Origin of the sequence: Flagellimonas marina (assembly GCF_042651185.1) — a bacterium.
In the GTDB taxonomy this organism is placed as follows: Bacteria; Bacteroidota; Bacteroidia; order Flavobacteriales; family Flavobacteriaceae; genus Flagellimonas; species Flagellimonas marina.
On sequence record NZ_JBHSCL010000010.1, the window covers coordinates 112242 to 160423 of the forward strand.

General features: G+C 44.4%; 84 protein-coding genes and 1 tRNA gene (1 of these 85 only partly in view). 38 read left to right on the forward strand and 47 right to left on the reverse strand.

The genetic code is table 11. From position 1 onward, the window contains the following. The 31 genes from thyA to ACFOWS_RS17445 all read left to right on the forward strand — a co-directional run. Positions 1 to 208: the final stretch of a thymidylate synthase gene (thyA, locus tag ACFOWS_RS17295; RefSeq protein WP_379767345.1), read on the forward strand. Its footprint begins 647 nt before the window's first position; 208 of the gene's 855 nt are visible here — the last part of the coding sequence; its start codon lies off the left edge, out of view; the stop codon is at positions 206 to 208. Positions 209 to 248: 40 nt separating this feature from the next. Next, positions 249 to 2495, forward strand: a complete 2247-nt coding sequence (gene nrdA / locus ACFOWS_RS17300) for a class 1a ribonucleoside-diphosphate reductase subunit alpha (protein WP_379767348.1) — start codon at positions 249 to 251, stop codon at positions 2493 to 2495. Between the two features lie 50 nt (positions 2496 to 2545). After that, a complete protein-coding gene (nrdB, locus tag ACFOWS_RS17305; RefSeq protein ID WP_379767351.1) occupies positions 2546 to 3709 on the forward strand; it encodes a class Ia ribonucleoside-diphosphate reductase subunit beta in 1164 nt (387 codons plus the stop codon). Next, positions 3681 to 3992, forward strand: coding sequence for a DUF4326 domain-containing protein (locus ACFOWS_RS17310; protein WP_349044035.1), 312 nt, complete (start codon positions 3681 to 3683; stop codon positions 3990 to 3992). The genes nrdB and ACFOWS_RS17310 overlap by 29 nt, the downstream gene beginning before the upstream one ends. Beyond that, complete coding sequence (locus ACFOWS_RS17315) at positions 3992 to 4390, forward strand: hypothetical protein (protein WP_349044036.1); 399 nt, start codon at positions 3992 to 3994, stop codon at positions 4388 to 4390. Before ACFOWS_RS17310 ends, ACFOWS_RS17315 begins: the two co-directional genes overlap by 1 nt. Further along, on the forward strand, positions 4353 to 5510 hold the full coding sequence (locus ACFOWS_RS17320; RefSeq protein ID WP_379767355.1) for a T4 RnlA family RNA ligase: 1158 nt from the start codon (positions 4353 to 4355) through the stop codon (positions 5508 to 5510). Before ACFOWS_RS17315 ends, ACFOWS_RS17320 begins: the two co-directional genes overlap by 38 nt. Beyond that, entirely contained in the window at positions 5507 to 6043 is a 537-nt protein-coding gene (locus tag ACFOWS_RS17325) for a hypothetical protein (RefSeq protein ID WP_379767358.1), read from the forward strand. The genes ACFOWS_RS17320 and ACFOWS_RS17325 overlap by 4 nt, the downstream gene beginning before the upstream one ends. A 58-nt stretch (positions 6044 to 6101) precedes the next feature. Further along, entirely contained in the window at positions 6102 to 6347 is a 246-nt protein-coding gene (locus tag ACFOWS_RS17330; protein ID WP_379767361.1) for a hypothetical protein, read from the forward strand. After that, entirely contained in the window at positions 6344 to 6661 is a 318-nt protein-coding gene (locus tag ACFOWS_RS17335; RefSeq protein ID WP_016053875.1) for a hypothetical protein, read from the forward strand. Before ACFOWS_RS17330 ends, ACFOWS_RS17335 begins: the two co-directional genes overlap by 4 nt. Beyond that, positions 6646 to 6819 (forward strand): hypothetical protein, encoded by a 174-nt coding sequence (locus tag ACFOWS_RS17340; protein WP_016053876.1) that lies wholly within the window; start codon positions 6646 to 6648, stop codon positions 6817 to 6819. Before ACFOWS_RS17335 ends, ACFOWS_RS17340 begins: the two co-directional genes overlap by 16 nt. Beyond that, positions 6816 to 7703, forward strand: a complete 888-nt coding sequence (locus tag ACFOWS_RS17345; protein WP_379767365.1) for a phosphatase domain-containing protein — start codon at positions 6816 to 6818, stop codon at positions 7701 to 7703. Before ACFOWS_RS17340 ends, ACFOWS_RS17345 begins: the two co-directional genes overlap by 4 nt. A gap of 60 nt (positions 7704 to 7763) precedes the next feature. Continuing rightward, positions 7764 to 8030: a hypothetical protein gene (locus ACFOWS_RS17350; protein ID WP_379767369.1), complete on the forward strand. Its 267-nt coding sequence runs from the start codon at positions 7764 to 7766 to the stop codon at positions 8028 to 8030. After that, positions 8012 to 8281: a hypothetical protein gene (locus tag ACFOWS_RS17355; protein ID WP_379767372.1), complete on the forward strand. Its 270-nt coding sequence runs from the start codon at positions 8012 to 8014 to the stop codon at positions 8279 to 8281. Before ACFOWS_RS17350 ends, ACFOWS_RS17355 begins: the two co-directional genes overlap by 19 nt. Positions 8282 to 8301: 20 nt before the next feature. Further along, complete coding sequence (locus ACFOWS_RS17360; RefSeq protein ID WP_379767375.1) at positions 8302 to 8811, forward strand: deaminase; 510 nt, start codon at positions 8302 to 8304, stop codon at positions 8809 to 8811. Beyond that, entirely contained in the window at positions 8804 to 9160 is a 357-nt protein-coding gene (locus ACFOWS_RS17365) for a hypothetical protein (protein ID WP_016053881.1), read from the forward strand. The genes ACFOWS_RS17360 and ACFOWS_RS17365 overlap by 8 nt, the downstream gene beginning before the upstream one ends. A 2-nt stretch (positions 9161 to 9162) precedes the next feature. Next, the gene (locus ACFOWS_RS17370) at positions 9163 to 9414 is read left to right on the forward strand and encodes a hypothetical protein (protein ID WP_379767379.1); all 252 of its coding nucleotides are present in this window, start codon (positions 9163 to 9165) and stop codon (positions 9412 to 9414) included. Positions 9415 to 9422: 8 nt separating this feature from the next. Beyond that, positions 9423 to 9498, forward strand: a tRNA-Gly gene (locus ACFOWS_RS17375). Positions 9499 to 9647: 149 nt separating this feature from the next. Further along, positions 9648 to 9932 (forward strand): hypothetical protein, encoded by a 285-nt coding sequence (locus tag ACFOWS_RS17380; protein WP_379767382.1) that lies wholly within the window; start codon positions 9648 to 9650, stop codon positions 9930 to 9932. A gap of 11 nt (positions 9933 to 9943) precedes the next feature. Beyond that, positions 9944 to 10357, forward strand: a complete 414-nt coding sequence (locus ACFOWS_RS17385; protein ID WP_379767385.1) for a hypothetical protein — start codon at positions 9944 to 9946, stop codon at positions 10355 to 10357. Between the two features lie 42 nt (positions 10358 to 10399). Next, positions 10400 to 10969 carry a DUF7338 family protein gene (locus ACFOWS_RS17390; protein WP_379767388.1) on the forward strand — a complete coding sequence of 190 codons (570 nt, stop codon included), beginning with the start codon at positions 10400 to 10402 and terminating at the stop codon, positions 10967 to 10969. 4 nt (positions 10970 to 10973) lie between these two features. Further along, positions 10974 to 11336 (forward strand): autonomous glycyl radical cofactor GrcA, encoded by a 363-nt coding sequence (locus tag ACFOWS_RS17395; RefSeq protein ID WP_016028067.1) that lies wholly within the window; start codon positions 10974 to 10976, stop codon positions 11334 to 11336. Next, the gene (locus tag ACFOWS_RS17400) at positions 11336 to 11617 is read left to right on the forward strand and encodes an Acb2/Tad1 domain-containing protein (RefSeq protein ID WP_016028068.1); all 282 of its coding nucleotides are present in this window, start codon (positions 11336 to 11338) and stop codon (positions 11615 to 11617) included. Before ACFOWS_RS17395 ends, ACFOWS_RS17400 begins: the two co-directional genes overlap by 1 nt. Before the next feature lie 140 nt (positions 11618 to 11757). Then, a complete protein-coding gene (locus ACFOWS_RS17405; RefSeq protein WP_379767391.1) occupies positions 11758 to 12036 on the forward strand; it encodes a hypothetical protein in 279 nt (92 codons plus the stop codon). A gap of 90 nt (positions 12037 to 12126) precedes the next feature. Further along, positions 12127 to 12567, forward strand: coding sequence for a hypothetical protein (locus ACFOWS_RS17410; protein ID WP_016053888.1), 441 nt, complete (start codon positions 12127 to 12129; stop codon positions 12565 to 12567). Beyond that, complete coding sequence (locus ACFOWS_RS17415) at positions 12564 to 12842, forward strand: hypothetical protein (RefSeq protein ID WP_016028071.1); 279 nt, start codon at positions 12564 to 12566, stop codon at positions 12840 to 12842. Before ACFOWS_RS17410 ends, ACFOWS_RS17415 begins: the two co-directional genes overlap by 4 nt. Positions 12843 to 13062: 220 nt before the next feature. Then, on the forward strand, positions 13063 to 13680 hold the full coding sequence (locus ACFOWS_RS17420; protein ID WP_349044011.1) for a hypothetical protein: 618 nt from the start codon (positions 13063 to 13065) through the stop codon (positions 13678 to 13680). Then, entirely contained in the window at positions 13658 to 15181 is a 1524-nt protein-coding gene (locus ACFOWS_RS17425; protein ID WP_379767395.1) for an ATP-dependent DNA ligase, read from the forward strand. The genes ACFOWS_RS17420 and ACFOWS_RS17425 overlap by 23 nt, the downstream gene beginning before the upstream one ends. 91 nt (positions 15182 to 15272) lie before the next feature. Beyond that, entirely contained in the window at positions 15273 to 15545 is a 273-nt protein-coding gene (locus ACFOWS_RS17430; protein ID WP_379767398.1) for a hypothetical protein, read from the forward strand. 74 nt (positions 15546 to 15619) lie between these two features. Then, positions 15620 to 15856: a hypothetical protein gene (locus ACFOWS_RS17435; RefSeq protein ID WP_379767401.1), complete on the forward strand. Its 237-nt coding sequence runs from the start codon at positions 15620 to 15622 to the stop codon at positions 15854 to 15856. A gap of 1 nt (position 15857) precedes the next feature. Beyond that, positions 15858 to 16133 carry a hypothetical protein gene (locus tag ACFOWS_RS17440; protein WP_379767404.1) on the forward strand — a complete coding sequence of 92 codons (276 nt, stop codon included), beginning with the start codon at positions 15858 to 15860 and terminating at the stop codon, positions 16131 to 16133. Then, positions 16130 to 16504 (forward strand): hypothetical protein, encoded by a 375-nt coding sequence (locus tag ACFOWS_RS17445; protein ID WP_349044082.1) that lies wholly within the window; start codon positions 16130 to 16132, stop codon positions 16502 to 16504. The genes ACFOWS_RS17440 and ACFOWS_RS17445 overlap by 4 nt, the downstream gene beginning before the upstream one ends. Here ACFOWS_RS17445 and ACFOWS_RS17450 read toward each other — a convergent pair. Then, positions 16501 to 17604: a hypothetical protein gene (locus tag ACFOWS_RS17450; protein WP_379767407.1), complete on the reverse strand. Its 1104-nt coding sequence runs from the start codon at positions 17602 to 17604 to the stop codon at positions 16501 to 16503. The two genes, ACFOWS_RS17445 and ACFOWS_RS17450, sit on opposite strands and share 4 nt — an antisense overlap. A 62-nt stretch (positions 17605 to 17666) precedes the next feature. Here ACFOWS_RS17450 and ACFOWS_RS17455 point away from each other — a divergent pair, with 62 nt between their 5' ends. The 7 genes from ACFOWS_RS17455 to ACFOWS_RS17485 are packed head-to-tail and all read left to right on the forward strand — an operon-like array spanning position 17667 to position 23675. After that, positions 17667 to 18245 carry a hypothetical protein gene (locus tag ACFOWS_RS17455; protein WP_379767410.1) on the forward strand — a complete coding sequence of 193 codons (579 nt, stop codon included), beginning with the start codon at positions 17667 to 17669 and terminating at the stop codon, positions 18243 to 18245. Further along, positions 18242 to 19990: a hypothetical protein gene (locus tag ACFOWS_RS17460; RefSeq protein WP_379767413.1), complete on the forward strand. Its 1749-nt coding sequence runs from the start codon at positions 18242 to 18244 to the stop codon at positions 19988 to 19990. Before ACFOWS_RS17455 ends, ACFOWS_RS17460 begins: the two co-directional genes overlap by 4 nt. 11 nt (positions 19991 to 20001) lie before the next feature. After that, on the forward strand, positions 20002 to 21087 hold the full coding sequence (locus tag ACFOWS_RS17465) for a baseplate tail-tube junction protein (RefSeq protein WP_349044078.1): 1086 nt from the start codon (positions 20002 to 20004) through the stop codon (positions 21085 to 21087). 9 nt (positions 21088 to 21096) lie between these two features. After that, positions 21097 to 21960 (forward strand): phage tail protein, encoded by an 864-nt coding sequence (locus ACFOWS_RS17470; protein ID WP_016053899.1) that lies wholly within the window; start codon positions 21097 to 21099, stop codon positions 21958 to 21960. Positions 21961 to 21987: 27 nt separating this feature from the next. Further along, complete coding sequence (locus ACFOWS_RS17475; protein ID WP_016053900.1) at positions 21988 to 22731, forward strand: T4 family baseplate hub assembly chaperone; 744 nt, start codon at positions 21988 to 21990, stop codon at positions 22729 to 22731. Further along, positions 22724 to 23281 (forward strand): gp26 family baseplate hub assembly chaperone, encoded by a 558-nt coding sequence (locus ACFOWS_RS17480; protein ID WP_349043989.1) that lies wholly within the window; start codon positions 22724 to 22726, stop codon positions 23279 to 23281. Before ACFOWS_RS17475 ends, ACFOWS_RS17480 begins: the two co-directional genes overlap by 8 nt. Before the next feature lies 1 nt (position 23282). Continuing rightward, positions 23283 to 23675, forward strand: a complete 393-nt coding sequence (locus ACFOWS_RS17485) for a GPW/gp25 family protein (protein ID WP_016053902.1) — start codon at positions 23283 to 23285, stop codon at positions 23673 to 23675. A 26-nt stretch (positions 23676 to 23701) separates the two neighbouring features. Here ACFOWS_RS17485 and ACFOWS_RS17490 read toward each other — a convergent pair whose 3' ends face one another. From ACFOWS_RS17490 to ACFOWS_RS17710, 46 genes are all read right to left on the reverse strand, one after another. Further along, a complete protein-coding gene (locus tag ACFOWS_RS17490) occupies positions 23702 to 24199 on the reverse strand; it encodes a hypothetical protein (RefSeq protein WP_349043990.1) in 498 nt (165 codons plus the stop codon). A gap of 10 nt (positions 24200 to 24209) precedes the next feature. After that, positions 24210 to 24440, reverse strand: a complete 231-nt coding sequence (locus ACFOWS_RS17495) for a hypothetical protein (RefSeq protein ID WP_379767419.1) — start codon at positions 24438 to 24440, stop codon at positions 24210 to 24212. Continuing rightward, the gene (locus ACFOWS_RS17500) at positions 24437 to 24652 is read right to left on the reverse strand and encodes a hypothetical protein (RefSeq protein ID WP_016053905.1); all 216 of its coding nucleotides are present in this window, start codon (positions 24650 to 24652) and stop codon (positions 24437 to 24439) included. Before ACFOWS_RS17500 ends, ACFOWS_RS17495 begins: the two co-directional genes overlap by 4 nt. Before the next feature lie 79 nt (positions 24653 to 24731). Next, positions 24732 to 25385 carry a hypothetical protein gene (locus tag ACFOWS_RS17505; RefSeq protein WP_379767423.1) on the reverse strand — a complete coding sequence of 218 codons (654 nt, stop codon included), beginning with the start codon at positions 25383 to 25385 and terminating at the stop codon, positions 24732 to 24734. 18 nt (positions 25386 to 25403) lie between these two features. Further along, a complete protein-coding gene (locus ACFOWS_RS17510) occupies positions 25404 to 25694 on the reverse strand; it encodes a hypothetical protein (protein WP_016053907.1) in 291 nt (96 codons plus the stop codon). Positions 25695 to 25697: 3 nt separating this feature from the next. Further along, on the reverse strand, positions 25698 to 25859 hold the full coding sequence (locus ACFOWS_RS19025) for a hypothetical protein (protein ID WP_449267394.1): 162 nt from the start codon (positions 25857 to 25859) through the stop codon (positions 25698 to 25700). Continuing rightward, entirely contained in the window at positions 25828 to 26295 is a 468-nt protein-coding gene (locus ACFOWS_RS17515) for a hypothetical protein (RefSeq protein ID WP_379767426.1), read from the reverse strand. Before ACFOWS_RS17515 ends, ACFOWS_RS19025 begins: the two co-directional genes overlap by 32 nt. 184 nt (positions 26296 to 26479) lie before the next feature. Further along, complete coding sequence (locus tag ACFOWS_RS17520) at positions 26480 to 27145, reverse strand: hypothetical protein (protein ID WP_379767429.1); 666 nt, start codon at positions 27143 to 27145, stop codon at positions 26480 to 26482. Positions 27146 to 27147: 2 nt separating this feature from the next. Further along, positions 27148 to 29394: a VWA domain-containing protein gene (locus ACFOWS_RS17525; RefSeq protein WP_379767432.1), complete on the reverse strand. Its 2247-nt coding sequence runs from the start codon at positions 29392 to 29394 to the stop codon at positions 27148 to 27150. After that, positions 29395 to 29733 (reverse strand): hypothetical protein, encoded by a 339-nt coding sequence (locus tag ACFOWS_RS17530; protein ID WP_379767435.1) that lies wholly within the window; start codon positions 29731 to 29733, stop codon positions 29395 to 29397. Next, entirely contained in the window at positions 29733 to 30245 is a 513-nt protein-coding gene (locus ACFOWS_RS17535; RefSeq protein ID WP_379767438.1) for a hypothetical protein, read from the reverse strand. Before ACFOWS_RS17535 ends, ACFOWS_RS17530 begins: the two co-directional genes overlap by 1 nt. Continuing rightward, positions 30242 to 30475 (reverse strand): hypothetical protein, encoded by a 234-nt coding sequence (locus ACFOWS_RS17540; protein ID WP_379767441.1) that lies wholly within the window; start codon positions 30473 to 30475, stop codon positions 30242 to 30244. Before ACFOWS_RS17540 ends, ACFOWS_RS17535 begins: the two co-directional genes overlap by 4 nt. After that, positions 30472 to 30711, reverse strand: a complete 240-nt coding sequence (locus ACFOWS_RS17545; protein WP_379767444.1) for a hypothetical protein — start codon at positions 30709 to 30711, stop codon at positions 30472 to 30474. The genes ACFOWS_RS17540 and ACFOWS_RS17545 overlap by 4 nt, the downstream gene beginning before the upstream one ends. Then, positions 30708 to 31016, reverse strand: coding sequence for a hypothetical protein (locus tag ACFOWS_RS17550; protein ID WP_379767447.1), 309 nt, complete (start codon positions 31014 to 31016; stop codon positions 30708 to 30710). Before ACFOWS_RS17550 ends, ACFOWS_RS17545 begins: the two co-directional genes overlap by 4 nt. Positions 31017 to 31215: 199 nt before the next feature. Then, the gene (locus ACFOWS_RS17555) at positions 31216 to 31494 is read right to left on the reverse strand and encodes a hypothetical protein (protein ID WP_379767450.1); all 279 of its coding nucleotides are present in this window, start codon (positions 31492 to 31494) and stop codon (positions 31216 to 31218) included. 54 nt (positions 31495 to 31548) lie between these two features. Continuing rightward, positions 31549 to 32085 carry an HNH endonuclease gene (locus ACFOWS_RS17560; protein ID WP_379767453.1) on the reverse strand — a complete coding sequence of 179 codons (537 nt, stop codon included), beginning with the start codon at positions 32083 to 32085 and terminating at the stop codon, positions 31549 to 31551. Beyond that, positions 32067 to 32990: a DNA cytosine methyltransferase gene (dcm, locus tag ACFOWS_RS17565; protein WP_379767457.1), complete on the reverse strand. Its 924-nt coding sequence runs from the start codon at positions 32988 to 32990 to the stop codon at positions 32067 to 32069. The genes ACFOWS_RS17560 and dcm overlap by 19 nt, the downstream gene beginning before the upstream one ends. Continuing rightward, positions 32987 to 33247 carry a hypothetical protein gene (locus tag ACFOWS_RS17570; RefSeq protein ID WP_379767460.1) on the reverse strand — a complete coding sequence of 87 codons (261 nt, stop codon included), beginning with the start codon at positions 33245 to 33247 and terminating at the stop codon, positions 32987 to 32989. The genes dcm and ACFOWS_RS17570 overlap by 4 nt, the downstream gene beginning before the upstream one ends. After that, positions 33247 to 33525, reverse strand: coding sequence for a hypothetical protein (locus ACFOWS_RS17575; RefSeq protein ID WP_379767464.1), 279 nt, complete (start codon positions 33523 to 33525; stop codon positions 33247 to 33249). Before ACFOWS_RS17575 ends, ACFOWS_RS17570 begins: the two co-directional genes overlap by 1 nt. Further along, positions 33525 to 33767 carry a hypothetical protein gene (locus tag ACFOWS_RS17580; RefSeq protein WP_379767467.1) on the reverse strand — a complete coding sequence of 81 codons (243 nt, stop codon included), beginning with the start codon at positions 33765 to 33767 and terminating at the stop codon, positions 33525 to 33527. The genes ACFOWS_RS17575 and ACFOWS_RS17580 overlap by 1 nt, the downstream gene beginning before the upstream one ends. Continuing rightward, on the reverse strand, positions 33764 to 34753 hold the full coding sequence (locus tag ACFOWS_RS17585) for a DNA polymerase beta superfamily protein (protein WP_379767470.1): 990 nt from the start codon (positions 34751 to 34753) through the stop codon (positions 33764 to 33766). The genes ACFOWS_RS17580 and ACFOWS_RS17585 overlap by 4 nt, the downstream gene beginning before the upstream one ends. An 8-nt stretch (positions 34754 to 34761) precedes the next feature. Then, positions 34762 to 35148 carry a beta barrel domain-containing protein gene (locus tag ACFOWS_RS17590; RefSeq protein ID WP_379767473.1) on the reverse strand — a complete coding sequence of 129 codons (387 nt, stop codon included), beginning with the start codon at positions 35146 to 35148 and terminating at the stop codon, positions 34762 to 34764. Next, positions 35145 to 35396 (reverse strand): hypothetical protein, encoded by a 252-nt coding sequence (locus ACFOWS_RS17595; RefSeq protein WP_016053925.1) that lies wholly within the window; start codon positions 35394 to 35396, stop codon positions 35145 to 35147. Before ACFOWS_RS17595 ends, ACFOWS_RS17590 begins: the two co-directional genes overlap by 4 nt. Continuing rightward, positions 35393 to 35950: a hypothetical protein gene (locus ACFOWS_RS17600; protein WP_379767477.1), complete on the reverse strand. Its 558-nt coding sequence runs from the start codon at positions 35948 to 35950 to the stop codon at positions 35393 to 35395. The genes ACFOWS_RS17595 and ACFOWS_RS17600 overlap by 4 nt, the downstream gene beginning before the upstream one ends. After that, complete coding sequence (locus ACFOWS_RS17605; RefSeq protein WP_379767480.1) at positions 35947 to 36219, reverse strand: hypothetical protein; 273 nt, start codon at positions 36217 to 36219, stop codon at positions 35947 to 35949. The genes ACFOWS_RS17600 and ACFOWS_RS17605 overlap by 4 nt, the downstream gene beginning before the upstream one ends. Continuing rightward, entirely contained in the window at positions 36216 to 36434 is a 219-nt protein-coding gene (locus ACFOWS_RS17610) for a hypothetical protein (RefSeq protein ID WP_379767483.1), read from the reverse strand. Before ACFOWS_RS17610 ends, ACFOWS_RS17605 begins: the two co-directional genes overlap by 4 nt. Positions 36435 to 36495: 61 nt before the next feature. Further along, the gene (locus tag ACFOWS_RS17615; RefSeq protein ID WP_379767486.1) at positions 36496 to 37551 is read right to left on the reverse strand and encodes an NUDIX domain-containing protein; all 1056 of its coding nucleotides are present in this window, start codon (positions 37549 to 37551) and stop codon (positions 36496 to 36498) included. Between the two features lie 173 nt (positions 37552 to 37724). Continuing rightward, entirely contained in the window at positions 37725 to 38651 is a 927-nt protein-coding gene (locus tag ACFOWS_RS17620) for an SPFH domain-containing protein (protein ID WP_379767489.1), read from the reverse strand. 61 nt (positions 38652 to 38712) lie between these two features. After that, the gene (locus ACFOWS_RS17625) at positions 38713 to 39096 is read right to left on the reverse strand and encodes a DUF5856 family protein (protein WP_016053931.1); all 384 of its coding nucleotides are present in this window, start codon (positions 39094 to 39096) and stop codon (positions 38713 to 38715) included. A 9-nt stretch (positions 39097 to 39105) separates the two neighbouring features. Continuing rightward, positions 39106 to 39390 (reverse strand): lysis inhibition regulator, encoded by a 285-nt coding sequence (locus ACFOWS_RS17630; protein ID WP_016053932.1) that lies wholly within the window; start codon positions 39388 to 39390, stop codon positions 39106 to 39108. Positions 39391 to 39497: 107 nt separating this feature from the next. Further along, positions 39498 to 39890, reverse strand: coding sequence for a hypothetical protein (locus ACFOWS_RS17635; RefSeq protein ID WP_016053933.1), 393 nt, complete (start codon positions 39888 to 39890; stop codon positions 39498 to 39500). 30 nt (positions 39891 to 39920) lie between these two features. Then, positions 39921 to 40589 carry a thymidine kinase gene (locus tag ACFOWS_RS17640; protein ID WP_449267395.1) on the reverse strand — a complete coding sequence of 223 codons (669 nt, stop codon included), beginning with the start codon at positions 40587 to 40589 and terminating at the stop codon, positions 39921 to 39923. Then, positions 40498 to 40713, reverse strand: coding sequence for a hypothetical protein (locus tag ACFOWS_RS17645; protein WP_379767622.1), 216 nt, complete (start codon positions 40711 to 40713; stop codon positions 40498 to 40500). The genes ACFOWS_RS17640 and ACFOWS_RS17645 overlap by 92 nt, the downstream gene beginning before the upstream one ends. After that, positions 40706 to 40918 carry a hypothetical protein gene (locus ACFOWS_RS17650; RefSeq protein ID WP_016053937.1) on the reverse strand — a complete coding sequence of 71 codons (213 nt, stop codon included), beginning with the start codon at positions 40916 to 40918 and terminating at the stop codon, positions 40706 to 40708. Before ACFOWS_RS17650 ends, ACFOWS_RS17645 begins: the two co-directional genes overlap by 8 nt. After that, positions 40915 to 41412 (reverse strand): macro domain-containing protein, encoded by a 498-nt coding sequence (locus ACFOWS_RS17655; protein ID WP_379767501.1) that lies wholly within the window; start codon positions 41410 to 41412, stop codon positions 40915 to 40917. The genes ACFOWS_RS17650 and ACFOWS_RS17655 overlap by 4 nt, the downstream gene beginning before the upstream one ends. 224 nt (positions 41413 to 41636) lie before the next feature. Further along, entirely contained in the window at positions 41637 to 41966 is a 330-nt protein-coding gene (locus ACFOWS_RS17660) for a hypothetical protein (RefSeq protein ID WP_379767504.1), read from the reverse strand. 2 nt (positions 41967 to 41968) lie between these two features. Then, positions 41969 to 42370: a hypothetical protein gene (locus ACFOWS_RS17665; protein ID WP_379767507.1), complete on the reverse strand. Its 402-nt coding sequence runs from the start codon at positions 42368 to 42370 to the stop codon at positions 41969 to 41971. A 67-nt stretch (positions 42371 to 42437) separates the two neighbouring features. Further along, positions 42438 to 43085, reverse strand: a complete 648-nt coding sequence (locus tag ACFOWS_RS17670) for a lytic transglycosylase domain-containing protein (RefSeq protein WP_379767510.1) — start codon at positions 43083 to 43085, stop codon at positions 42438 to 42440. Between the two features lie 51 nt (positions 43086 to 43136). Continuing rightward, positions 43137 to 43706 (reverse strand): hypothetical protein, encoded by a 570-nt coding sequence (locus ACFOWS_RS17675; RefSeq protein WP_379767513.1) that lies wholly within the window; start codon positions 43704 to 43706, stop codon positions 43137 to 43139. 405 nt (positions 43707 to 44111) lie between these two features. Beyond that, on the reverse strand, positions 44112 to 45458 hold the full coding sequence (locus ACFOWS_RS17680) for a PhoH family protein (protein WP_379767516.1): 1347 nt from the start codon (positions 45456 to 45458) through the stop codon (positions 44112 to 44114). Positions 45459 to 45467: 9 nt separating this feature from the next. After that, entirely contained in the window at positions 45468 to 45992 is a 525-nt protein-coding gene (locus ACFOWS_RS17685; RefSeq protein ID WP_016053948.1) for an AP2 domain-containing protein, read from the reverse strand. Further along, positions 45992 to 46462 carry a hypothetical protein gene (locus tag ACFOWS_RS17690; protein WP_379767520.1) on the reverse strand — a complete coding sequence of 157 codons (471 nt, stop codon included), beginning with the start codon at positions 46460 to 46462 and terminating at the stop codon, positions 45992 to 45994. The genes ACFOWS_RS17685 and ACFOWS_RS17690 overlap by 1 nt, the downstream gene beginning before the upstream one ends. Positions 46463 to 46471: 9 nt before the next feature. Continuing rightward, entirely contained in the window at positions 46472 to 46867 is a 396-nt protein-coding gene (locus ACFOWS_RS17695) for a M15 family metallopeptidase (protein ID WP_016053950.1), read from the reverse strand. Between the two features lie 67 nt (positions 46868 to 46934). Then, entirely contained in the window at positions 46935 to 47360 is a 426-nt protein-coding gene (locus ACFOWS_RS17700) for a hypothetical protein (RefSeq protein WP_379767524.1), read from the reverse strand. A gap of 28 nt (positions 47361 to 47388) precedes the next feature. Continuing rightward, on the reverse strand, positions 47389 to 47709 hold the full coding sequence (locus ACFOWS_RS17705) for a hypothetical protein (RefSeq protein ID WP_379767527.1): 321 nt from the start codon (positions 47707 to 47709) through the stop codon (positions 47389 to 47391). A 36-nt stretch (positions 47710 to 47745) separates the two neighbouring features. Then, positions 47746 to 48009 (reverse strand): hypothetical protein, encoded by a 264-nt coding sequence (locus ACFOWS_RS17710; protein ID WP_349044116.1) that lies wholly within the window; start codon positions 48007 to 48009, stop codon positions 47746 to 47748. Positions 48010 to 48182: the final 173 nt, after the last annotated feature.

The window sequence follows — 48182 nt, forward strand, 5'->3', positions numbered from 1 at the left end:
TTGGACTGGCGGTGATGTCCATATCTACAAAAACGCAGTAGAACAAGCGAAAGAGTTGTTGAAGCCGGAACGCGCACCGCTTCCACTTCCGACCCTTTATATGCCGAAGGTAAATAGCTTACTTGATTTGGATCAAGAATTCTTTGACTCCATCCATTTGAAAGACTATAATCACCACGGCTCGCTAAAAGCAGCTATGGCAGTATAAACAAAGGGGGCGAAAGCCCCTTTCTTAACAAGGTAAGATAATGAGTGATATTAAAACAGTAGTGAAGTCTTCTGGCGTAAGTCAAACGTTCGAAAAAGAAAAACTGTTCAAAGTCCTTAATTGGGCGAGTATTGGAAGAAATATTGATGTTAACGCATTCCTTGAAAGTGTCGTTGACCTGCTTCGTGATGGTATGACTACCAAACAGATCCAGGCTGTAGCGATCAAGTATGCAGCGGATCGAATCTCCGCAAAAGAACCTGACTGGCAGTATGTAGCGGCTAACCTCGAAATGTTCGCCCTTCGTAAAACCGTTTACGGGCAGTTTGACCCGATCCCGTTCTACGAACACATCACTAAGCTGGTTGAGGCTGGAAAATACGATAAAGAAATCCTGACAAAATGGACTCCTGCTGAGATTGATTATCTGGAATCAAAAATCAATCACGATAAAGATTTTGAATTCTCGTATGCTGGCGTTCAGCAGTTGATCGGGAAATATCTGTTACAGGATCGCACGTCCGGCGACATCTACGAAACACCACAGTACGCATTCATGCTGATCGCGATGTGTCTGCATCAGGACGAAAAACACGCTGATAAAATCAGTCATGTTGTTGACTTCTATAACGCGATTTCGGATCGTAAACTGTCATTGCCTACGCCTATTATGGCGGGTGTGCGTACTCCTACGCGTCAGTTCTCCAGTTGTGTTGTAATCGAATCCGGTGATTCTCTGGGTTCTCTGAACGCTGTTACGTCCGCGATCGTGAAGTATATCTCTCAACGTGCGGGTATCGGTGTCAACGCCGGACACATTCGCGCTATGGGTTCAAAAATCCGTGGTGGTGAAGCAGTACATACAGGCGTTATCCCGTTCTGGAAACACATTCAGACGGCGGTTAAATCCTGTTCCCAGGGCGGTGTTCGTGGTGGTGCAGCAACCCTGTATTATCCGATCTGGCATCTTGAAGTTGAAAACCTGCTGGTTCTGAAAAATAACCGTGGCGTTGAAGAAAACCGTATTCGTCACCTGGATTATGGCGTACAGCTTAACGATTTGATGTATAAGCGTTTAATCAATAACGATTACATCACTCTGTTCAGCCCTGACGTTGCGAACGATCGCCTGTATGACGCGTTCTATCAAGCGGATCAGACTGAGTTTGAAGAACTGTATACCAGTCTGGAAAAAGACCCAACGGTACGCAAGAAACGCATCAAAGCGGTAGATCTGTTCCAGTTGCTTGTTCAGGAACGCGCACAGACCGGACGCAAATACATTTTCAACAGTCATCACGTAAACCAGCAGGGTAGTTTCTCTGTTCCGGTTCGTATGTCGAACCTGTGTTGTGAAATCGCGATCCCAACTTCACCACTGGATGACGATGATAAACTGGCTGGCGAAATTGGACTGTGTACGCTTATGGCGATCGTTCTCGATAATGCCGATATAAGCGAATTCCCAGCCCTTACACGCATCGCAGTACGCGCACTGGATAACCTGTTGGATTACCAGAACTACCCTGTTGCGGCGGCTCTGAAAGCCAAACAGCGTCGTTCTCTGGGCGTTGGTATCACCAACTATGCATCCTGGCTGGCAAGCAACTATTGCGACTACTCCGAAGCATACGCCGGAAACGTTCATGAGTTGATGGAAGCGTTTCAATTTAACCTGCTGGTTGCCTCTATGGAACTCGCACAGGAACGCGGTGCATGTGGACTGTTCCACGAAACGAAATATGCACAAGGGCTGTTGCCTATTGACTGGTACTGCAAAAACGTTGATGAACTGGCATCACCTGTGTATAACTGCGATTGGGAATGGTTACGCGGTGAAATCAAAAAACATGGCTTGCGTAACTCAACGCTTTCTGCTTTAATGCCTTGTGAAAGTAGCTCGCAGGTAAGTAACTCAACCAACGGGATTGAACCTCCGCGCGGCCCTGTGAGTGTGAAATCTTCGAAAGAAGGTTCATTCAATCAGGTAGTACCAAACCAAAATAATCAGATTGACTTCTATGATTATCTCTGGACAATGGCAAAACGTGGAAACAAAGGTTATCTGTCGCACGTAGCGGTTATGCAGAAGTTTGTTGATCAGGCTATCTCTGCAAACACAAACTATGATCCGGCTAACTTCCCAGATGGTAAAGTGAAATCTGAAATCATCCTTGAAGATCTGCTGTATGCAAACTATTTCGGCATCAAAACGCTGTACTACCACAACACCCGTGACGGTGCAGGTGAGGAAGAAGCGGAAGATTGCGAAGGTTGCAAAATTTGATTCAATGCCCCTTCGGGGGCTTTTTATAAGGTAAATCCATGTTAACTGTAATGAACACAAACCCAGATCACAAACACTTAGAACAGCCTATGTTCTTTGGTGAGGATACGGGCGTAGCACGATACGAAGAACAGAAACACCGTGTATTCGAAACCCTGACTGAAAAACAACTGTCATTCTTCTGGCGACCGGAAGAAGTGGATCTGTCGATCGACCGTATGCAGTACGCGAAAATACCGGAACACGAAAAAATCATTTTCGATTCGAACCTGCAATATCAAACCCTGTTGGATACCATTCAGGGGCGCGGCCCTAACCTGGCTTTCCTCCCTATCGCTTCCGATGTCTCGATGGAAACGTGGATCGAAACATGGGCGTTCAGTGAAACAATCCATAGCCGCAGTTATACGCACATTCAGCGCAACCTACACATCGACCCGTCAAAAGAGTTCGATAAAATTCTGCGCAACGAAGCGATCATGAAACGTTCGGCTTCCATGACAAAATACTACGATGACCTGATCGCAGAATGTCATGAACTGAAAAACATTGTGCTCAAAATCGAAATGTTAACGTCCCACGGATACCCAGACGAATCGATCGCAGAGTACGAAAAGAAACGCAAAGAGCAAATGCGTAAATGCAAAATCGCTCTGTATCTGTGTATGCACGCTGTCAACGCTCTGGAAGCGATCCGCTTCTACGTGTCGTTTACCTTCACGTTCAACTTTGCCGAACAAGGCAAGATGGAAGGTAACGCGAAGATCATGCGCCTGATTGCCCGTGATGAAGCACTTCATCAGAAAGGTACTCAAAGCAAGATCCGACTCTGGCAGATGGGTAAAGATGACCCAGAAATGGCGGAAATCGCTTACCAGTACGAAGAGGAAGCGACACAGATTTTCCTGGAAGTGTACGAACAGGAAAAAGAATGGGCTGAACACCTGTTCTCTATCGGTGATGTAGACGGCGTATCCCTGAAAAGTACGATCGCCTATATCGAACACCTGACAGATCAGCGTATGCGCGCGGTTGGCTTGCAGTCTCCATTTAAACCAACGCCGAACCCGTATCCGTGGATGAACAAATGGTTGAAGTCTGACAACGTACAGGTAGCCCCACAAGAAGTAGAAGTGAGTTCTTACCTGGTTGGCAACCTCAACACCGAGATCAGCGACGAAGCCTATGCAAAATGGCGACAAAAATACGCTTGATTGTCGCGTCGTAAACAAGTATAAAGGTAGCTGGGATGTCGATATTCAGAGAGGTACGAAATTCGGCAATCCCTTCTACAAGGGAACACGGGCTGAAAACATTATGAACTTCATCCCGTATTTCCAAAACTTGATTCGAACTGGCGTGATCACAATCGACGAACTGAAAGCATTGGACGGGAAGCGGTTAGGATGTACATGCAAACCTCTACCGTGCCACGGTGATTATATTGCTCACTGCGTCAATGTGTTGACCGGAAAGGTGAATAAGTTGGATATATAATGGACGATGTAACATTTGGTGTAATATTTCCTTTGCGTCTGGGTTCAGACAAGAGGATAGACCGGAGTTTCGTTAAATGTGGCGAATTCCGGCATTGTGTGTATTTTATTGAAATCGACGGTCGGATAGTGTATGTTGGAAAATGTCGTGATTTGTGGAAGCGGTTAGACACATACCGCAATTCGAAATACTGGCGGGAAGCAAACCCCAGTAATATTCTGAAAACCGCACGTCTGGAAATGGCAATCAAAAAACGTAAGCGTGTAAATCTTATCGTGACAACACACGATGAAGACACATATCATGATTTTGAAATAAACATGATCCGAAAAATCAATCCTGAATGGAACAAACAGCACTATGACAAAGCTAACCAAAAATCAGAAAACCCTCTTTGACCAGTTGATGAAACTGTGTAACGAAAGCGAATGCTTCTACTTCATTGACCAAAAAACTGTGATGCAAACCAATGTTCGCATCTTTAACTATCGCATGGCGAGCTATTCCGACTGGTTAAAACCTGGTGCGCTGGAATGTCGCGGTATCATGTTTGCGATGGATGGGGATACCCCCGTAAAACTCGTCAGTCGCCCTATGGAGAAGTTTTTCAACTATGCCGAGGTAAAGGCATGGGAAGCACTGAAAGCCTCTCCTGTGACGATTGGTGAAACCGTAGTGGATGTGATGATTAAGGAAGATGGTTCCCTGATCTCCACCTTCTGTGATTCCGGCTATCTGGGCGTTAAGTCTAAAGCATCCGTTCAATCTGAACAGGCTATGGACGCTATGAGCGTGATCCAGACTAACCGCGCGTTGTTCGATCGTCTGACCGAACTGGTTAACGATGGTTTCACAGTCAACATGGAATACGTCGCACCGACAAACCGTATTGTAATTGGCTATCAGGAACCAGCAGTGGTGATCCTGAACATCCGTAATAACGACACGGGCGAATATGTTGATTATCAGGATATCTTCGCAGATGGTGTATTACGTCCGTTCCTGGTTGAGCGCGAGAAAATCGAAGTCACCGATCTGGATGCATTCATTACCGAAGCCTACTCGAAAGAAGGTTTCGAGGGTTACGTAATCAAAACTGATAAAGGTTTTGTGAAAGCGAAAACCAACTGGTATGTAAACCTCCACCGCACGAAGGATAGCATCAACAATAACAAAGATCTGTTCTTAAATATTGTTGAAAATACCGTCGATGACCTGAAACAAATGTTCCTCGATGATATGTACGCACTCAAGAAAATTGACGCATTCGAAACGTTATTCCTTGATAGTCTCAATCGTCTGACTGCAAAAGCATTCCAGGCAATCGAAGACACGAAAGGCAAATCACGCAAAGACTACGCGATCGCACTGAGTGCTGACTTAACCCCTGACGGTCGTATTATCTTTGGGCCTATGATGCGTTATTTCGATGATACCGATAAGCAAAAGCTGGTCGATAACATCGTTGCATTAATGGCGAAGAACTACGAACAGTTTATACCGGAAGAATATAAATGACAAAGTGCTTTGGCGCTGGAAGCACAACGTTAGAAGAAGAGAAAGCAGGGATCGATTCCCTGCTTCTTTACGTTGACGTTTTCCCAGAAACCGGAAAAATTTTCTGGAATAACAATGCAGCAAAACAGAATCAGGGAAAAGAAGCTGGTTCTATTATGAGCAAATCAAAACCTTACGTGAGAATTCGGCACGGCGATAGAAAATATTTCAGACATCGCATAATTTTCTATTACTGCAATGGTTATCTGCCTTTGCTTATTGATCATAAGCATGGGTTGGAAGCTGGGGATGGTATAGAAAATCTACAGGAATCAGATCCTCTTCATAATATGCTGAAAAGAAAAGCTAAATCAACACCTAAAACGGTTAAATCCAAAGGTGTTGATTACAGGGCTTCGCGTGGAAAATATCGAGCACAGATAAAGATAGACGGGAAGCAAAAACACATCGGTTACTATGATACCGAGGAACAAGCATCAATAGCTTACGAGGAAGCGTTATATGAATATCAAAAACGTATTGGGTACGTTTAATATAAGCTCGTGGATATGGCCTGTAATAGTTGCTGGTTCGTTAGCAGGGCTTTTGTACATGACAATCACGCTAAAGAGTGAAAACGATCAATTGGCTAAAGATATCAAAGAGTTACAGGCTGATATCAAAAAAGTCAAAGAGACAAACAACACCAATACGGTGATCTATGTCGAACAAAAAGGCAAGGATCAGCAGTTGGTCAAGGATGCCGGACGTAAAGACCTGCTGTTCAAGAAACCAGGACTGATCGAAATCAAGATCAATAAGTCCTTCGAAGAGTATATGGCGGAGTACGACAAATGAAAATTGCAACGTTAGCCCTTGTTCTGGGCGTTCTGTTGGTTGGGTGTGCGGAGAAGCCCCCAGAAAAGATTTTGCCTACACTCCCCGCTAAGGTAAATCCGGTGAATGTGAAATGGAAAGTGGTTGCAGAAGTCCGAGAGATTGACGGTAAAAAATACCTTGTCATGCCTTATGACGGAAACCCATACGTTGCCCTTTCATATCCCGATTCGTTAATCTTCCGTAGCTGGATGAATGACGTTAAGCGTCAGAAAGACCAGACGGATAACATTCTGTGTACCGTGGGATACCCTGAGAAATGCAAGTCAAAATAATCAAGTCATTTTTCCGTGACATAACCGAAGGAAAGGTTTATGATGCGAAGAAGGACAAAGAAGGTCTCTGGATCGAAAATGACTGGAACCGTGATATGTGGCTCAATCTAACGAATGAGCATAACAAAGAACTGATTGAATATGAGATTGTGAAATGAATCTGTTTATTACTGTAGGCGTACCAGGTAGCGGGAAAACTACATGGGCGAAAGAAAAAGCACGTCAACTGGGAAACACTTTGACTGTTTCCCGCGACGATATCCGCAAAACCCTTTATTGTGCTGGCGGTGATCTCACTGGCTACCGCTTCACCGAAGAGAAAGAACTGTTTGTTTGCCGAGTGCAAGAAGATACAGTTCGTAATGCACTGGCAAGCGGGAAGAATGTTATCGTTCACAACACCCATTTGCACCAAAAAGATCATGATGGTTGGCGAGAGATCGCGAAAGAGTTCAATGCTGATTTCCATATCGAATGGATTGATGCCGATATCGTAGAACTCCTGAAACGCAACCATAAACGCGGTGTGAATGCTCTACCTGTTTCCCGTGTCTGGGCGATGTTCGAACAGTACCGTAAACTCCGTGGCTGGGTTCCGGCTATGAGCTATGCAGATCCAAGCAAACCGAAATGTGTTATCTTCGACGTTGACGGGACATTAACCAAAGTCGGACAACGTAGCCCGTATGACTTTACGAAGGTGATCAACGATCCGCCTAACCCTCCTGTTCAAGAACTGTTCAGGATGTATAAGGCCGCTGGCTATGCCTGTGTTGTTGTGTCTGGGCGTGAGGGTACTGTACAGTGCGCACATGATACCGCTGCAAGCCTGATCGGATACGATGTTGACCTGAGCGATGGTATCTACATGCGCGAAGAAGGTGATCATCGTCACGATTTCCACGTAAAAGAGCAAATACTTGTTGAAAAGATTCTCGATAAGTATTATCCTGTTCTTGCAGTGGACGACAGGGATACACCAGTCGGGATGTGGCGAATGAACGGTATCCCATGTTTCCAGGTTGATTACGGCGACTTCTAAAAAACAGTTGACAGTGAGTGCGGGTGTGATAAGATACCCGCACAAACAAAGGAGAATATTATGGTTATTCGTGAAAATGAAAATGTGATGGTTGAACTGGGTGATCGTGTTAAAGTTGAGAATCCTGTTGAACTTCAACTGAAACTCAACCAGTTAGGCCAGCGCATTGCTGATAAAATTCCTGCTGGTTATACAGTGAAGATTGTCCGCGATGGTCAGTTCTCCTTCCTTCTGGGTATTTTGAGTCAACGTAACATCGTTGAACAGCAGTTCGGGATTCAGTGGAATCCGGTAACTAAATTCGTAGCATGGGCGGGAGTATTATGAGCGACAAAATCAGAAAGATTCATCAGGCATGGTTATGTACTGAACCAACGATGCTTCGTTATGGTTGTGTGTTTGGGTTGGTTGATAATGATCCTCAACAGGACATTGCAACAAGTCCGGTTGTTGAATATGCGATTCCGGCGAACAAATCGTTTGTTGAAGTGGTGACACGTTCAGGTACTACGTATCACATCGTTAACCCTGATAACGATTTCATCAAAGACATTCTGAAATATATGGATGATTGTTAATGAAATTCAAAGTAATGAATATGTTGAGAGCAATCGATCGGAGTCAACGTTCTCAATGTATTTCGAATCGTGTAGGTGCTATTATCGCGATAGGTGGTCGTGCCGTCGCGTGGGGCGAAAATAATACGGTTGACCTTGATTGTCGTTGCAACTCATGCAACAATCATATGGTGAATGATGACGGTAAACTGAAAGCGGTTGATCGTCCTGAACATTCAGCATGGTCAAACGATAACGAAATTCATGCAGAAATGAAAGCGCTATTGAGTGCGCACACAAGAGGTGTTATACTCAAAGACGCAGCACTTTACACAACTGCATCGCCTTGCCCTAACTGCGCGAAACATATCGAATGGTATGTTGCTAGCGGGGCGATTACATCGGTGTATTATCTCGATAAATACGATCGTGGTAATGATGAATGGATTTCACGCTTGCAGAAATATGGCTGTGTCGTGGAACAAATTAAACGGGAAGAGTTAGAATCGTTTATCGACTTTTCCAAAGTAGTGTTTAACAACAATGAGTAAAGAAATGTCTGAACTGAAAGTAAAAGCATCCGGCGAATATGTGATCATCGAAGCTACTGCGCGTCCGCAGGGTTCCGAAATCAAATCTGAATCTGGTATCGTGGTTGGTGTACGCCAGCACGGGGAACAACCTTTTTATGGTAAAGTTGTTTCTGTAGGCGTAGACGTTCCAGCAGAAGCGGCAGAACGAATCCTGGGTAAATATATCCCACTGCCAAGCGCTCACATGGCGAATGTTCCTGACCCTGATCTGGTTGCGGGTTACATTTCCGAAAAAGAAGCAAAAGAGAAGGAAACAAAATACGTTTCCGCACATTACAAAGCAATCCAGGCAATCTACGAGATCTAAAAATGGCTAAATCAATTCAAGCAATTATCGCTGATACCGTCAGCAAATCCAAAAAGCTGTTCGACAAAGGCGAAATTCTGGAAGCCCCAGCGCGTATTGACGTAATGACAGCAATGATCATTGATGCGCATCAGGGTAAACTTAAATCCCGTGCCGATGAAGTCATGGCGTACATCGTCCAGTTCGAAGACGTATGTAAGTACGCGAAAGATGTCGATCCGCTGGTTCGTGGTATCTACCGCAGTCAGTTCTAAAAAAATTCGCAGGTGTAGTTCAATTGGTAGAATATCTGGTTTCCATCCAGATTGTTGAGGGTTCGAGTCCCTTCACCTGCTCCAATTCGGGTGCGTAGCGCAATGCCGTTAAATGGTTCGGAATATGCAACCTTATCGTATGCGATAGGCTCTGTTGGTATCCGGTAATAGGTTCCCCGGAATGCGGGGTGAAGTAAAGAAACTTCCAGCCCATCAAACAATGCGAGATTTATATGAAACTTCGTGAAAATACGGCGTATGACTCTAAGTTAGACAGAACAATCCACACGTTCAAAGTGATTACGCCAGCGCAATTCAAAGAGCGGTACGGCATTACATTCAACGAATGGAAAGCGGGGTTGTGTAAAAACGATTACCGATATAAATTAAAGTTCCGCGAATGTTATGTTGATGATGATCCTTATGCATCAGATGTATGTGGTGAAATTGCACCAATTATCGAGAATTCGCCCGAAGCACTAATACAATCTTGCATAGATGCAGCATACGAAATTTAAAAGAGAAAAATATGAAAGGTCTTCAAAAGCTGTTTGATTTAACCCCACAAATTCGTGAAATCACTAAAAGTGACGATGAAATCAATAATGCATTGATGAAGTTTTTCACCGAAGAAATTGATGATTTTGAAACTCTGTTCCGTCACGCGTTAGAAGCGTATTCCGTGAACGGGTTCTTTGCATCACCACAGGTGAACAGCAAGAAACAATGCCATCGTCGATTCTTCGACTGGTCGATCGTAAACGTGGTTCGCCGTACTGACATCGAACCAACAAATCACCAGTTGATATCTGTTGATTCTGCTGTGTTTATCATCCAGTATCTTATCAGCGGCGGTTTCAAATCGAACGATATTCCGTTCACAAATGAAGCTCTTATGGAAGAGTTTGCAGAAGCCCATAAGTACATCAAAGCAATTCGTTAATCATCAGGCTATCTTCGGATAGCCTTTTTTCTGGAGAAGCACATGCGCTTTTTAAAATACGTAAGCTGGTTTGTACTGGTTCCCCTGGATATTCTGTCCGGTGTTCTGGCTATTCTGCTGGCTCCTTTCGTGGTTCCGTTCTATAGTGATGAAACCGGACATTTACCTAAAGGGTTCCGTTGGATGGAAACATTCGATAACCCGATCGATGGTGATGGTGGACATATCCGGCGTTGGGCTAACATCCGGTATCACTTAGGCGCTCTGGGTGTGTATGCGCAACGTGTAGGCTGGTTGTGGCGTAACAAGGCGTACAACTTCGCTTATCACGTCTTAGGGCGTGAAGCACAATCAGACTTCGCCTGGAAGGGCAACCCGAAAACAGAAGGTGGTTCCGATCCATCGCGTCACGGTTATCTGTTGATGTGGAATGAATCGGCATGGGGGCTTTATGTCTTCAAACCGTGGCTTAAAGTCGGAAAGGTTCAGTTCTGCTTACGCGTGTATTGCGGGTGGAAACTGAAACAGGAAGTAACTGACCCGAACGGGCTGGATCGTGCAATGCTGGCGTTCCATATCAACCCGTTGCGTTATTATGTCGTAGAAAGGTAATACAATGAAAGCATATCAGATTTTAGAAGGTTTACACACTGGCACAATCTACATGGAAGAAGGTAATGATGTTCGTGTGGTGGTATCCAAAACCCTCGAAATGGATTCAGTGATCGGTAAAGCTCGCGTTGCTCCATTCGCAAAACGTGAAGTCGATATTGAATTTCAACCCACTGTTAAAGTGGAAGGTGGACAACACTTAAACGTAAACGTGTTGCGCCGCGAAACTCTGGAAGATGCTGTGAAGCATCCAGAAAAATACCCACAGTTAACGATCCGTGTGTCCGGCTATGCAGTGCGTTTCAATTCACTGACTCCTGAACAACAGCGCGACGTTATCGCCCGAACCTTTACAGAGAGTCTATAATGGCGATTGAAGACGTACAGGGCTATAAGCCCCATTCAAAAGAAAAGATCGACAAAGTAAACCGCATCAAGGCCGCTGAAATTGCCCTGGGCGAAATCTTCAAAGAACTGGATGAAGAGTATTCAAGCGATTACGCGGTATCAGATACCGATTCATTCACAACAGAAGAACTCGATGCGATGCTTGAACGTGTCCATCAAATCCAACTGGCGAAAGACCGACTGAAAGAAGCCTCTATGTGGGCGTGTCGTGCGGTGTTCCAGCCAGAAGAAAAGTATTAAAATCCAGCCGTTGCCGAAAGGTAGCGGCTTTTTTCGTTTTTATGCAAAATAATGCTTGCACTGAATCAGGCTTTCTTGTATCTTTAACCACGTAGGCAAGACAACTTAACTTTGAGGATGACATTATGAAAACTTACAACATGAAAGAACTGGTTTGCTTCAACACTCGTCGTGAAGCCCGTGCGTATGTTCTGGCGGCTGGTAAGAATACCTCTGCTGTAATCGACCTGGGTACTGATAAAGCTGTTGGCGCACGTTGGGCTGCTGTTGTGGTTATCGCTGCTCCTGTGACTCCTGTTAAAACTCTGGTTCTGGGTGCGCGTAAAGCCGAAACTCTGAAAACCAGCACTTGCGGGGCGGGTGGTGTTCATAATGTTACGGTCATTCGAAAAAGATCTTTTAATCGAGTCGGTGTATGAAGGTATACGGGGAAAACAGAAAGAACAATCTCCGAAGAGATTGATGTAATCAATGAATTTCTATGTAGACCATACGTTAAGAGAGTTATTATGAATATTGGTAGTGGTGATTCATACCCATCATGCGCATTGAGCAACTTCGCCCCGCATCCGTTTACGTTTGACGGGGTAGAATGTGCATCAATGGAGGGCTTTTTACAAAGTCTGAAATTCAGCAATCCAGATATGCAAGCGCATGTGTGTACGCTGGTTGGTAAAGCCGCCAAGTTCAAAGGCAAGAAAAAGAAATGGTATCGCGATCAGACCCTATACTGGAAGGGTATGCCGATTCACCGTGAATCAGAAGCATATCAAATCCTGATTGAAAACGCGTACAATGCTCTTTTCCTGAATGACGGGTTCCGCCGTGCGCTGGCTGCAACCGGAAAAAGTACCTTGACTCATTCAATGGGAAAGAATAAGATGAATGAAACGGTACTCACTGAACGTGAGTTTGTCCGAAATTTAACCCGATTGAGAGATCTGTTATGATAGGTTATAAAGATTATGATGAAAGAGTAGAATGCGCGTTCCTGTTCAAAGGCGCGATTAACCCGTTGGCATTACTCCACGCACAGGGCGCTTTGAGTTCTACCCTGATTATGGGTGTTATCTACAAAGCGGGTGTGTATTACGTCACCATCGGCGCGAACAACATTAACGTGATCAACAGCTACGTTGAAAAATGTAAGCTGAAAGATATCGTGTTCGATAAAGTCGAAATGGATGTTCCTGGCTTCGACGCTGTTTATATGTACAAGGGTTGATGATGGGTTACGTAGTTTATTTCGATTGTTCGGATCTTGATCCTTTCGTTCTGCAACAGGCAAAGAAATATCATCAAGATATCACTGGTATCAGTGTTACGAATGATGATATGCTGTGTATCGAATTTGATTATTATCGTACATTTGAGCGTGACAAATTCCTTGCGGATATTGAAGCGTTTAAGAGTACCCTTTTCTTTGATCGTTATGAGGTTAAATCTTGAAACCAGTTATTCTTACCGACATTGACGGGATCGCCGTAAAATGGCAGTCGGGGTTGCCGTTCTTTTTGTCAAAACACAATATGCCGACCGATATTGCCCTGGATATGGTTACAGATGAAAAATTCCGTGATATGACCGAAATCTTCGGGTGTGATCACCAACTGGCGAAAATTCTCATGGAAGAATACAACAACAGTTCGTTTATTCGCTATCTAAGCGCGTATGACGATGCGTTGATTGTGATCAACCGTCTGAAAGCCAAATATGATTTCGTGGCTGTCACGGCGCTGGGAACCACTCCTACGGCAAGCCTTAACCGTATTGCTAACCTGAACACGCTGTTCCCTTCTGCATTCAAAGAAGTGATGGTTGTCGGGCATGGTGAAACTAAAGTACACCGCTATCTGGAAGCGAAAGCCAAATATGGCAATCGTCTGGTTTGCTTCGTTGATGATCTTGCGGTAAACTTAAACGAATGTCATAACGTCATCAGTCAGTTGCCGTTATTCCATATGTTGCGTGGTGAACGTGAAACCCCGTGGTCGCCTCACCAGTCAGTTAAATCATGGTTTGAAATCGAAGAGAAATTACATGATCTTACAGATTCTAAATGAACTCGCTTCGACTCTGAAAATCTCAGAGAAGGAAGCGATCCTGAAACGTAATGCAGGTAATGATCTGCTAAAAGAGATTTTCCGCATTACGTACACGAAACAGATTATGTTTCACATTAAGAAGTTTCCGCAGGTGGACGGTAAGCCAGGCACAACCCCGCTATCGAATGCTATCGCGGATTTGATGTCTGATTTGGCAACGCGAAAATATACGGGCAACGCAGCCCGTGATCGTCTGCTGGATATCGTATCATCGGTGAACGAGAATGATCGCGAAGTGCTTCGCCGTATCATTAACCGCGATCTGGAATGTGGTGCTGGTACAACGTTACCAAACCGCGTATGGAAGAAACTCATTCCAGAACAGCCTCAATGCCTCGCTACGCCGTTTAGTGAGAAAGCCTTAAAACGTATTCGCTTCCCTGCTTACTCGCAGCTTAAAGCCGATGGTGCGCGTTGTATGTCCGATCTGTTAGAGAATCAGATCCGCAAAGCAACCCGCGCGGGAAATGAGTATGAAGGTTTGGTGAATCTGGACAAGGATCTGAAAAAGATTCGTGAATATCTGGGTTATGATGTTGTACTTGATGGAGAACTGATCTATGTCCCTGCTGAAAAAACTGCTGTCGTTCCTTCAAACAGCGTTCCATTTAGTCTTGCTGGGTTTATGGGCGATGACGACGATTCTGTTTCTGACCTTGTGGCAGATGTTAGGCGGGAAGCTACCGAGAACGAGACACAAGCTGAAGCGAAACGCGAAGAGGGCAACGGGATTGTAAACAAATCCCTGAAAGGTACTATCAGCGACGAAGAACAGCGCAATATCGTTTATGTTGTCTGGGATATCGTACCGTATGAAGTATACTATGGCGATGCTCCGAGTGTTCAACCATATTGCGATCGTTTCTCTATCCTGGAAGGTGCGCTGGCTGGCTCTGGTGTAACATCGGTTAAGTTGATCCCTTCTATCCTGGTGCAGAACTACGCGGAAGCGAAAAAGGATTACAACAATTACCGCAATGACGGTAAAGAGGGTTCAATCCTGAAAAACGTTGATTTCAAATGGAAGGATTCACGCGTTGCGGATCAGGTGAAGTTGAAGAACAAAACCCCGATTGAACTGCGAATCATCGACGTGTACGAACACACCAAAGAAGCTCATAAGGTCGGAGGGTTCGTGGTTGAGGACTTATCAGGAGAAGCCAGAACAAACACAGGTTCCGGTCTGACTGATACGGACTACCGATACGATGAAGACGGTATTAACCGCGTGTACATCCCGTTAGAAGAACGTGGTGAACTGGATCGCGAATACATCATGGCGAACAAAGATGACTATATCGGCGCTATCGTCGAAATGGAAGTTGACGGACTCCAGAAGTCTAAAACACGTAAGAAGGGCGAACCTGAGTTCAGTTTCTTCTTGCCAATCATCAAGAAGATCCGACGCGATAAGACCGAACCGGATGATATTCACGTTATCTTCGCTGATCTGTTTTAAATAGCACTTTTTGCTAAAAAGCCCCTTGCATATGTGAGGGGCTTTTTGTATATTACACACATCGAAACGAAACAGACAAAAGGAACATCCCATGCAAATCACTAAAGAACTCGAAGGTAAAGTAATCGTTCTGGTAAATGAAGACCGTTTGGCACAACTGGGTAACGGTGGTGAAAAACTGCCAGCGGACGCACTCGAAAGCCTTTCTAAAATGCGTGTGATGCGTGTTACTGACGGTTGGGTTACTTGTCTGCCTCTGAACGACGAAGACAAAGCCGTATACGATGCAGAAGCGGATTCATGGGATATCGAAGTACCTCTGGTGAACATCGAAGTTGAAGAGTGCTACGAAATCGAAAAATAATACTTGCTTCCTGGGTAGTGTAGTGATACATTACCCACATCGAAACAACACGGAAAGAGGAAAAGATTATGTCAATGGCTCACTTAACTAAGAAAGCGGATTTTCTGGCTCTGATTGCTGGCATGAACGCACCGCGTTTAACTCGCAACAACATTCAGGTGTATGTGTTTGACGAGAAGCCAAGCAATAACGAAGTTCAGTTCCCGACTCTGATCTATTGCGCTTCTAATTTCCGTGAAGAAAGCTACATCGCAGCACAGAACAAATTGTGGAAATTCCGCGATTGGATGAACGAGGCGAAAAATGGTTGATATGAGTAAAGAAGCCGTTGAAGCACGGGTTGCGGAAGCGCTGAAAGATATTGATTTCGGTCGCTTCCTTGATAATGCTCCAACGATACCGGACACAATCTGCCTTAATTGTGGGCGTTGTGTTATGGTTGGAAAATGCTGTGATAACCCGAATATTGTTATCATGGAAAGGAAAGAAGTTTCGGAAGAAGTCTGGAATCAGATTCAGGAAATCATTAAGAATCCACCAGAACCGACGAAGCGTTTGCGTGAAATCATGAGCAGGAATAAATTATGAAATCAGAACCAAGTAAAACTATCCGCCTGATCCGTTGGGAAGGGCAAGAAATCCGTTATGAAGACGACGATCGCGAATTCGTTCATGAAATGCTTGCTCATAATCTGGGGTTCAAAAACGCCGCGCTGGTGATGATGCAGCAAACCAGTGATGAAGACACCTGGCAATGCGTCATTCTCGATCTGGACAAAAACAAGGATTACACCGAAGATGAACTGTTCGCGCTCACAGAGAACGCTACAGCGCGTCAGAAGTGCTTCATGATCGATATGCCTCGCGAGAACTACGAGAATATCAAGAAAGCCCGTAAACAGAACAAGAACAACGTGTTCGACCTGTTCATGGGCTATCATGAAGAAACTACGGCCTAAGCCTCACTGGTTTTACTGGTGTCGTTCGTAGCCGCTGCCACCTGTACACATTCCAATGTTTGCAGGTGGAAATCTTTTGATACATCGCGGATACATTCAACGATCAGATACTTCCCTGAATATTCATCCCCTAACACCTCAATCAATGCCCCCACTTTAACATCCATTCGACCCTGATTGATATCAAACCGAATACGTTTTTCATAGCTGGATAACGTCTGACACTTCACAGCCTGGAACGGTTGACCCTGTTTGTCTGGGTTCTGGAAGTTGTTCTCATATACCGCGTTTCTGTTCATGGTGATCCATGCGTTTTCAATATCGGTACTCGCAAGGATATCACTATACAGTTTTTTATCCGTCATCGAGAAACTAAAGAAACTTGCATCCCCTAACAGGGTAGTGTTATCCTTATGGGTAATGTATTCACCTTTCGTGAATACCAAAGCGTCACCTAAAAACGGGTTACTTACGTTGAACTTGTAAGCCTTTAACGGGGTTTGTGCGAGGATCTCCGTATTGCTTTTCATAAAGATACCGGAACCATCTTCCCACAGATAACAGAAGTCAGACGAATCTACGCTCTGCCCGTTGTCACGGATGTAATCAAACACGGTTTCATACGTCCCGCTCAGGCAAGCCGGAGGAATACGCACGTTTGATGCGTCGATATGCGGCGTGATCAACTTCATATCGTTATACAGTGCCGTCATGCACTCTGTAATCGTCTGTACGGCGTTGTTACTGAACGAACGGGAAAACTTACGACGAAACACCGTATGCACCGGAGAAAGGTTTAGGCGCAGTATAGAGCGGTTCATATCATCGGTTTCGACGTTTGAATACAGAACACCGTAGTAATGCTGTTCTAACGTTTCGTTATACTGGAAGGATACCTGAATAATCGGTTTTTCTGTCAACTGATAGATTAACTGGTTATCATAGATCTGCATCAATGTTTCAGAAGTACCGTTAATGATGGTTTTCTCACTCATTGAGACAAGGGCAGGTAACAATTCAAGATAGACGTTATCAGCGAACTTTTCATATGTTGGATATAATTTAACCGACACGACGCGGTTTATAACTTTACTGGACATTAGACATCCTCCCTTTATATTCTATTTACTAAATAGTAAATATCGGGATACTTGAGGCGATCATGAAAGAGAAGAAAAACACACTTGATAAATTTATGGTTACGCGTTTAAACATCAAGAACAGCAAAAATAAAGTAGTCACGTTGCCTACTGGTGAACAGGTTACGATCCCCCGTCTGGGCTATCGTCATTTCACCCAGATTAAAGCAATGAAAGACCCAATGCAGTTGCTTGAGTATATCATCAAAGAGATTCAACCGCGCGAATTAACCGCAGCAGAAACCGAATTCCTTTTGATTCACCTGCATTATCACAATGACGATAAAGCAATGGCGATACTGAAAGAGATCGGTATTAATCTGGATGATATGAAAATCAGCGAAGCTAAGTATGAACATACTTTTGATAACCTTCGATTGGTCTTCAATAAACCGACCCTAATGCTGGATGATCTGGCATTACTGCTTAAAGAAGCGTATGACAACGGGAAGCCGATCGAACTGACGGACGAAAACCGTATTCAATTAATTAACTGCCTGTATCGTTATGAATATGACGATGTAAAACGTGGCGTACTCCAGGAAGTCTATATTGTGCATGAGGGGAAAACCATTAAAGGGCTTAACATCATCGGTGAATGATAATGGCTAGCAATCCATATTTTAACGAAGAACAACGTCGCCGGATGCAGAATCCACCAAAACCACAGGCGCAACCGACTGTTCGTAAGATCCAGGCAACGTTAGATAAAGATTCGATGCGCGAGTTAAAGGATATTAATGATAATACCCTTGAAACCGCGCTGAATACACTGGACATCAAAGACAGTGTGAAATCCTTTGAGGATCGTTTCAAAGAGAAATTCGCTGGCTTCCAGGAACAATACGAACAGGATCAGCAACCACTTGCTGAACAGTTGCCCGATTTTGTTGGGCCAGCGCGTCCACCATCATTAACAGACAACAGCACAACCAGTGTTGATAACTCCGTCAGTGTATCGAACCAGCATAACCCATTTGCGAAAATCGAAACATACACCGGAACGATTGCAGAAGCAATCACCAAGTTTATCGAACTCGCTGAAAAGAAACCAGCCCCCGCGCCGGAACCTGAACCAGTACCGGAAGAGGAACCGGAGGTCGATCGGGACAAGAAGAAGATCCGCGATAAGGATAAAGACGAGAAGAAATTCAGCAAGAAAGTATTGTCTTTGCTGGGTGCAATCAAGGATAATACATCCGGTCTTCTGGCTCGCTTTATCGGTTATTCTCTCGAAGCGCTGGCGAAGTTTGCAAAATGGACTCTGATTATCGGTAGTATCGTATTTGCGATCGACGTACTGAGTAAGGTTGTTCAGAAGTGGTTCCAGGATATTCTTGCAGAGGGTGAAGCCTCGAAAGATTTGTTTGGTTCATACTTCGGGAATATCAAAACCCTTGCTGAGAAAATCAACGAAGGTCTGCAAAACTTCGATATGAGTAATTTGGGCGAATCGCTGAAAAACTTGTTCCTTGAACCGTTTAAGGTTCTGGGCGATACCATCAAAACCGCAATCACGGAAGGTATCGGTAATCTGATTTACGCTCTGGGTGAATATACCGGATCTGAAACAATTACCAACGCCGGACGCGGAATGAAAGTATCAGCACTGCGCGACAAACAAAAATACGGTCTTGAAATTGATCCCGATGACCTGATTCTGCTGAAACAGCAGGAGATCCAGGATCAGAATGATAAAGTGGTTGAGGCACGTTCTAAGGTTGTCGAACAGGTTAAGGCTACCCAGGGCGCATTCTCATATAGTTTCGGACAGCAAACAGACGCACAGAAAGCATTGTCTAAGCAATTGGAACAGATGCGCGATCGTGTGGCTATTGAAGAAAAGATCACCGAAGAGAAGAAGAAAGAACTGAAAGCATTGCAGGAAAACCCCGCACTGTTACAGGCTGAGGTTGATAAAGAGAATACCGCTAATCGTAAGCGCGTGGACGAAACCAAACAGATCGAAGCCGCGCAAGCGAAAGCGAAACCTAAAGCGGATAATGAATTCGATCAGGGCGATGAAATCCTGAACAAAGACAATCTGACGGGCAACGATAAAAAGGTAATGGAAAAACTCATAGAATCGCTTGAAGAGAAAAACAATTCGAACAAGCTGAATGAGGACGACAAAGACCGCTATCGTGATATGATCTCCCGCTGGCAGGAAAAGATCACCGCAGTACCGGAAACGAGTGCAAGTATTGACAAGCAACCGGAAGCAGTGAAAGCCCCTGTTCAGCCTACAACGCCTAACAGCGTTCAGGTCAACAACAAAACAGTAAACAACACGGTTCAGCATTCAGTACAACGAACTGACCGTAAACCATTGATTGCATTAGCTTAAAGGAAATTTAAATGAAAATTACAGTATTGCAAGACACTGTACAATCATTTGCTGAAATCAAAAATGCTGGCATCCCCTCTGGGGGTGCTGCAACAACTAAAAACGCGTTGACTCAACCGATCGTAACAGCGGAATTTCCTTCCCAACGTGCAGCAGGTATTGATAACGCTTATAATGCATCAAGCCTGTATAATAACGGCTTGCTGTTCACAGCATATGATTTCACGGGTGGACTTGCACCAGGCAGTAAAGACAACTACCGCTCATTACGTCAGGCAGCACAGAACGCGCAACAGATCCTTAGTGCTAACACTGGGAACGTTCGATACAAACAGGTTTTGAATACCCGTACTATGGGTACACTTAACCCCATTTGTCAAATACTTTTACCGCGAAGCCTGAACGATAACGAAGTGAACTCACACCGTTATCAGGATGCAACCGATAGTATTGTTGCTAAAGGTTTATCCCGTGCGGTATCAAACGTTATCTGGGGCGCTGTAGAATCCGTTTCTGGTGGTATTCTGGCAGACCGTAGGGAAGCAATCGACATCGGTACGAAAGCAGCGTTTCAAGGCTCTGATAAGCGCACAAAGATGTATTACAATACATTCGTTATCGAAAGCCGTTATGACCTGCTGGAACTGATTAAAATCTATTACCTGTTCACGGTGCTGGGTTATGGTACTACTTCTGGCGGTACTCCAGCAGAATTAGCCGGACTGGTTAAACAAGCGTATAATTCCAGCGCTTCGAAGGTTGCAAACGTTTTTGCACCATCAACAAACCAGACGACAGCAAGCGATTTCAACGGCAGCATCGGGGATCAGATTGTTGACTTCGTATCTAACGTTGAAGTTATTAAATCGCCTCCTGTGTGGTTTATTCGTGACTTCCAGACAGGAGACAGTTTGCGGTTCCCTCATTCCACGTTCGGGCCAGCAGGTATTACCAGCGTTCGTTTCGGGCGTACAATGGACAACATTGTAAATACGTTGAGAGAATCACCGAACACCCCGATCGCAGTTGAAATCGAAATTCAGTTTATGGAACTGATCGATATGCGTCAGGATTCGATTTTTGATACGCAGTATTAAGGGGGAACAATGTTCTATAGCGTAGATGAATTTTTGTCAGGAATGGCAAATAGAGACTTTCAGCGAAGCAACCTGTTTAGTGTTGTATTCGCAACCAGTCCAGCATCACGCATTCTCGACAGCACGATCGGGAGTATCCGCGATACTTTAATAGATGGTACTATGAGTTCCATTAACGCGAATAACCCGAACGAGTTCATGAACGCTATTACAGGGGGCGTAAGCAAGCTATTCAGCTATACAGTTGATAAAGCTATTATGTCCCTGAACAAAACAGGTTTCAGTAAAATCATGGGGGCGTTAAGCCCTCGTTTAATTACTTCCCTGTTTGGTGATAGTGTTTACGGACAGATGCTAACAGAATTCCGTGACAAAATGATGTATAATATGGGGTTGAGCATCGTTGGTGTTCAGTTGCCTGGTAAAACACTGGGTTATGAATACGTGTATAATGGCGGTGTACCCCAGATCCGATTCACCCGACCGGAGAATGGAGAATTATCACTAACGTTCCGTGTGGATTCAGAAGCGCGTAACCTGAAAGTATTCAACGAATGGTTATCAGCTATTCGTGATGATGTATCAGGCCAGTTCGCATTCATTGATGAAGTATCAAGCGCGATCCAGGTAAACTTACACAATCGCGATGGTGTCCCGCACAGCACGTATGTATTCCAGAAGTGTTTGCCTGTTAAAGTCAGCAATCCAGAACTGAGTTATGAAAGCAATAACGAAATCTGGACATTCACTGTTGACTTTGCCTATAAAACAGGCTGGCTTGTTGAAGCAGATAAAGAAGGTTGGGACGGATTCAAACAATCACTTATCGAAGGTGCAGCAATTGCCGTTCGTGGTGTGGTTACAGGACAATAAGGGGCGAAAGCCCCTTTTGAGGTTAAAATGATTGATATAATCCGCGTAAAACTCCCTGGTGGAGTGAAGCGATTCCCTATGTTTACCGTGCGCGATCAGTTGAGTTTCTTACTCACAAGCGCGGACATGGAAGGGAAGACGCTCACAGAACAGCAAGAAATGCTGGATGAAATTTTAGATATTCTGTATCCGGGTTATTCCCGCACCGAACAGGAAAACATTTTCACTAAGGTGTATTGTGTATCGTTCGGTAAGAACGCAATAAAGATCCGAATCAAAGGAAGCAGCGGACAATCAGAAGCATTCATGCATGTAACTGATTACGTTTTGCAAAATGAATATGCCCTTGATGACTCGCTTACTCTGGGATTCAAATTCCCGAAACATCGTAACAACAGTGAACAATTATTCCTTGAATGTATCCAGTATGTCAAGCAGGACGGCGAAAGATACGAATGGAATGCATTAGACGAGGATACAAAGAACGCGATCCTGGATCTGGTGTCTATTGAAGATATGGAAAATATCGTTAAACTGTTACGCAAGTCCTGTCATGTTACCGTGCGTGATATTGAGTTCAGCGACTTATTGACACTGTACAAAATCCTGTTCAACAAATCAGAACTGAACGAGTTCTTCAAAACCAACTATTTGTTAAATAAGAATACCGTACAGATTGAACCTATAATGAATGGAAGCCCGATGGAACGTTCAATTTACGTTGCACTGCTGGCGGAAGACTTGAAACGAAAAGAGAATGCAAATGCGTAAACATACACCCCGACATATCCCAAAATATAATGTGACTTATCGCCCGTTAACCATTGGCGATCTTGATGACACGGATAACTTCATTATTGAAGGTGATGTGTTCAAGCATCAGCGCGATTATGTTTACATTATGGCTCTGTTCGACAGTATCAACAAAGAGACTGTAGATCTCCAAATCAAATGCCCTGAATGCGGGGAACTGATTAAGTTTGTGCTCAATCGTCATCATATCATGGTGGATGAATACGAAGAAAAGCTGTACGGCAATGAGATCAAGATTTCAGTCGAACCACACCGCACCGGAAAGGAAGAGTTACCCGAACTGATTAAGTTTGTAGTCATCGACGGTGAACAAATCTTATGGGATGACTGTAAAGAGTCAGAGAAAGAAGCCGTTCTGGATAGTATCGACTATCCGGTCTTTAAATCAATAAATAGCGCTCTGGATAAGCCAGCAATCGTTGCAAACATTCCGGTAAGGTGTTCGTGTGGCTACGAACATATCGTTGCACTGAGAGGCTTAGAGGCGTTTCTAAAGGTGGTTGGATAAAATGGGTGTTAACCTTCGCTTACTGTATAGCGATATCGATCCCAACTTAACAAAAGACTGGAACAATGACGTAACCGCCTCGAAAGGGGCGGCAGCGGTAAAGAATAGTCTGATCGGTATCGTAACAACACAAAAAGGCACACGGCCTTTCGATAGCAACTTTGGTTGTGAGATCGGGGAACAGATTTTCGAGAACATGAACCCGCTAACAGCGGAAGCAGTAAGGACTTCGATTGTCTCCGCGATCCGCGCATACGAACCCCGTGTTTACAATCTGGATGTTGAAGTGATTCCGCAGTATGACGAAAACGCAATCACCGTGACGATTTACTACAGCATCATTGATGAACCGGAAGAAGTAGAAAGAATCAAACTCCAGCTATCATCCTCATAACAAAAAAGCCCCGAAAGGGGCTTTTCTTATTCCATCACGATCCAGCCCATTAGCTGTTGATATCGCAATTCGAACGGGGTGATGAAAGAGCGGTTATTGATAACCTTCGTCCCGTTATAGGACTTAATCACTTCCTCACCACGAAGCACATATTCGTATACTTCGTCCATAGTGTCGTAACGCACTTCTTCGACTTCGAAGCAGAAGTTGGAATATTCAATCATTCCGATCTTGTTTGCGTAACGGCGTTCGATACAGCCCTGTTTTTCAATCTGAGTGATCGCAGTATCAATGAACTGCGCAAGTGCTTGCATGAAATTACCACATTCGACTTCACGACCCCCGCTTGAGATAGCCAGGTAAACGCGGCTCAATCCATCATTGCCGATGTAACCGATGCAGTCACCGCCAATGTAGACAGACCAGACTTTACCCATCGGCCCCATACCCATACGATTCTCACTACGAGAAACACCTTTCAGTAACAGTGCCATGATACCGCCGCGAACGTAATTCATTTTCATGATAAGCCCCTTATTTTTTCAGGTTGATTAACCAAGATGGTTGGGTTTCTAAACTAACCGCTTTCCAAGCATATGCAACACTATAACCGGAATACGTCTGACATACAACAGCATTTTCATTTAAATATTTCACTTTGTGATCTGCCTCTTGTTCATTCAGGGCAGCACACACGATATTCTTTTCATACACTCCGCCGTTTGGCTGGATAATGGTTTCTTCAATCAGATAAACGCTGTTCATGCTAATTCCTTCTCGATTGCTTCGATGATGTGGAGAACGTAACCGTTCAGTTCTTTTGCTTTATCAGCGGCTTCAACCATACCGTAACGAGGAACTTCTAAAACGTTCGCACCTTCGAGCAGGTTGCTTTCGATGTCTACGATTACGTAGCTCTCACCGATTGTCGCGCCTTTTCTCCAGTCTTTTACGAACTTCATCATTTTAGCTTTCATGTTCTCGTTCCTTTTGGCTGTTCCGTTTCGATATGTGTAATATAACAAAGCCCTCACGCGAACGCAAGGGCTTTTTGGGTTAACTGAATTTATTATAGAGAGTGAAATTAATCCCTATAGAATTCAATGCTTTACATGTTGCATCAAGATCTGTTGGTTCGATTTCGATGATGTATTTCAACGCTGTGTTTACTGGAATGGTTTCTGGTTCTTCGAAAGATGCCAGGGTTGGCGCTTTCACCGTTTCTGGTTCAGCAAGCGCGGTTTTCTTTACGTCAAACGCTTCTTTGAACTTGTTGACCCTTTTTAGCAGATCATCAATCAATTCGATGTTGGCTCCGTCGAATTGTTTGGTTTGTTCCAGCATACTCGTAATCTTTCCGTATGTAGTGCGTCTGGTTTGTTCCGTGTAATTCCCTACTTCATAACGGTCGATCCGGTCGATGATTGCCCGAATATGTCCAAGATTCGCGCGATCGAAATACGCAATCAACTTAGATTTTCTGAACACGAACATATATGGAGCATTACCGACAATGTAATGAGTTGCCGTTAGACCAAAACTAGGATCGATCAGAATTTTAACCGTGTTGAAATACGGGATTAAATTTATTTCACGTTCAGGTAAACGGAAAACTTCATCTTTAAAGTTCTTCCCAATCCGGTCGATCTCTTCCAGAGTTTTACCCATCATCGACGAAATTATTTCAATTTTTTTAGATACATAAGCCATTTTTCAATTCTCATTTAATTAATGCATAAAAGATTTGACGTACTTCACGATTTCTTCACGACACATATCGACCGGAGTATCCTCAGCAATAGCAGCATGACAGAAGATTTCACCATCCAGCCAGAACGATAGCATGTACTGAATATCCCGACCTTCGTTTTCCTTCTGGTGTTTCTTGATGCGATCAAATGCATCATCAATGCTTTCGGTAGCTGTTAGCATTTCAGATTCACCCGCTACAGCAGCCATTTCCCCAGCTTCATCACTGAATTCGCTTTCCAGTTCTTCCCAGTATACTATCGTTATCATGGATTACCCCAAACAGATTTTACATTTACAGAGAGGACATTCCGCCTCTTTAACGCGCAAGCGCTTTGTTGCTGTTCGCTTCGCTGTGTTGTGATCATACACATGCAAACAGCGGTAACAGATCACCAATCGTTTAGCCGTCATAACCACCACCACAACGAACATCACCTTCAATGAACAGTTCGCGGTTATCTCTCAGGAGATTGTATTTCTTTTCGAGTTCCGGCCCGAATGCGTCCGCGTCGTCATACCAGTCATAGTCATAACTTCCGGTTTCATCGTCGTATTCCGGTTCGTCGCCGCGCTCATTGAAGTGAACGATTTTAACATCATCCAGATTCAGTTCTTTCAGCTTGTCCCAGATGCGGGTTATTTCGACGCTATTACATCCGAACGCTTCCAGTGTGATTGTACCGTCATCGTGTATTTGAGGTAAACCCCAGCTAGGACGAGTATCATCAAACATATCCATCAGAGATTCAACGTTTGACTCACCGTAAATCTTTGCAACTTCCTGTTCTTTACCAGGGCGGACAAGTCCGACCCCGATGATAAAACTACTGCTTGAGCTATTGCTAACGAACCCAGAACGAATCTTCATCGTCTTGCCTCATATTTCGCGTTCTCCGCGATTTTCTCATGATACAGGTTGTATGACAACACCAGCGGGATACAAGCTACTATAAGCCCGATGATAGCCAGTTGATATTCGCGTTTATCGAACGCCATGAATGTAATCGTAGCGCCCAGAATAAACACACCTAACGCAATGATGAAGAATAATGTCATTTTGGCAGGGTATCCATTTCACGAGATTTTGCTTTCAGGATGTCAATCACAGTAGTCATCGCCTGTTCTACATCACCATCATAGTGAATCAGGAATGTTTTGTGAAGTCCCATGATCAGACGATTGATGATATAAGCCATTTCTGACGGTAACAGTTTACCATTCTGTCGATTGTACTTCTCAAACAAGCGGTAGAGTTCTGCGCTATTGCCTGGCTTCTCGATGCTAAAATTATGCATCCCAGACAGAATACCATCCAGATACAGAACAGTTTTGTTATCACTGCGCAGATGTCCGCCGACCTTGTAGTAGTTGCTGAACACATACGGGTTTTCGCGAATATCTTCGATACCGAATTCACCATGATCTTCGATGTTGCCAACGTGGGCGAAGAAATTATGGTCTTCCAGTTCGAGAAGGATTGCACCCTTTTTATATGGGAATCCGACTAAATCGATCTGCCAGCCATTTTCACCGACAAATACATCATCAACAACCACGAAATCCGGCAGCATAGGCGCGTATGCGTGATTCTTTTCGTCGTTTTCACGATAGGCTTGTGGTTCTGACAGGTACAGGATATCGCCTTTTACAACTTCATCCCAGAATACGTTACGTGACATAGTATTTTCCTCAATATGCCCCCTTTCGGGGGCGGACATTGTTAGATTTTGACTTCTTTTTCTTCCAGGACGATTTCACATTCGAATGATGTGGTTTCCCAGACTTTCCAGAAATCGGACGGAATATTATCTTCTTTCGGAAGAATATCTTTTGCAGCGATAGAAACTTTGGTTTCTTCGAAGTCCAGATCCGCGAACCATGCATGTGCTACTACAACACCGTACATTACGCGACTTAAACGAGCATTCAGTTTACGGACTTCCTGAATCGTTGCCTTTGTCTGCTTATCAAGATACTCGACTACCTGATCTTTGTCAAGCGCATCAAGTTCAGATTTCACCTGATCGTAAGCCCACAGGATAATCAGGTCGCCGTTGTTCAGTTTCTTCTTACCTTCGTCACGCTTCGCGACGGTAGCCGCTACAGCAGGAAGGGAGGAAACACCCTTGATTTTCACGTTCAGTTCTTTCGACATGTAAACATCAGTCGATTCTGTGCGCTCAACCTTCGGAGAGAACCCGTAATCACGAATACCCTGTTCAGACAGCCATTCACCCGCAGCCTCACCAAAGCGCTGTTTCAGCCCTTCTGCGTTGCGCAGTCCGATCGCGTTGTCACGGAAGAACTTCATAACCTTCTGACGACCTTTCAGGATTTCCAGGCGCACGTTATCAGTCACGAACTCTTTACCGCTTAACCCGCGAGTCATGCCACGGTTAACCAGAGGCAGAGAGGTAAAGTCTACCAGAACCGACATACGATCATCACCGATTTTTTCGAGCGGCTTGATAGTCAGGCCAGAAGCACGAAGGTTTTTCAGTGTCGGAATATCGGTTTCCAGCGGCAGAACTTTAACGTTCACGATACCATCTTTAACGATGGTGAAGTTACGCACCTGCTTAGTTTCTATTTTTTCCGGCAGACCGAATTCTTTCTGTTTGCTTTCTGGGATAGTCACATACCCTTCCAGATCCGTGTTGATGGAAATGTTCGGACGGGAACTGTTACCCACCAGATGTTTAACCGATACTTTGGTTGTAGTCTGGGTGAACTTCGGAACCCATACTTCATGTGCTACCATTTGCGCCGCCAGTGCTTTACGTTCTTCTGGGGTTGCAGCGTTTGCGATCTGTTCAGACAGTTGATCCAGTGTATCATCTTCTTTCTGTACAGTCTGACGGCCTGTGCGGTTGTACGCCCAGTGTTCAGAAGACAGGTCGATCACGGTGTCCGTTTGTGCCAGCAGTTCGAGCGCATCAACCAGAGTGAACGCGTTTTCGTCTGGAACCATGTTGTAATCAATACCATCAACAAAACGCTGTGACGGATCTACAACAGCCTGTGCAATCAGGTCTTTCGCGTTGGAGTAGTCCTGTTTGGTAAAGCAGTTGTCATACGCTTTGATCAGACGGACATCACCCAGCTTTTGAAGCACTTTCCATGCCAGATCAGGGTTCATTGTGTGCAGTGCATGATAAAGCACGACATACAGAACTTGCTGTTCGCTGGTGATGTTCGGATCGAAACCGTCAACATCATTGATTGCGTTGTCACCCAGCGCCCAGATGTTTTTAATGTGTTCTGGAACCAGCACAACACCGTTTGCAGCGTTCAGGACATACACGCGCCCTTCGTCCAGGTAGATCGCATGGGTAGCATCAGCAACCGCAACTTCGATACGTGCGGAAGTCTGTGCAGTGATGATTTCCGCGAATGCTGGTTCGTATGCGTCGAAACCTTCAACGAATTTGTGTAATGCGTTGGTTGCTTCTGCCATTTTTTCCAGCAGAGGACGGTTCACGTAATAACCGTATTCCAGGAACGCGATACTGTTGAAAGTCAGTGGCAGAACCGCACACGCTTTCAGAATATCATCGGTACGCCAGCAGTTATCATAACCGTCTGTCAGGAAGATCAGGCTGTTCAGGTTGCCGTTTTCGGATTGCAGATCGGTAGCGATTTCCGCAGCCAGATTCAACGGCTCAACAAAGCCAGTACAACCCGTAGGTTTCAGGTAACGGTCGATAGCCGCGCAGATGTTAGACAGGTCAGAGACATTGCTAACCTTCTCACCACGGAACACCGTGCCGTAATCGCCTTTGCTGGAGAAGTACAGGATAGAAACGGTATCATCCTGTTTAACCAGACTCGCCAGGTTTGCTTTCAGGTGTTTACGGATCTTAGGCAGTTCGTTGTACATTGAACCGGATACGTCACACACGAAAACGTGGTTTGTCGGGGTTGGCTTCGATACAGCGTTTTTGAATTCGATATTTGTGATTGACATTTAAATTTTCTCGTATTTGAATTTTTCTAAAATTTCGTTAACTTTATTGCTTACTGCTTCGACTGTACGATCACACCCGAACTTACGCGCCAGGAGTTCAACGTATTCATCCATCGTAGTGAGTTTGGATTCTGCAACGTCAAACGCAAGCGCATACATTACCGGATTCCATACCCGAACGATTTGGAGAGTATACTCGTTCAGTTCAAAACGTTCAAGATATTTTCGCAAAGAAAATACATCAAACGGTGCGGGGCGATCCTGGCTAAAGGGGATCGACTCCCCTAATGCATAGCGAGGCATAACAACACAAACTTCTGTTTTCAGTTTCTTATCCATCAGTGATGACTCTTTGATGTGTGTTCAAGGTTACGGAAGATGTTTCCATGTTCCAGTTGAGTTCCGATCGGACCGCATTCATCGGAGTACGTGAATTCATAGATAAACACGCCGTCCTGATTGCCGAACTTCGTGTTGTACTCTTCGTACAACCACATTTTGATCAGAACGTCTTTCTCTTCTGTGTCCAGATCGTACCAGTCTCGCCCGTCATACGCAAGCGCAATTTGAGGATTTGAACGGTAACGGGTTTCTGCGCTTTCTTCGGTTTCCCAGTCATAGCGTTTATCGTCGTAGAACGATTCAAAGCTGTTACCCAGATGACCGCCTAAATCACGCTGAACGTGATTGACCACTTCTTCCGCTGTTAATGGAGGATCGTAGTAACCGCAGTCTGGGACGCAATCACCCATCATTTCGCGCAGGTTGTCGATATTAGTCGGATCTTTCGGGAACCGGACAATGAAACTACTTGATGAACTATTGCTCACAAAACCAGAACGGATTTTCATTTTACATCCTCAAATTGTAAGTTTTCTTTGGTTGCGTTCGCAATGGCTTTTTCGTTGCTCAGTGTTACTATGCGCAGACGTTCGCCAGTAAAGCCGTCGCATTCAGTGATACTCACCCAGTCAAAAGGTTTAGCCATTTCAATCGCACGTTCCAGCGATACGGTAGAACCGACCAAATCACTAAATGTATAGTAATCTTCGCTTAAACTTTCAACAGTATAGATATTCATGATTTACCTTTTGTTTCGGATTTCAGGACGATGTTACTGTAAGGATCTTTTGCTACCAGTTCCCACAGGTCGCCAGGATGTTCCCCGCTACGATAGACGGATGAACGGATAATTTCATTAAACTTGCTCAGGGCTTGATCGATGTCGTCGTACCCGCGTTTGAGGGGCTTACGATTGCAGCGAATGAAGAACATTTCGTTGGTATTCTCCCCGCGTTCGGAGTTTTTAACCTTCATACCGCCTCCATTTTACCAATAACTTCTTCGTATGTCACAGGGTTCAGGTCTTCGCGGCTATCGCCTTTTCTGTTCCCTACCAATACAGCAACCGCAACTTTCTTACCGTCTTTCCATGCGATGAATTCGAGATCATCAGCAACATATGGGAAGGTTTCGTGATTGTTCACCGCGTCGATACAGTCCAGAATGGTATCGGATGCGCAAATCAGATTACCAGGTTCACAATCAACAAGACATTCAACAGTATAGATCATAACATCATCCTCACAATGTGTAGTAATACAGGATATCCCCAGCGACATCAACAATCATGTATCCGAAGACTGCCCAGGAGAACAACAGACTAACAATAATTGTTGTCCAACTCAACTCTTTTTTCACCGCAAGCCCAATAAATGAACAAGTAATTGTACCCAAAGCAAAAATACAAGCCAATATAACGATAAATGCGGAAGTCATAATATTTTTCTCACAAAAAAGCCCCTTTCGGGGCTTGATTAATCAGTGTCCGAACACACCACGGATAGACTCTGCGAACGCGTACAGTTCAGGGTTTTTCGCTTTCACGGTTTCGATTTGTTCCAGAATGTAATCTGGTTTGTATTTCGAACCGAACCAGCAGTAAGAGAAAGAACGATCCCACATGAACACGTTGTAGTATTCACCGTTACGCACTTCAACCATCACGTAACCTGGATTAGAACCCAGCGGGTAATCTTTCAGTAGATTGAATTTCGCACCAGCGCCAGTACATCCGTTAAACAGGTCATTAAAAGTCATGGTATTGTTCCTTTTCAGTTTCGTTTCGTTAAAGCTAAGATACCACTATCCTGGTCAGTATGCAATGTTTAATTTTGCAAATTTACCAAAATGTTTTATCGCTTCCCGATCGTATGCTTTTGCAGCCTCGTATTCGTCACGATAGGAACCGATATGTTTAACCTTGCCGTCAATCTTTATCTGTGCAATGTAACGTATTCCAGTAGGTTGATCACGTACACATACACCCTTGAATCGACTGGTTGCTACTCTTCGTTTAGTCCGGTTCTGACAGTTTCGAGATTGATCCGCTTCACGCAAGTTATCAATCCCGTCGCCAGCCTCAACACCATTTTTATGATCAATCACATCAGGCAGTTTTCCGGTTGCAACGTAGTAGATGATTCGATGACGTAGATATCCTTTGCTTTTGAAATAAACGCGGGTATATCCTCCTTTAATCTTCGAACCTACTTCCTTTCCGATCAAGTCAGAACGTTTGTGTGACGTTCGTATAATTGTCCCCGTTTGTATATCAACAGAAACAGTTTTAAGGAATTCGTCAATTCCTTTCTGTTCTTCTTCGATTGTTCTTAGTCCGTTGTGTGACATAACACCTTCTTGATTTGTTTTGCTATAGCCTCGATGACTGGTATTGAAACAGAATTACCTGCTTGTTTATACGCTTGCATCTTGCTTTTGTTGATAATAAACGAATCTGGGAAACCCTGCAAACGAAAACACTCACGGGGAGTAAGTCTTCGGGGGTTCTTTCCTTCCTGCAATACCAGACATTGAACACCATCTTTATAGTAATTTGCAGTGATAGTCCCAGTGTGCGTAGAATCGCTTGTGACGGCCTGATAACCGAAACCCTTACCGTTTGCCTTATTTCGTTCCTTACGCTCTCTAAAGCCCTTCCATGCGTTATCTGACAGGGTGAACGAATCATCAGCATCTTCGAGGATGTCGCCTACGCGTGTAGGGGTACGCGGGGGAACCGGAAACGAAAAGAATACATCATCCAGGAAGCAGACAATAAACACGCGTTCCCGTCTTTGGGGTAGTCCGAAATCCTTTGTGTTCAGGCGTTGATAGAATACGTTATATCCTTCGGCCTCCAGAAGCCCGTAAATCGTTTTAAACGTCTTCCCCTTGTCATGGGTTAGCAGTTCAGGCACGTTCTCAAAGAACAACACACGGGGCTTTTTAGCGCGTATAATGCGGAGGATTTCGAAGAACACCGTACCGCGTACATCATCAAAGCCCAGTTTCAATCCGGCTTTACTGAACGCCTGACACGGGAACCCCGCGAGCAGGATATCATGATCCGGCACTTCGTTTTCATCAATCTGGAACAGATCACCTTGTAGGTTATCATTGCCCCAGTTTTCGATATATGTTTGCTGTGCGAACTTGTCGATTTCAGACGTTAAAAGGCATTCGACACCGCCGAATGCCTTATCAAATCCTAATCGAACCCCGCCCACACCCGCGCAGAGGTCAATTATTTTCATACGTCAAAATCAATCTCGTCAATTTTGTATGAGTTTTCGTCAATGTCCGCCCAGAGGGTTACATTAACATTTTTGCTATCTTCGTACAACTGGCGACCATCAATCCCGCCCGTGTAATTGCTTTCGGTACGTTCAGTAACTTCCAGACGGAGGCTATCGCGCATGATCTGAACAACAGCCTGTTCCAGTGTAACCGCGTCTGGGTTTTTGGTATCGCCCAGTACAATATCTTTAACGTTCAAAATAATATCAGTCATTAGTAAAACTTCCCGTAGGTGTTGAAATTTACATGTGTTGGGCTTGCTTCGTTGATACTGATTTCATAATCGTAATCCTCATTTGTTACGGAACGATCATGTTTGATAACATCAACGACATATACCCGAAAGAATGCATGATACAGAGCATCGCGGATCTTTTCAGCAAGCACCGGAGGCTCACTGTACAGGTTAATCATATCGGAAACAATATCCTCTACGCGAGGAATATCACGTTTCTCGATGTAACCCACATACAGATTTACATCTTTAACCATTAGTGCCACTCCGTTTCAATTCCGTGTCGGTATGCGTCAATCCCCAGTGGGGTAATCAGCAACCATGCTTTCGAATTATCGTGATAACCCGTTACTCTTCGAGCGTAACCTTTTTGAATCAGGGAATCACGCCCTGATTTGCTGGGTACGTCATTGAAATCTAAGTCTAGCACTTTAGTTGCGTATCCGTAAAGTTTATACAGAACATCAATTTCAGCGCCGGACAATTTAGGATACATCATTTGTAATACCCCACAACATGATCGCTGTATATGCGTTCGATGAAATCGTTCCAGAACTCGCGATCAACTTCTTTCGGATATGTTGAAATCGCTGCAAGGCGTTCGACTTCGCCCATAACTTCTTCCAGTTTTTCCTGTACGGTTGCGAACGGTACGCCGCCAGCTTTAACCAGTTTCAGGAATGCGCTATCAGGCAGAGGATAAACGATATCACCATCTTTGTAAATCTGGATCAACTGCATACCACCGCGCAACGCGTGACTTAATGCTTTCCAGTCGATACCGTTGTTGGCTTCTGCTTGTCGTGCGCGTTCTCCGTATTCATCCCAGAGTTTATACACAGACTTACGCATTTCATCGGCTTTGATCGTGAACTGGAATTTACGCCCCAGCACTTCATAGAAGTCCTGACAACCAGATTTCATTGTCGTGTCGGTAACGAATCGGCAGAACTCGTTTGTAGGGAAACGATCCTTGATGTCAGACACTTTCACTTCACGCGTATAGCGTTTCATATCTGGCGTGAATTCCTGAATACCACCGATCGTTTCGGTTTCTTTCAGTACATCGACAACTTCGCGCAGTGCAGCCAGTCGGGAACCCTTCACGCCATATTTCGCGGCTTGCTTACGAACATAACCGAACAAGCCAGTTAGTTCAGTGGTGTAAAAACGCCAGCGGTTAGCGCGGATATACTGCCAGATTTGAGAGTTAGCGATCAGCTTGTCATCCGAAGCGTGAAGCATATCGAGCGCTACGGTATCACCATCACACGCAAGACTAATGAACTTAGTCAGACTATACAACTGACGGTCAACGTCGTCTACGGTGTTTTTAGAGCTTTTATCGCCTGTGCTGGTGTCAATAGTCTTCGGGGCTTTCCCCAGGAGAATATCGCGCGGGTGCGGGAGAAAGATCCCTTTATAGTCTTTGTCGCTTGTCGGTGTGTTCAGTCCGTACAGGTGAGAACCGAACACGGTTTCCATTACAGTTTTCAAAATTCAACCCCCAGGGTTTTTGCGATACCGCGCAGTTCAGCGGTAGTGATATTTGGTACACGCGTTACATGTCCACGACCGAACGCGTCTTTGATTTTATCAGTAAGTTCGATACGGTACAAATGTTCTTTGTATTCGTCTTCGCTATGATAACCCTGTGTATGATTATTCCAGTCATTAGCGCTACCTGTTTTTCGATCAAGTCGCTCAACACGGAAATCTTTAATATCGGTGATATTTGGATCTTCCGACGCATACAGGTATTGACGGGCAACCTTGATCACATACAAGGTGCGAGGTCGTGGGGTTTTGTGATGACTGTATCGACGAATACCAGGATCAAACAGGGTATCACCCACTTTCACATCAGTTAAATCTATCATTTCATTTTCCAACGTTTTGACTTTTCACAGTAGAACACCGGAAGACGTGCCAGAACTGGCTTCACTACGTCTTCCCCTGTGTTCGTGTTATGAACCACTTCGATCGTAAGGGATTGCCCTTCGGACGGCCTTACAATGTCCAGTTCCAGGATCTCACGATTACCCTTTGTATTGATTTCCGCTACGTAGTAATCGTGCCCGTTGATGTTTACGACATCACCCATAATAACGCTAATTGTGTGAATCATGAGTATGCAAACTTAATTTTAACATTCAGGGAATCCAGCAGGATCGCGTCACGTCCATCAATGACGGTTAATCCCATGTATTTGTTATCGTCTGCGCTCTTACGGGAGTACATGCGACAAACCAGAGAACCATCTTGTGCGATGTATTCAACATGGTATTCACGGCGTTCTGACGTGAAGATGTCTCCAACAACAACCGGACGATCGACGGGTTGGCGTTTAGTCCCTTCATAGGACAGTTTGCCGTTGCCGTCTACGGCACATTCGATGCCTTTATGCGTGACACTCGCAACAGTGACAGGCTCTACAGTTCCACCGATTAACATTGCGGGTTCTTTGGTTCCCAGTTTCATCACCAGAGTTTGACGGATGCTACTAGACATTGGTTCGGTAACAAACACATAAACCATATCATTTTTATCACGCGCAACTGATTGTAAGGTAAAATTCTTTGTACCTACAGAACCTGTGTGTTTGATTCCCACACGATTACCAGGTTCCAGCGCCATACGACATTTTACATCAGAGATACCGCTAAGGGTTGCTACTTTCATGATTTATTCCTCTCAAATTCATCATCAGATTTCCAGTACACGTTGAAGTTACGGCAATCGTGATCAGAAGTCAACGTATATTTTTCATTTGTTTTTTCGTCTACGATAACCAGCGTTTCATTCTCAACCGATTTAACACCATAAACGAATACTTTATCACCGCGCTTATTCAGGAACGCGTCACCTTTTTCAATCAACTGCCAGCAGTTGACGGGTAAACCACCCGCACAGATCGGACGGTTTACGAGGCAGTAAGGACGTTTAATCATTTAAATTCTTCCATTGCATAGGAAGTAAGATCTTTGAAATACCTTGCGGTGTTGCCTTCTGGGTTGTTTGTAATCTCCATCAGGATAACAGCACCATCAACTCCTGCTTTCTTAGCCATGAATGAAATGGCTTCGGTAGCAATAATCGTTGCTTTCATAACATCAGCTTTAGAAACGTTGATCGTATTCATTTTTTCTTCCTTTTCATTATTCATGCGGTATGTGTATATAATACAAAAGCCCTCACGCGAACGCAAGGGCTTTTTTAATCTTTTATCAGAGTCCCGTGAAAGCTACAACGATTTGATAGTGGTCATCGAAGAATTCCCCTTGTCGTTGTACGACCTCATGTAAGGGCATCCAGAACGCCTCTAACGCATCGTCAGAACCGCCCATAATGCGGGGCAGACTACCATCATTGTTAGGCTCTAACTTGATGTACTGCGCCACAGTCGGTTTTGAGAAGTATACGGAACGTTTCGGATGATCGAACAGCATCGAATTACGGATTGAACCACGGATAACCTTTTCAGGAACTTTGATCCGCACCTCTTCGAGCAGTTCACGGATCGCACAATCCAGGAACGTTTCATTTGCGTTTTTGTGTCCGCCAGGAAGGGCTAACGCGTCTTTACCTGGTGCGAACTTACGACGAATTACCAGCAGGTGATTGTTACACACAACCACACTATCACCCGTGCAGCAGTTTAGCGCTTCTGGGTATGGGTAGTTTTTGAATTTCTCCAATTCGCTTTCCCATTTCTCGTATTCGTAGTACAGTCGCCAAAATGTATCCGTCATCATCCATGAATTGATATAACTCACAGTAGACGAAGGAACATAACGAGATAGTTTCTTATCCCATCCATTCTTATGCAAAAAGATGGTTGGTCGCAAATCGGTCGCAGATAAATCTTTCCCGTCAACCTTAACTGGATCTACCGGAACATGAGTCCATCCAAACGCTTTCAGCCAGTATGAATCAGCATCCTTTTCGTAACCATAGATCGCGATGTTGTCGCCTTTGGTTTCGTCGATTGCTGTACGAACAGAGGTTTTCCATTTTTCTTCGTTGTAAAGATAATCAGGAATATGAGCAAATTTAACACGACAAACATCTTCGTATTTGTATTCAGTCATCAGCCACGAAAAGATCATTCTTTCGCGTTCGTTCGCTGTCAGAGGGTTTAAAACGTTAGGGTAAGCATATGCTGAACCCAGAAGGATGTAAACGATCTTTGCTTCTTCGAGTGCTTTACGCACCATTGCTGCATGACCATTATGGAAGGGTTGGAATCTGCCAATTACGACAGCTTTATCAAATTGTTTCATAACGTGCTCCACGTTTAAAGGTTAATCATAAAACAGACGCAATCACCAATACACCAAGAAAACCGCCAATAAAGCCGAAGAATAGCGAAATGAAGATAGTAAGGATGATCTGTTTTATGTTCATTGTAGTATTCTCGTTCGGAGAAAGCCCCCGCTCTGGGGGCTTTAAACCCTTATTTACGAGAATCGAAAATCACTTTACCAGCGTAATCAGAACCCATGACAGTTTGAGGTACGCCGCCCTGATATTTGTCCGCGATGGTCTGCTGAACATCAAGTTCTTTCCAGCGGATCATTTCTGGGGTGATTGTGCGTTGCAGAATGGCGTTTGCTTCGGCTTCTTTCTTAGCCGCATACAGACGGGCATCAGCATCACGTTCGTTAGCCTGTGCAGCGTTGCTACGGGCTTCTTTGTCGGCTACTGCCTGAACAACTGCCTGTTGAGCGATTTGCTCTTTACGAGCAAGTTCTGCTTTTTCTGCGTTCACCTGTTCTTCACGAATTTTCGTGTTTTCAACCTGCTTCTTAATCGCTTCCGGCAGGTCGATATCCTGCAAGAATACCTGTTTCACGGTGTAACCGTAAGGACGGGCATACTCTTCTACTTCCTGCTGAATTGCGATCTGTAGCTGGCTTTGAACTTCTGCATTATACAGATCCTGTGCTTTCGGTACAGATTTACCGAACTCACGGACGGTAGACAGAAGTTTTTCAGTCACGTACTTATCCAGCGCCTGATCCTGACTACCCGCATTGATACGGTTGATCGGGGCTTTGCTACCATCGAACTGTAACATCACGGTCATATCCACAGTGGATTTGAATTTATCCTGGGACGGAACCTGCAATTTGTCAAACTTCATTGCGATGTCTTTGGTGTTGAACACCTCGAAATCAGCCAGTGGATTTACCAGGTGGAAACCAGGCAGAACAGGCTTCGGTGAAACTTTACCCATGAAGGTTTGAGTTTTTACCGTACCATCCTGAACGATAGTGTACGAGTTCGGAACCAGCCACAGAGCGGCGATTACGCCCAGAGCGATCAGTGTGGTTTTCTTCGGGTTGTTTACGATAGTGTTTAAGTTCATCATTATTTCCATTGGGTTTATGTTTCAATTCGATAGTTATTCTATCATCACTTTTTCGCTTGTCAAACTCTTTTTAAGAAAGTTTTGTCAGCTTGTAAATCGTTTGATAGCACAAGCCTTTGATCTCGTCCAGGACGTTCTTCAATGAACTATCTACTGAATCATAGATTTCGTTGGCTTCATCGGCTATTTTACGGAGATACGCGACCGTGTCAAGCACATTTTCTGTTTTTAATACGGGTTTGTATCGACCAGTAATGCCTATATGGATTTCGGTGAATTTATCAACCAAATCCTGCATATCTTCGTAAAACCCTTCAAATGCTTTATGCTGTGAATATGAACCAGTCGCAAAATGTGCGCTGTGCATATAGGTTACAGACATTAAGCAAGTGCCAATAAAGGCATCAATTTTACTCGCGGTATCGCGTTCTGTTACTTCGTTAAACGTCTGCATCTTCATCCCTTATGAACGATGAATAGCGGCGAATTCACTTGCAACCCGTAGCCCTAAACGTTTACATTCGGGTTCGGATTTACATTGCTTCTGCTGCCATTTTCGTTCCATGTAATTATAGAATAGTTCACTGGTATTTACGCTGGGAGGGATGGTGTCAAGATATACCTGTAGCGCCGCATTGATATAGTAATCGAACTCTTTGGCGACTACTGACCTATCATCAGCATGTGATGACGGAGACAAGATTAACAAACCAAACATCAGCGCTTTAGATATGCGTTTAATGTTCATAAGCAATTCTCTACGTGCTTACGGATCAACAATAGATCCGTTCCTGTATATATTTATAGCAAAAAAGGGGCGAATCGCCCCTTATGTAAAATTAGTCTAAAAATACATCAAGTTATCTCATACCAGCATAAGCTACGCTCAAAAGCGCGGATCTTATTTGCGTTCTCGATATTTTCATCCCATCCAATTACGCCAGCTTTCATCCGGCGTAATTCCTGACGCATTTTAGCGCGTACTTTCGAATCAATCTTTTTCACAGCGATTGAAAGCATCGCGGAGATATCACGATGAGCTTTGTTACCGTCGCGATTCAGGTTTTTATCGAACCGGATATATGCGCAACCTGATTTGTGTTTCCAGTTGGTTGTATACCAACGTAAACCATCAGGACTTTCCCCGTGCTGTGCATAATACTCTGAAAATGCTTTTGTCTCTTCGATCTGTTCGATGGAAGACTTATCACGGACTGGAACATATTTCTTACGGTAAGTACGGCTCATAGTGTTCTCCTTTGTTTGTCTGAATACACCTTAACAGTTCAGGCCCACAGTATCAAGAAGTTTTTCATGATAATGTTTGCGACAGAGCGAAACGTATTTGTCTTCGGCTCCGATCTCAACCTGCGCCCCTTCGGTTACGAAGTTGCCTTGTGCGTCGATACGTGCAACCGTAGTTGCTTTACGTCCACAGTGACACATTCCCCGCAGTTCTCGGATCTCGTCTGCCCAGGCCAGCAGCCAGTAAGAACCCTCGAACAGATTCAACTGGAAATCAGTACGCAGACCATAGGCCATAACGGGGATTTCAAGTTCATCGACAACACGACACAGATCGAAAACGTTTTTCTTCGAAAGGAATTGCGCCTCGTCAACGAAGATGCAAGCAATTTTATTCCGGCGCTGGATGTCCCAGAACAGATCCATATCAGGTGCAATCAATTCACACTTTTCATTCAGCCCGATACGCGAACTCACTGTGTTTGATGTGCGGGTGTCGATCGCTGGCTTATAGATTACAACGCGCATACCGCGCTCTTTGTAATTGTGCGCGTCCGTCAACAGTCGCGCACTCTTTCCAGCGTTCATTGATGCATAGTGATAATACAGTTTAGCCAATTGTAAACCATCCGTTACCCATGAGTTTTTTGTTATGTCGAGCAAGTTGCACTTTGATTTCTGGCATCTGGATCGCAATATCATACTCTTCTTTCGTCATAGTATGATTTGCGCAACCCATACACCCGCACACCTGCGCGTTACACCAACGGAGTGTTCCGTATGTCGCAATCACTTTCATTGCTTTAGCTTTGATTTTGTCAGTCATGATTAGCTCGCTCCACCGCTACCGCATCACGAACAGCATCGGTGATTTCATTTTCAACGAAATCCAGGATATCCGCTGTAATGTCGTCGATACAGGATTGATTGTAGTTGCGTGAATCAGGATCATCATCTTCGGCATAATCCTGATACGCTTCGCCCAGTTGTTTCAGCTTGTGTTTTAACAGCTTTTGTTCTTGCGGTCTCATGATAAATCCGCCTTATGTGGATCAACCGATGGATCGAAGTGAACAACGATGATCGGGTAATCTCCCGTACACTCGTCAATAATAGCGCTAATACGCAGCCAATCGCCCCCAGCAAGCCCCGCACCGATAAGAGGGGTAATGATAGGCAATTTTTCAGGAAACGCACTGGCGCGTTCTACGGCGCTCACAAAGCATGACCGGATTGCATCATAATCCACTTGTGGGCCAGCACCCCAGAATTTAAACTGGGTATAGGCATTGAAGACAATCTGACCTTCTTCCGTCATGTAGATGGAGTTAGTGCCTAACTTCCGTTGATCGCCTTTCATCGTCAGTGCATCAATTTTGAACGCACCAGGGATTTTGTGCTTCACTTCTTTAGCAATACCCGCGCCCATGTTGCAATAACAGTTACACCCATGAATCAAGTGTACTTTTCGTTTCAGGAACAACTCTACAGCGTTCCCTTTGATTTCTTTAATAATCATTTTCATCACCTGTATAGTGGCGGTAAGCCAGCACAGCCAGCCCCGCGATCACAACCACAACACACATTAAGATATAACCTGTGTTCATTTAAATTCATCGTCCCATCTTTGCCACGCTTCCAACTCGTCATCATATACAGGGAACGAGCTTTCGTTTGGCTTTTTAACGTAATACCAGATAATGATTGCAGCAGCAATCACACACCCATAAAAGATCACTAATCCCATCATCAGTATAATCCTATGCCAGCAACATATTCATCAACCAGGTAAGTACGGAGTTTTTCACAACGTTCCTTATTTGGCGCATTGGTACAGAGGTTCATCATTGGTTCAGACTGTAAAAACTCATGCAGTTTAACCAACTTCTGACGCTTGAAGAGGTGCGCGTTTTCTTCGCCCCACACATAAGCCGCGTCCAGTTGTTCAGCGATTACCTGTTCACATACCGCAACGTCTTTAATGTCGCGATGGTTGCAGAGTTCAGAAAGGCGGTTGTCTGAAATATCCGCATACGCGAAACCAGAAACTAAAGTCAACAGCAGCGCAAGTTTTTTCATGATTACTCTCCCAACACGTAAACAAAGCGGTCTTCGATTGCATCGTTAACACATTCGTAAATTCCTCCAGCGCGTACCGCTTTACGAATGCCAGATTTTACGATGTTCATGATCTCTATGTGGCTACCCCATACATTCAGATTGAAGTATAGGTCACATTCGATCGGATAGTCTTCTATATCGCGATACACATCATCGCTTTCATACACAAACAGTTTGCGCTTTTCTTCACCGTATTCGAAGTAAATGTTAAATGCTTTCATACTGTCTTTATCAACAGTGATTTGGAGAATTTTAACATTAGGTTGATTTTTTAGTTCGGATAGAACTGATTGGATAACACTCAATGCGTTTCGTTTAATGAGACCGCATTTTCCTACAATAACTCGATGTGATGTACTCATGATTTAATCCTCAATAGTTGGTACACACATAATAAAAAAGCCCCTGCGAAATTGCAAGGGCTTTTTATCAGATAATGCGTTTTTCTTCTAACAGCTTCGCGGTATGGTTAACCATGCGAGCATAATCACGGGCTTCTTTCTTAGAATACTTGAACCCCGCGTTGTAACTCGCAAGCGCCTTTTTCAAGTCGCCTTTGTGGTAATCAAGCCAGTATTCCAGTTCGTGAAGTGCGTACTTGGAACCACCCCGAAGGGTTTCGAGCTTATTGATTACTACGCGTTTGGAATATGATTTATCCATTCGTGCGGACGCGCTACGGGCTGTTACTTGAAAACAACCATAAGCATGATGATTCTTTTTGCCTTTCCCCACGTTCTCACATGCGCGAGACTCGATCCAGGCAATAGCCGCTAAATGATATCCCAAACGTTTCGATGTTTCCGATTCAACTGGCTTTGCAGTTTTGCGATCGTATTCGTTACCGATCCTGAAAGCGTACTCCAAAACCTTTTTCTGCTTTGGTGTAATATCATCCAATTCCTTAACATAGCTGGGGGCATTGGCTGGCGCTTTCTTCATTACTGTTGCTTGTTGTAGCGGTAAAGTTGACTTCACAGAAGGGAGTGTTTGGATAAACTCTCCTAACGGATCAGTCGCCGCGTTGCCAGAAAAAGAGCATAAGAAAATGCTGGCAGCAAAGATAATTTTCTTCATTGTAATACCTATTTGTAACAAGAGAGGGCTATGATACCCTCGTCTTATTATTTATGCAACGATTTTACGCTGTTTTGCTTCGGTCAGCTTTTTCTCGATGAATTCAGCAATGTTATAGTTTGAAATTGACGCAATCGGATCGTACAGCGCTATGATTTCATCAAACGATACCCGAACCACATGTTTAAAGTGAACGCTCCAGCTAGTCGTAAAGATTTCGCTATTGTTGAACCCACAATCAGGGCTGAACATGGCGCGATATTCGTACCCTGTGTATTCTTTCAAACGGTTTGCGCTGTGCGCGTTGCTGGTGATCAGGAATTTCCCTGTGTGAGTCTCAATCACGAAGAAATAACCCAGACGTTCTTTATTGTCCAGCATCGTTTCAAACTTACGATTGTTTTCTTCGCGCTCAACACGGGTTTCGATCATCTTCCAGACCTGTTCATATTCAGGCCAATCATGCTCGACAACAACCCCTTTTATGGGTTCTTTGCCTTGCTCTTTACGATAGCGATCAATTTTATTCACTACCGCAGAGAGAAGCAGTTTGTCGCTATCACTTAACGCGACATCAATATCCGCATATTTAAACACTGCATAACGTTCTTCGCGTTTCATACTACTACATCCTTATCACAGACCGGACACCGGATCACACGATACACATCACGACCGCCAGTGTAATCAGTTGATACCTTTTCTTTGACATCCTGCGCAGTGTATGACAGAACAGCACCACAACGACAGGCAGTTTGTTTTGGGGTAATGCTTACAACTTGAACCATAATAACCTCACAAAAATAGTTTCACTTCGCTACCGCATTTCGGGCAGACGATATGTTTTTTCACGATGTAATCAGCAGCACGGAAGAAACCGTTGTAGAACACTTCGTTTTTCTTCTGTACATCAGACAGTTCATACTCTAACCCACTTTTGCAGTTAGCGCAAACGGTAATTAGCTTTGGACTGATAATAACGTTGATCATGTATACCTCACGAAAAAGGGGCCGAAGCCCCCTTGATCAAAAATTGTCTTCAACAAAAGCTGCAAGTCGCCCACGATATACGGTATCCAGGATCACATGACTTGAATGACCGTACTCTTTAAGTTTTTCAACCGCATACACAAAGCCGTTGTTAACAGCAGTATTGCGCGGGTTGTCAATCTGTTTAATGTTCCCGCATAGTATCAGAAGGGTGTTCTCACCGCAACGGGAAATGATGGATTTGATTTCGTGATTGCTCAAGTTTTGACATTCATCAACAATCAGAACCGAACCTTTACCCGGATCAGGATGCCCGATTGAGCGCCCACGGAAGTAATACAGGCTAGGGAACTGGACAACGTTTTTCTCCAACAGCCCTTCTACGTATTTGTCAACTTCCGGTTGATCCTTAAACAGAATGTTCAGGCTCGTAATACATGGTTCTACAGCAGGACGCAGTTTTTCGCCAAGAGTACCAGGTAAGAACCCGATTTCGCCCGACAGAGGGCTATCTGCCTTGACATACATCAGGTTTGCGAAGTGTCCCGCGTTTACCATGTGCATTGCACCAGCAACAGCCAGCATGGTTTTACCTGAACCCGCCGCGCCCATGATGGTCACAACGTCATTGTTTTTGTCCAGAATAGCATCAACGAATGACGCTTGCAGAGCATCGCGAGGCTGGATTGTTTTCATCAGCTTACGCTTTAACGCCTGTTCGTGCTTAATAGGCAACACTTCAAGCTGAAACTCTCCAGCATTCACCACACGCCCTACAATCTCACCACACGATAGAATGTATTGGTTAGGGTAGAAATCCGCGTCAGGAAGCGATGAATACGTTATAACGGCAACAGGCCCGACATACTCCAGGACTTCAACAGTTTCCCAGAACAGAGGCAGGTCGATATAACCTGAATACAACACATCACTATCTTTCAGCGAGTCATCGCCAGTGTATTGAAGAACCGAACAACCTTTAGACATCGCGATCAACAGCATGTTAATGTCACGAGTCACCAGAGTTGCGCCCTGCTGAATACAAGTTGCAATGATCCGCGCATCCTGTTTATCCAGAGGGAATTCTTCGGTGCCGTCATAATCGACGATTTTCAGTGTTACGCTTTCCGGTACTGCTGGGTTCGATAAGTTTAACGAAACCCCTGTTTGGGTAATTGCTTCATAATTTTGTCCCAGGATTGCTTTGGACAAAAGCCGGATCGCCAGTCGTGCTTCATGAGCGGTTCGCTCTTTGCTTTTCAGGTGATCCAGTTCTTCCATCGTTGCAGCGGTGATAATGATTTCGCTGTCAGGTTCGATGTAAGAATAGATTGAATATGGGTTACTAATCAAAACATTGGTGTCTAATACGTATTTTGACATACATTAACCTTATGTGGTTTCGTTAAAAAATGTGCCGAAAACCTCTTTCGCTTTCCGGTCATAAACGGCTTTTGCTTCTTCTGGAGTGGTATAATACCCCAAAAATTTTCTTTTTCCATCTATGTTTATCTGCGCTTTATACTTCCCATTTGCTTTGTGATAAGAAACACCTTTCAACCCCGTACTGCTGTTTGAATTACATTTCTTTTTCATCGCGTTTTGTTGGTTCGTCGCTTTCTGTAGATTTCTTGCTGTATCTCCATTTTCAACACCATACACATGATCTACGATAGGAGGAAGATAACCATTCTCAACGTAAAACACTATTCGGTGTCGCAAATACATAGAACCTTTAAAATGAATTTGGGAATACTCGTTCTTGCTTCCGGCTTCACTTCCAGGAGACATAGGGCCGCGCTGAATTTTCCAATACACTTTTCCCGTAGATGTATCAACATCTACATAACTCAGAAGAGACTCAATCCCTTGAATCTCTTCCTGTATGGTTCTTGATGAATAACCATGACTTTTCATTACATACCCAAACGGATAATATGGATATATGGGAACGGGTGAAGATGACTTGAACGCATACACAAGGTCAGTGTTTTTGCCAGTTCAAACCGTTCGTCGATCGTCATGTCGCATTCATCGAAAATCAGGTTGATTGCCTGATACTTGATCATTTGTCCACGGAAAATGGTATTCAGATCTTGTTTTTTCGACAGAATGAAAGACGAATCATCTCCCTTATCCAGTCCATGTTCTGTCGCAGCACAAATACCCATTTGCTTTGTCGGTGCAACGTAGATATTCAGTGTCCCTTTCGACTGCTTGATGATATCGAAAGCCGCTTTGGTTTTACCCGACATCCGGCCCATATCCAGCGCAGTTTCGAAGATAGACACACCGCCGCATTCTTGCCCCCAACGCCCATCAATGATTCGCGCAAGGTGCAGGTTACGTGACTGCTTTACAGCGTCAACATAGAATTGTGAAATCATGTTGTCGCCTTATGCAAGTTCAACGTGTGGTGCGTCGATAAATTTCGTTTCAATCGGAAGGTTTGGATCGTTCTTCCAGTTGATACCGTAACGCAGTTTTACGCCCTGTTCATCAGCGGCTTGTTTCACTGCATTCAGGACAGGCAACCACACTTTCGGGTTAGTCTGCCAGCCAGCAGGGAGAACGCTAGGATACAGATCCACAGCATCACCAGTGATGTGTTTTGAGTTCATGGTCTGGGAAACACCCTTGCGGACGTTTTCGCGCTGTTGCTCTACGGTGCGCAGACCTTCGCGTACACCAAAATCAACAGGTGAGAGTTCCAGAGCACGTTTTACCACCTTAACCAGTTCCGGCTTCACGCCTTGCAGGTTGTTCAGGCTTTTCTGACTAAATTTAAACATACATACCTCTTTATGAAAATACCCTATGGGCTACACAGGGTATTTACGGTTTAAGAGGCGCAACGTTTTACATGTAACCCCAAATTGCATCTTCCGCGCGATCGCGTTTCCAGCGAATCGTCATTTCAACACTCTCCTGTTTGTCATCAGGAGGAAGTTTATCATTATTGATTTGTTCAATATATGCTTGCGCATCTGCTTCGCTACGGAACAACGCATGGAAATTATAATGGTTGCGCCCAGTTACGTTACGATCATCCAGAGAGAATTGACCTTTATTTTCCCAATCATCATACACAGTGATTCCGTTAACAAACAGCCCCAGCCCACGATGTTCACGCGGGAAGCCAGTGATGATATGTTTTCGACCCATCTGTGCCTTTTCACCAGTGATACTGATTACTTCGTACAGGATTGCGCCAGGTTTGATATCTTTCAGGACAGCACGTTTTTCAAAAGCGTTCATAATGTATTCCTCACAATTGGTTTTCATATACAGATTATCACAATCTGGTTTGGTGTCAACAAGGTTTATCGTTTTTCGACGGGAAAGTTAACTGGAACAAGCGATCGTGTAATCCCTCGATACGCTCATACGCTTGTTTCAGGATCGTCTTATCTTCTGGGTTCGTTGTCTCGATACAGATCAGTTCGTCCGAGTCGATAGCGATCACATCATCCATCAGTGAAGCGAATATGTTCACGTCAGGGTGCGTCAATTCCTTTATCTCCGCTTCCATTCCGTCATGCTGGGATAACAGTTCGATAATATCGCGCTGTAGATCTCCCTGGTACGGGAATCCGGTTTGAAGATGATTGATAATTCTTTCTGCTTTGGTCATATTTCACCTACAAAAAAGCCCCTTTCGGGGCTGGGATTAAATGTCTTTGCACTGACAAACACCGTATTTGGTGAAAGGCTTGTCACCGCTCAGGTAAGACCAGAAATCACAAGCCTGTTCAGCGGTTTCGAAGATTGCAGCATCATAGAAGCCGTGTTCTTCGTTACCATCTTTATTGAGGAACACAGGAAGCCAGCTTTGCGGTTTGTAGCAGTCAGTAACAACTACCCAACCTTCTTTCGCTTTCATTGCTTCTTTGTTCGCTTCAACCATTTCCAGCATTTCGTTCAGTAAGTTCATTTTAATCCCCTTGTTTATCTGTTTCGTTGTCTACGAGAGAGATATTATCACAACGGGGATTAGTGTCAACAGTTATTCGAAACGAATTGTGCTATTTTTGAAAAACATTCCAGAGCACACAGATCCTTTGATCTGCTTTCCGTTCACACCAGTTGCTTCGAATCCGGTTGAGT

Coding starts and splice junctions, on each gene's coding strand:
- ACFOWS_RS17525 (WP_379767432.1), bottom strand. CDS start 29,394: ATGTCAATCACAAATATCGAATTCAAAAACGCTGTATCGAAGCCAACC.
- ACFOWS_RS17680 (WP_379767516.1), bottom strand. CDS start 45,458: ATGTCAAAATACGTATTAGACACCAATGTTTTGATTAGTAACCCATAT.
- ACFOWS_RS17335 (WP_016053875.1), top strand. CDS start 6,344: ATGAAAATTGCAACGTTAGCCCTTGTTCTGGGCGTTCTGTTGGTTGGG.
- ACFOWS_RS17585 (WP_379767470.1), bottom strand. CDS start 34,753: ATGGAAACCGTGTTCGGTTCTCACCTGTACGGACTGAACACACCGACA.
- ACFOWS_RS17615 (WP_379767486.1), bottom strand. CDS start 37,551: ATGAAACAATTTGATAAAGCTGTCGTAATTGGCAGATTCCAACCCTTC.
- ACFOWS_RS17395 (WP_016028067.1), top strand. CDS start 10,974: ATGAAAGCATATCAGATTTTAGAAGGTTTACACACTGGCACAATCTAC.
- ACFOWS_RS17360 (WP_379767375.1), top strand. CDS start 8,302: ATGTTGAGAGCAATCGATCGGAGTCAACGTTCTCAATGTATTTCGAAT.
- ACFOWS_RS17370 (WP_379767379.1), top strand. CDS start 9,163: ATGGCTAAATCAATTCAAGCAATTATCGCTGATACCGTCAGCAAATCC.
- ACFOWS_RS17325 (WP_379767358.1), top strand. CDS start 5,507: ATGACAAAGTGCTTTGGCGCTGGAAGCACAACGTTAGAAGAAGAGAAA.
- ACFOWS_RS17690 (WP_379767520.1), bottom strand. CDS start 46,462: ATGATTTCACAATTCTATGTTGACGCTGTAAAGCAGTCACGTAACCTG.
- ACFOWS_RS17710 (WP_349044116.1), bottom strand. CDS start 48,009: ATGAACTTACTGAACGAAATGCTGGAAATGGTTGAAGCGAACAAAGAA.
- ACFOWS_RS17415 (WP_016028071.1), top strand. CDS start 12,564: ATGATAGGTTATAAAGATTATGATGAAAGAGTAGAATGCGCGTTCCTG.
- nrdB (WP_379767351.1), top strand. CDS start 2,546: ATGAACACAAACCCAGATCACAAACACTTAGAACAGCCTATGTTCTTT.
- ACFOWS_RS17485 (WP_016053902.1), top strand. CDS start 23,283: ATGGGTGTTAACCTTCGCTTACTGTATAGCGATATCGATCCCAACTTA.
- ACFOWS_RS17430 (WP_379767398.1), top strand. CDS start 15,273: ATGCAAATCACTAAAGAACTCGAAGGTAAAGTAATCGTTCTGGTAAAT.
- ACFOWS_RS17450 (WP_379767407.1), bottom strand. CDS start 17,604: ATGTCCAGTAAAGTTATAAACCGCGTCGTGTCGGTTAAATTATATCCA.
- ACFOWS_RS17630 (WP_016053932.1), bottom strand. CDS start 39,390: ATGAACATTAAACGCATATCTAAAGCGCTGATGTTTGGTTTGTTAATC.
- ACFOWS_RS17675 (WP_379767513.1), bottom strand. CDS start 43,706: ATGAAACGCGAAGAACGTTATGCAGTGTTTAAATATGCGGATATTGAT.
- ACFOWS_RS17385 (WP_379767385.1), top strand. CDS start 9,944: ATGAAAGGTCTTCAAAAGCTGTTTGATTTAACCCCACAAATTCGTGAA.
- ACFOWS_RS17330 (WP_379767361.1), top strand. CDS start 6,102: ATGACAATCACGCTAAAGAGTGAAAACGATCAATTGGCTAAAGATATC.
- ACFOWS_RS17595 (WP_016053925.1), bottom strand. CDS start 35,396: ATGATTCACACAATTAGCGTTATTATGGGTGATGTCGTAAACATCAAC.
- ACFOWS_RS17510 (WP_016053907.1), bottom strand. CDS start 25,694: ATGATAACGATAGTATACTGGGAAGAACTGGAAAGCGAATTCAGTGAT.
- ACFOWS_RS17470 (WP_016053899.1), top strand. CDS start 21,097: ATGTTCTATAGCGTAGATGAATTTTTGTCAGGAATGGCAAATAGAGAC.
- ACFOWS_RS17350 (WP_379767369.1), top strand. CDS start 7,764: ATGGTTATTCGTGAAAATGAAAATGTGATGGTTGAACTGGGTGATCGT.
- ACFOWS_RS17620 (WP_379767489.1), bottom strand. CDS start 38,651: ATGGAAATAATGATGAACTTAAACACTATCGTAAACAACCCGAAGAAA.
- ACFOWS_RS17445 (WP_349044082.1), top strand. CDS start 16,130: ATGAAATCAGAACCAAGTAAAACTATCCGCCTGATCCGTTGGGAAGGG.
- ACFOWS_RS17575 (WP_379767464.1), bottom strand. CDS start 33,525: ATGGTTAAAGATGTAAATCTGTATGTGGGTTACATCGAGAAACGTGAT.
- ACFOWS_RS17515 (WP_379767426.1), bottom strand. CDS start 26,295: ATGAAGATTCGTTCTGGGTTCGTTAGCAATAGCTCAAGCAGTAGTTTT.
- dcm (WP_379767457.1), bottom strand. CDS start 32,990: ATGAAAATAATTGACCTCTGCGCGGGTGTGGGCGGGGTTCGATTAGGA.
- ACFOWS_RS17500 (WP_016053905.1), bottom strand. CDS start 24,652: ATGAAAGCTAAAATGATGAAGTTCGTAAAAGACTGGAGAAAAGGCGCG.
- ACFOWS_RS17455 (WP_379767410.1), top strand. CDS start 17,667: ATGAAAGAGAAGAAAAACACACTTGATAAATTTATGGTTACGCGTTTA.
- ACFOWS_RS19025 (WP_449267394.1), bottom strand. CDS start 25,859: ATGTTCGTTGTGGTGGTGGTTATGACGGCTAAACGATTGGTGATCTGT.
- ACFOWS_RS17440 (WP_379767404.1), top strand. CDS start 15,858: ATGAGTAAAGAAGCCGTTGAAGCACGGGTTGCGGAAGCGCTGAAAGAT.
- ACFOWS_RS17600 (WP_379767477.1), bottom strand. CDS start 35,950: ATGAAAGTAGCAACCCTTAGCGGTATCTCTGATGTAAAATGTCGTATG.
- ACFOWS_RS17365 (WP_016053881.1), top strand. CDS start 8,804: ATGAGTAAAGAAATGTCTGAACTGAAAGTAAAAGCATCCGGCGAATAT.
- ACFOWS_RS17570 (WP_379767460.1), bottom strand. CDS start 33,247: ATGACTGATATTATTTTGAACGTTAAAGATATTGTACTGGGCGATACC.
- ACFOWS_RS17650 (WP_016053937.1), bottom strand. CDS start 40,918: ATGAGACCGCAAGAACAAAAGCTGTTAAAACACAAGCTGAAACAACTG.
- ACFOWS_RS17320 (WP_379767355.1), top strand. CDS start 4,353: ATGACAAAGCTAACCAAAAATCAGAAAACCCTCTTTGACCAGTTGATG.
- ACFOWS_RS17310 (WP_349044035.1), top strand. CDS start 3,681: ATGCAAAATGGCGACAAAAATACGCTTGATTGTCGCGTCGTAAACAAG.
- ACFOWS_RS17530 (WP_379767435.1), bottom strand. CDS start 29,733: ATGGATAAGAAACTGAAAACAGAAGTTTGTGTTGTTATGCCTCGCTAT.
- ACFOWS_RS17520 (WP_379767429.1), bottom strand. CDS start 27,145: ATGTCCGCCCCCGAAAGGGGGCATATTGAGGAAAATACTATGTCACGT.
- ACFOWS_RS17405 (WP_379767391.1), top strand. CDS start 11,758: ATGAAAGAACTGGTTTGCTTCAACACTCGTCGTGAAGCCCGTGCGTAT.
- ACFOWS_RS17685 (WP_016053948.1), bottom strand. CDS start 45,992: ATGAAAAGTCATGGTTATTCATCAAGAACCATACAGGAAGAGATTCAA.
- ACFOWS_RS17545 (WP_379767444.1), bottom strand. CDS start 30,711: ATGAAGGTTAAAAACTCCGAACGCGGGGAGAATACCAACGAAATGTTC.
- ACFOWS_RS17390 (WP_379767388.1), top strand. CDS start 10,400: ATGCGCTTTTTAAAATACGTAAGCTGGTTTGTACTGGTTCCCCTGGAT.
- ACFOWS_RS17640 (WP_449267395.1), bottom strand. CDS start 40,589: ATGATATTGCGATCCAGATGCCAGAAATCAAAGTGCAACTTGCTCGAC.
- ACFOWS_RS17505 (WP_379767423.1), bottom strand. CDS start 25,385: ATGGCTTATGTATCTAAAAAAATTGAAATAATTTCGTCGATGATGGGT.
- nrdA (WP_379767348.1), top strand. CDS start 249: ATGAGTGATATTAAAACAGTAGTGAAGTCTTCTGGCGTAAGTCAAACG.
- ACFOWS_RS17705 (WP_379767527.1), bottom strand. CDS start 47,709: ATGACCAAAGCAGAAAGAATTATCAATCATCTTCAAACCGGATTCCCG.
- ACFOWS_RS17580 (WP_379767467.1), bottom strand. CDS start 33,767: ATGATGTATCCTAAATTGTCCGGCGCTGAAATTGATGTTCTGTATAAA.
- ACFOWS_RS17465 (WP_349044078.1), top strand. CDS start 20,002: ATGAAAATTACAGTATTGCAAGACACTGTACAATCATTTGCTGAAATC.
- ACFOWS_RS17645 (WP_379767622.1), bottom strand. CDS start 40,713: ATGACTGACAAAATCAAAGCTAAAGCAATGAAAGTGATTGCGACATAC.
- ACFOWS_RS17410 (WP_016053888.1), top strand. CDS start 12,127: ATGAATATTGGTAGTGGTGATTCATACCCATCATGCGCATTGAGCAAC.
- ACFOWS_RS17605 (WP_379767480.1), bottom strand. CDS start 36,219: ATGATTAAACGTCCTTACTGCCTCGTAAACCGTCCGATCTGTGCGGGT.
- ACFOWS_RS17560 (WP_379767453.1), bottom strand. CDS start 32,085: ATGTCACACAACGGACTAAGAACAATCGAAGAAGAACAGAAAGGAATT.
- ACFOWS_RS17495 (WP_379767419.1), bottom strand. CDS start 24,440: ATGAACAGCGTTTATCTGATTGAAGAAACCATTATCCAGCCAAACGGC.
- ACFOWS_RS17315 (WP_349044036.1), top strand. CDS start 3,992: ATGGACGATGTAACATTTGGTGTAATATTTCCTTTGCGTCTGGGTTCA.
- ACFOWS_RS17425 (WP_379767395.1), top strand. CDS start 13,658: ATGATCTTACAGATTCTAAATGAACTCGCTTCGACTCTGAAAATCTCA.
- ACFOWS_RS17695 (WP_016053950.1), bottom strand. CDS start 46,867: ATGTTTAAATTTAGTCAGAAAAGCCTGAACAACCTGCAAGGCGTGAAG.
- ACFOWS_RS17635 (WP_016053933.1), bottom strand. CDS start 39,890: ATGAGCCGTACTTACCGTAAGAAATATGTTCCAGTCCGTGATAAGTCT.
- ACFOWS_RS17540 (WP_379767441.1), bottom strand. CDS start 30,475: ATGAATATCTATACTGTTGAAAGTTTAAGCGAAGATTACTATACATTT.
- ACFOWS_RS17535 (WP_379767438.1), bottom strand. CDS start 30,245: ATGAAAATCCGTTCTGGTTTTGTGAGCAATAGTTCATCAAGTAGTTTC.
- ACFOWS_RS17400 (WP_016028068.1), top strand. CDS start 11,336: ATGGCGATTGAAGACGTACAGGGCTATAAGCCCCATTCAAAAGAAAAG.
- ACFOWS_RS17475 (WP_016053900.1), top strand. CDS start 21,988: ATGATTGATATAATCCGCGTAAAACTCCCTGGTGGAGTGAAGCGATTC.
- ACFOWS_RS17590 (WP_379767473.1), bottom strand. CDS start 35,148: ATGATAGATTTAACTGATGTGAAAGTGGGTGATACCCTGTTTGATCCT.
- ACFOWS_RS17355 (WP_379767372.1), top strand. CDS start 8,012: ATGGGCGGGAGTATTATGAGCGACAAAATCAGAAAGATTCATCAGGCA.
- ACFOWS_RS17660 (WP_379767504.1), bottom strand. CDS start 41,966: ATGAAAAAACTTGCGCTGCTGTTGACTTTAGTTTCTGGTTTCGCGTAT.
- ACFOWS_RS17665 (WP_379767507.1), bottom strand. CDS start 42,370: ATGAGTACATCACATCGAGTTATTGTAGGAAAATGCGGTCTCATTAAA.
- ACFOWS_RS17625 (WP_016053931.1), bottom strand. CDS start 39,096: ATGCAGACGTTTAACGAAGTAACAGAACGCGATACCGCGAGTAAAATT.
- ACFOWS_RS17460 (WP_379767413.1), top strand. CDS start 18,242: ATGATAATGGCTAGCAATCCATATTTTAACGAAGAACAACGTCGCCGG.
- ACFOWS_RS17700 (WP_379767524.1), bottom strand. CDS start 47,360: ATGAAAACCAATTGTGAGGAATACATTATGAACGCTTTTGAAAAACGT.
- ACFOWS_RS17555 (WP_379767450.1), bottom strand. CDS start 31,494: ATGACTTTTAATGACCTGTTTAACGGATGTACTGGCGCTGGTGCGAAA.
- ACFOWS_RS17610 (WP_379767483.1), bottom strand. CDS start 36,434: ATGAATAATGAAAAGGAAGAAAAAATGAATACGATCAACGTTTCTAAA.
- ACFOWS_RS17345 (WP_379767365.1), top strand. CDS start 6,816: ATGAATCTGTTTATTACTGTAGGCGTACCAGGTAGCGGGAAAACTACA.
- ACFOWS_RS17490 (WP_349043990.1), bottom strand. CDS start 24,199: ATGAAAATGAATTACGTTCGCGGCGGTATCATGGCACTGTTACTGAAA.
- ACFOWS_RS17655 (WP_379767501.1), bottom strand. CDS start 41,412: ATGAAAATGATTATTAAAGAAATCAAAGGGAACGCTGTAGAGTTGTTC.
- ACFOWS_RS17435 (WP_379767401.1), top strand. CDS start 15,620: ATGGCTCACTTAACTAAGAAAGCGGATTTTCTGGCTCTGATTGCTGGC.
- ACFOWS_RS17550 (WP_379767447.1), bottom strand. CDS start 31,016: ATGTCGCTGGGGATATCCTGTATTACTACACATTGTGAGGATGATGTT.
- ACFOWS_RS17340 (WP_016053876.1), top strand. CDS start 6,646: ATGCAAGTCAAAATAATCAAGTCATTTTTCCGTGACATAACCGAAGGA.
- ACFOWS_RS17670 (WP_379767510.1), bottom strand. CDS start 43,085: ATGAAGAAAATTATCTTTGCTGCCAGCATTTTCTTATGCTCTTTTTCT.
- ACFOWS_RS17480 (WP_349043989.1), top strand. CDS start 22,724: ATGCGTAAACATACACCCCGACATATCCCAAAATATAATGTGACTTAT.
- ACFOWS_RS17380 (WP_379767382.1), top strand. CDS start 9,648: ATGAAACTTCGTGAAAATACGGCGTATGACTCTAAGTTAGACAGAACA.